The following is a 56,207-nucleotide window of genomic DNA, read 5'->3' as shown; positions in this document are numbered from 1 at the left end:
TCGACGGTACGCCGGCCTCCGGACGCGGCGACGGTACGCCCGCCCCAGGGCGCGGCGACGGCACGACCGGCGGACGGTCGGGCGCGATCGCCGTGGTCAGCGGCTCGTCGGCCATGCCCCGGCCCTCCTGTCCTTCCTCGGCCGCCGCCCGCGGACGGAGTCGTCCGCCAGGCGCCGCGTCAGGGCCAGATACCGGCCCGTCATCTCGTCCCAGGTGTAGTGCTGCGCCGCCTGCCCGGCCTGCCGCCCGAGCGCGCGTCGCGCCCGCTCGTCGATGGCAAGCATCCGCATCCGGTCGCCCAGCGCCACGACGTCGAACGGCGGTACGGCCACGTCGCCACCGTCGCGCATCCAGCGCAGCGCGGGCAGATCGAAGTGGACGACCGGCTTCCCGTACGACATGCCTTCGAGCGCCACCAGGCCGAAGCTCTCGCGGCGCGACGGCATGACCAGGAAGGCGCTGTTCCGCAGGAGGTCCCGCTTGAGCTCCTCCCCGGCGAACCCCACCCAGCGGACGCTGCCCGGGTGCGCGGCGAGCAGCGCCGTCAGCTTGCGTTCCTCCCCCTGCGTACCGCTGCCCGCCAGCACCAGGGGCAGCGGAGGACGGCTCAGGCTGTACGCCTCCAGGAGCAGGTCGAGCCCCTTGACCCAGATGTCGATCCGCCCCAGGAAGAGGATGTGCTGGCCCGCTCCGATCCCGGCCTCGTCGATCTGCCGCTGCTCGACGCCGTTGGCGATGACCTGGACGTCGGCCCGCGGGCTGAGCCGGCGGACGACGGAGGCGTCGGCCTCGTTGAGCACCACGATGTGCCGGTAGCAGCGCAGCCCGAGGCGCTCCACGAGGAAGAACGGGACGTGGTAGCGGCGCCAGAGCGCCTCGGCGCTGCGGCCCTGGTCGATCCCGACGACCGGCGTCCGGGAGAACAGCGGCAGAAAGCTGGTCGAGAACGGTGGCGTGAAGTTCTCCAGCCACGCGTCGTGGGGAAGCCTGCGGGCCACGAAGGGGAGGAGCGTCAGGAACAGCAGCCGCCCGGTGCGCTGCCCGGCCCAGCGGACCGGGAGATAGACGTAGCGGATGCCGTCACGACGCAGGGAGGCACCGTGCCTGCCGGCCGTCACCACCGTCACGTCGAACTCGTCCGACAGCCGCCGGGAGACCTTCTCGACCACCGTGGCACCACCGTCCCGGTGGTCGAACTCGCCCGTCTCGTCGTAGACCGAGACGACGACCCGCTTCCGGCGCGCCGCGGACATGCCCTCCTCGGGTTCCGGGAGACGCCGGGTCCGTACGGAGTCGAGCACCCGCTCCACCACCTCGGCGGCGACCCGCGACGGGGCGCGCTCGCCGTCGAGCCGCACCACCCGGGGCAGGCGCGAGGCCCCCTCGCGGTACCGCGAGGGGGCAGGACCGGTCTCCACCAGCAGGGTCAGGTCGTAACGCCGGACGAGGCGGGCGAAGCGGTCCGAGGCCCGGTGCCCGGGAGTGAAGCCGAACGCGACCAGCCCGTCCAGCGGCCCGCCGTCCGTCAGCACGACGGCCGGACCTCCTCGGGACCGTGTCGCCAGCGCGCGCCGGGCGGCACGCGTGCGTACGGAGAGGTCGCCGGCGTCGAGCAGGGCATGGGCACGACGCGCCCATGATCCCCGGCTCGGGGGACCGTCAGGGCGCCGTACCGTCTTCTCCTCGTCCCTCACCCCTGGAGGAGAGCCGAACCCGGCGCCCGGGAAGCGGCCGTGGCCGTGGAGCGTCGTCACCGCCACGCCGCGCTGCCGCAGCAGCCCGGCCACGCGCCGGACCAGCGCGGACCTGACCGCGCCGTCAGGCCCGGAGACCGCGATCAGGAGAGGCCGCGCCGTGTTCATGACGTACGCCTCCGCAGTCGCTCGGTGACGGCGAGCGGCACCCGCAGGGCGACCTCGCGGGCCGCCGTGGAGGCCCGCCCGCGGGTCAGCAGATGCCCGGCGTGTTCCACGCCGGTGCGCAGCGACGTCGTGACGGGCAGCGGCAGGGGGAGCTGTACGGACTCGCCCCGGTCGAGCGCGGCCATCGCCCCGGTCGCCAGCTCGAGGGCCCGGTCTCCGCCGACGGACCAGCCCTCCCGGGCGGTCTGGGCGCGCGCCTCGGCCACGACCTCGGGAGCCAGCAGCTCGCGCAGCGCGAGGAGTTCGGACAGGTCGAGGGACTGGTCGAGGAAGAGGCCGTGGGCCAGCCAGATCCTCAGTCGGTCGGCGAGGCAGGGGACGAGCCAGGCGCGGCCGTCGTGGTCGGGGACGGCGTGGGCGAAGAGCCGGTCGGTCGCCATGACCGAGACGCCGTGCCAGGCCACGGCGGTGTGCAGCTGGGCCGAGGGGCCGTCGGGCGGCGTCAGGCGCACGGAGGTGGACCGCTCCAGCCAGTGCGTCGACCGCTCCACGTACCACCCGCCGAGTGCCTTCTGGGCCGCTTTCCAGCGGTCCGTGGGGACGACGAGGTCGAAGCTTCCGTGCGTGAGGTCGCCCGGCAGATCGGCCTTGACGAGCACCGTGGGGACGGCTGCCGCGCTCAGCCGGTCCGTCGACTCGACGACGTTGCGCCGGAAGATCCGGCCGGCGTCGTCCACCGCGTGGAGGGTCGAGGCCAGTTGGCGGGGGTATGCCTGAGCCAGTCGGCCCTCGACCTGGTTGGTCCGGGCGACGGCCAGCGCGGCCCTCAGCTCCTCGTCGGACGCCGCCGGGGCGTCGCCCCGCCAGACGGCGTCGACCAGCAGACGAACGGCGCGCTCGACTCCCCGCCCACCGCCCACCCCACCCGGCTGCGGCCCGCCGGCAGGCCGGGACGCGTGCGACGCGGTGTCGTCCGGCGCGGTCCGCTCCGTCGTGCCCCCGCCGGGCCCGGCGATTTCGGGAGAGGTCCTGTGCGGAAGAGGCGTGTCGGTCACGGCTTCGTCCGGCCATGTCTCGTGCCATGCGTCCTCACCGGGCCCGGCGGCCTCGGGTGCGGTGCCGTCCCGACCGGACTCGTCCGGCGGGAGGCGGTGCGGCTCCGTCCCGCGCGGCCCGGACTCGTGCGGTCGGGACTCAGGCGTCCATGCGTCGTGCGAGGTGTCGTCGCCGGGCTCCGAACCACCCCGTGCGGTCCCGTGCGGCTCGCTCCCCTGGGGGCGGGACTCGCCCGACGGACCCTCGTCCGGCCGGGACTCGTGGGGCCGCCCTCCAAGCGGCCCGGCCCCGTCGGGACCAGCCGCGGTCGGCGCGGTCGCGGGCGGGGGCGTGCCGTCCGGGTGGGGGGCGCGGCGACGGAGGCGCAGCCACGAGCGGGCCAGGCGCGTGCGCGCGGCGGCGCGCGGTGATGGGGCGGCGTGTTCGGCGGGTCCACGTCGGCCCGCCTCGCGGACGAGCAGGACGCCCAGAGCGACCACCGTCCCGCACATCCCGCCGATCGCCATCCCCGGCACGCCGCCGGCGGACCAGCCGGCCGTCAGGCCGGACACGTACACGAGCAGGCCGAGGACCAAGGGGCGCAGCACCGCGTCGCCCCGGAAGACGGGCGCGCGAAGGGTGACGGGTCCGGCGGTCCTCATGGCCGGATCCCCCACGGAGGGCTCGGCGTGCCGACGAGCACGTCCCGGCCGCCGGCGGGCAAGACCGTCGTCTCGCGCACGTCGAGCCTCCTCAGGGCCTCCGGCGCGCGCACCTCGTCACAGCGAGGGCGGTGCGGTGGCGGCCGGAAGCGGTCTTTGTCGAGGGCGGCCCGCCTCGTCGCCCCGGTGTTCCACGCCGGGCGCTCGCGCACCCCGGATGGCACGTCGAAGGGCGCCTCGGAGGGCGCGGCGAAGGCGGAGTCCGTGCGTGCTGTGGGCTGGACATGACCCCCGGGTCCGGCGTGTTCCGAGGGTGGGCCGTGTGATCCGCCGCCGCGTCGGGCGTGCGCGGCGCGAGAGCGGACGGTACGGGAACGCCGGCGCCTGGCTGCCGTACGCTGACGGCGCACGGTGCAACGGTGGTTGCGGACCGAAGGCACGAGCCGGTCGGTCGCCCGTCGTCCGGGATGAGACGCGGGGCGGCGGGACGGGTCGGACGGGTTACGGCGCCGGGACTCGGCGAAGGGCCAGTCGGTCACCCGTCGCAGCGGATGCGGTGCGGGTGCCGCCGGCGTCCTGCCGATCAGATGTGACCTCACGAGGAACTTCTTCCGGCAACCGGACCCTGCCGAGGGTCTGCCATGCGTCCAAAATGCCTGACTTCTAGCGTTAGCATCGGATTTCTGATCCGTCAAGCGTGGTCGGCCCGTTCCGCCCGGCCCGCGAGACGCGGTGACGGCGCCAGCCGATGCAGGGCGTTGTGCGGGCGCTCGTCGAGCAGCCCGCCCAGGATGCGCGTCCCGTCACGGAACGTGCGAGCGGGCGACAGGCCGTGGCGGCGCGGCAGTTCGAGACTCGGCACCTCGGCGATCCGCAGCCCGTAGTGCAGGGCGTGGGTGACCAGCTCGGCACCCAGCTCCACACCGTGCTCCCGCAGGTCGAGCAGGTCGACGAAGCCTCGGCGGAAAGCGCAGAAGCCGTACCAGAGGTCTGTCAGGCGCTGGCCGTAGAGCTGCCGGGCGAGGCGCAGCAGTGCGCTGTGACCGAGTCGGCGTACGAGCGGGTAGTCGGCGACGCCGCCGCCCGCGATGAAGCGCGAGCCCTTGACGAAGTCGTACCCACTGTCCAGGTAGTGCAGGTAGTGCGGGATCTCCATCGGCGACATGCTGCCGTCGGCCCCCATCAGGACGATGAACTCGCCGGTCGCGGCGAGCAGCCCCGCGTGCGGGACGTCGCCCGCCGCGCAGTCCCACGGCCCGAGCCGGCGTACGGTCACCGCGGCGCGCGCGCCGCCCGCCTCGCCCGCCCGGCCGTCGCCCGTCCCGCCGTCGCGCCCTTCCGGCGTCCTCGCCGACGTGCCTTCCGTGGCCCCGACCAGCACGACCTCGCCGACTTCGGCCGGTATCTGCTCCAGCAGCCGGTCCGTGTCGTGGTCCCCGGGACGCACCGCGATCACCACGCTCACCGTGCGGGTGTCCGCGTGGGGCGAACGGTCGGTCGACCGGCGCATCGGATGTGGCCCGTTACCCATTGGTACGGCTTTCTCCAGAATCGCGGGAGCGACTTTCAGCATCCTGCGCGCAAGGCCGTGACGTCAAGGTCCGTCTCTCCGTCCGTGCGCCGCATTCCTGGCGGGATTACAATCCGTTCATGGCAGGGCGAATTGAGGACTACGCCCTCATCGGCGATCTGGAGACGGCGGCCCTTATCGGGAAGGACGGAGCTGTCGACTGGTGGTGCGCGCCTCGCTTCGACTCGCCCGCCTGTTTCGCCGCACTCCTCGGAGACGAGTCGCACGGGGCGTGGAGTCTGGCGCCGATCGGAAATCGTCTGTGCAGTCGCCGGAGTTACCGAGATGATTCACTCGTTCTGGAGTCGGTCTGGGAATCCGTGTCCGGCACGGTGCGCATCATCGACTTCATGCCCCCGCGTGAACGGACGCCGCAGATCATCCGGTTGGTGGAGGGTGTCTCCGGACGTGTGGACCTGCACGGCGAGTTGAGGATGCGCTTCTATCACGGCAGCGTGGTCCCCTGGTCGCGGCGTGTCGACCGGCGCGCGGTCGCGACGGTGGCCGGCCCGGACGCCGCCCATCTGCGGTGCGGGCCGGGCGTCGAGATCGGTGTCACCGACGAATGCATCACGCTCGACGCATCGGTGACGGCGGGTCAGCGCATTCCCTTCGTCCTCGCCTGGAGCCCTTCCCATTCCGCACCGCCCCCGGAACCCGACGTGGCGGCGGAATTGACGCGCACCCTCGCCTTCTGGGACGAATGGACCGCGCAATTCCACTACGAAGGACCCTTTCGCGAGGCTGTCCTCCGGTCGCTCATCACCCTGAAGGCCCTCACCTACGAACCGACCGGAGGAATCATCGCGGCGGCGACCGCTTCACTCCCCGAACGCATCGGGGGAGAACGGAATTGGGATTATCGGTTCTGCTGGCTGCGCGACTCCACCTTCACCCTGTCCTGCCTCCTGCGCAGCGGATTCCGGCGCGAGGCGTTCGCCTGGAAGGACTGGCTCGTTCGTGCCGTCGCGGGCGACCCCGCCGACCTCCAGCCGCTCTACGGCGTGGCCGGCCAGCGCAGCCTCCCCGAGGTGCGCGCCGACTGGCTGCCCGGCTACGAGGACTCCAGACCGGTCCGGTTCGGCAACGCCGCCGTCGGCCAGTTCCAACTGGACATCTACGGAGAGGTGTTGAGCACGGTCTACTCCGCCGTCCGCGCGGGAGTCGCCATCGACCCGCACGTCTGGAGCCTGGTGGCCTCCCTGCTGGACTACGTGGACAAGCACCGGCGGGAACCGGACGAGGGGATCTGGGAAGTGCGCGGCCCGCGACGCCACTTCGTCCACTCCAAGATCATGGCCTGGGTCGCCGCCGACCGTGCCCTGCGCCTCGCCCGCGTCGCGGGTCTGCGCGCCTCCGTCCAGCGCTGGCAGGCCATGCGGAGCGAACTGCGCGACGAGGTGTGCGCGCGGGGCTGGAGCGACGAGCAGCAGTCGTTCGTCCAGTACTACGGCGCCCGGCGCATCGACGCGACGGCGCTCCTGATCCCCCGGCTCGGCTTCCTGCCGCCGTCCGACCCGCGCGTCCTGAGCACGGTGGAGGCGATGGGCAGGCTCGACGACCGCGGATTCGTCCGCCGGTACGCGGACGTCGGCAACGGCGAGGTGCACGAGGTGGACGGCCTGGACGGCGCCGAAGGTGCCTTCCTCGCCTGTACCTTCTGGTACGCCGACGCCCTGGCGATGACGGGCCGGCCGGCCGAGGCCCGTACCGCCTTCGAGCGCGTTCTCGACATCCGCAACGACGTGGGACTGCTCGCCGAGGAGTGGGACCCGCACGCGGGCCGCCAGCTCGGGAACACGCCCCAGGCGCTCAGCCACGTGGCCCTGGTGAACACGGCGTTCACCCTCTTCGGAACCCGCCGTCACGCTCGTTCCCCCGCAGGACGGTCCGCCGCGGCGTGATCGTGCCGGAACGACCGCTCGGCGATTCGTTCGGGTGCGTCCAGCGGGCGCTCCGGACCCCACCGGGTTCGAATCGGAGCATGGCTCCCTACGACAGGCTCCGCACCGACGGCAGAGTGCCGACGCTGGAGAACGGCACCTGGTGGTACGCCGCCGTCGCCGGTGAAGCGGCCGACTCCTTCAGCACCCGGGTACGCAAGCGGATGCGCCGCGCCTGCCTCGGCTCGGTGCTGCTCATGGCGGTCGTCTACGCCGGACTCGTCCTGACCGCGACGGGCCAGCGCTGGGAGAACGCCGTCCTCGCCGGCCGCTTCACCGACGAGACGCTCGCCGCCGCCCACGAGACGAACCGCGCCCTCCAGCACATCACCGTCTCCTCCCTCGCCGTCGTCCTGCTCGTCCTGACCGCGATCGGGATGCTGCGCCGGCGGTACGCGCTCACGGTCGCCGCCCTGGGCACCGTCGCGGCGTGCCTCTTCCTCGCCGAGGCGCTCGGGCGCTTCCTCCTGGCCCGTCCGGACCTCGTCGAGGCCCCCGCGCACCTGTCGCCGAACAGCTTCCCCAGCGGGCACACCGCCATCGCGATGAGCGTCATGTTCGGGCTCACCCTCGTCGTCCCCTACCGGGCGAGGGGTCTCGCCGTGGGCCTCAGCGCCCTGTGGGCCCTGGCCGTGGGCGCGTACACGGTGGCCGCCGGATGGCACCGCCCGAGTGACGTGATCGGCGCCGACCTGCTCGTGCTCGCCGTGGCCTGCGGGCTGATCGCGATCCTCGCCCGGCGCGGGAAGGTCGCCCCCGCACTGACCCGGCGTTTCCCCGTCCTCACGCTCTTCGTCGTGGCGCCCCTCGCGCTCGTCGCGGTGGGCGGCCTCGGCAGCGGAACCGTCCTCCTGGTCGACTCCATGTACGTCCTGGAGCCCACCGACCCGTCCGTCCCGCGCCTCGCCTACCGGGCCGGGCAGGCCCTCGTCGCCGGGGCGGGAGCGGCGGTCACGCTCGTACTGCTCGCCCTGCTCCGCCGCGTCGACCTGGGCGCCACACCCGTCCCGTACCGGCTCACGGGCACCGTCGCGACGGAGCCGACAGGGCCCTTTCCCACCGAGGCCGATCACGAGATATCTTGATGTCGAGCAATCTCGCAGACGCAGACGTGGAGCGGAGCACACCCGGTGACTGACTCGACCATCATCTACACCCACACTGACGAGGCGCCCGCCCTGGCGACGTACTCGTTCCTGCCCGTGATCCAGGCCTACGCCTCGACGGCCGGAGTCAATGTCGAGACCCGTGACATCTCCCTGGCCGGGCGCATCATCGCCGGATTCCCCGAGCGTCTCGAAGCGGGGCAGCGCATCGACGACGCCCTCGCCGAGCTCGGCGACCTGGCCAAGACGGCCGAGGCCAACATCATCAAGCTGCCGAACATCTCGGCCTCCATCCCGCAGCTGAAGGCCGCGATCGCCGAGCTCCAGGCGCAGGGCTACGCCCTCCCGGACTACCCGGACGACCCGCAGACCGATGAGGACAAGGACGTCCGCGCCCGGTACGACAAGGTCAAGGGCAGCGCTGTCAACCCGGTCCTGCGCGAGGGCAACTCCGACCGCCGCGCCCCCGGCTCGGTCAAGAACTACGCCAAGACCCACCCGCACCGCATGGGCGCCTGGAGCCCGGACTCCAAGACCAATGTCGCGACGATGGGCCAGAACGACTTCCGCTCCACCGAGAAGTCCGCCGTCGTCACCGAGGCCGGCGACCTGCGCATCGAGCACGTCGCCGCCGACGGCACCACCACCGTCCTGCGCGAGTCGGTCCCCGTCCTCGCCGGCGAGGTCGTCGACGCCTCCGTGATGCGCGTCGCCGCCCTGCGTACCTTCCTCTCCGAGCAGGTCGCCCGCGCCAAGGCCGAGGACGTCCTGTTCTCCGTGCACCTCAAGGCCACGATGATGAAGGTCTCCGACCCGATCGTCTTCGGCCACGTCGTACGCGCCTTCTTCCCGAAGACCTTCGCCGCGCACGGTGCGGCGCTCGCCGCCGCGGGCCTCTCCCCGAACGACGGCCTGGGCGGCATCCTCAACGGCCTCGCCGCCCTCCCGGACGGCGCCGAGATCAAGGCGTCCTTCGAGGCCGAGATCGCCGAGGGCCCGGCCCTCGCCATGGTCGACTCCGACAAGGGCATCACCAACCTGCACGTGCCGTCCGACGTCATCGTCGACGCCTCGATGCCGGCCATGATCCGCACCTCCGGCCACATGTGGGGCCCGGACGGCCAGGAGGCCGACACCCTCGCCGTCCTCCCGGACAGCAGCTACTCCGGTGTCTACCAGGCCGTCCTCGACGACTGCCGCGCCCACGGCGCCTTCGACCCGTCGACCATGGGCTCCGTCCCGAACGTCGGTCTGATGGCGCAGAAGGCCGAGGAGTACGGCTCCCACGACAAGACCTTCGAGATCGCCACGGCCGGCACCGTCCGTCTCGTCGACGCGGCCGGCAACGTCGTCCTGGAGCAGGAGGTCGCCGAGGGCGACATCTTCCGCGCCTGCCAGACCAAGGACCTGCCCATCCAGGACTGGGTCAAGCTCGCCGTCACCCGCGCCCGCGCCACCGGCGCCCCGGCCGTCTTCTGGCTGGACGAGACCCGCGCCCACGACGCGCGGCTCATCGCCAAGGTCGAGCAGTACCTGCCGGAGCACGACACCGAGGGCCTGGAGATCAAGATCCTCTCCCCGGTCGAGGCGACGAAGTTCTCCCTGGAGCGCATCCGCCGCGGCGAGGACACCATCTCCGTCACCGGCAACGTCCTCCGTGACTACCTGACCGACCTCTTCCCGATCCTGGAGCTGGGCACCAGCGCCAAGATGCTGTCGGTCGTCCCGCTGATGGCGGGCGGCGGCCTGTTCGAGACGGGTGCCGGCGGCTCCGCCCCGAAGCACGTCCAGCAGCTCGTCAAGGAGAACTACCTCCGCTGGGACTCCCTGGGCGAGTTCTTCGCCCTGGCCGCCAGCTTCGAGCACCTGGCCACCACCACGGGCAACGCCCGCGCCCAGGTCCTGGCCGACACCCTCGACCGCGCCACCGGCACCTTCCTCAACGAGGACAAGTCGCCGACCCGTCGCGTCGGTGGTATCGACAACCGCGGCAGCCACTTCTACCTGGCCCTGTACTGGGCCCAGGAGCTGGCCAGGCAGACCGACGACGCGCAGCTCGCGGAGGCCTTCGCGGGCCTGGCCAAGACCCTGACCGAGCAGGAGGAGACCATCGTCTCCGAGCTCAACGCGGTCCAGGGCTCCCCGGCCGACATCGGCGGCTACTACCAGCCCGACCCGGCCAAGGCCGCGGCCGTGATGCGTCCGTCCGCCACCTTCAACGAGGCCGTCGCGTCCCTCGTCTGATCGCGGAACGACAGCTCAGCCGCCCCGGCCGGAATTCCTCCGGCCGGGGCGGTCCCGTCGGTGGCGCATGTGGCATCCGGGTGTGAACCTGGATGGATGAGCTGGGCTTCATGGACGACCCCCGGCGTCTACACCGGGCGGGGTGGGGTGCTCACCGAGGAAGTCGGTACGGTCACCGGCGACCTGACCGTGCACACCACCTGGGCAGATGGGGAAGCACGCGTAGCCGTGCAGTACACCGGCGCATCCGACTGGTTCACGATGTCGGGGAGCCCGGTGCCGTGCTCCTCCGAGGCGGAGAGCCGCGAACTCCACGAGGCCGCCGTCGAGGCCGTACGGGCAGGGCACGAGGCGACCGTGCCGTCCATGCCCCACCCACCCGCATAGCCTGTCCGGCGGCCCGGTAACCTCGCGTCCCCGGCCGCGAAGTGTTATCCCGCCCGCTCCCACGGGTCTCCTCACGACGGGGACGGACAGACCCAGGTACGAGGGAGCAGGGCACATGCACAGCGACGAGCGCGGCACGGCCGCACTGGTGGACGCGGCCGCGGCCGGAGACACCGAAGCCGGCGAGCTGCTGATACGCGCCTACCTTCCGCTGGTCTACAACATCGTCGGCCGGGCGCTCGACGGCCACGCGGACGTCGACGACGTCGTCCAGGAGACGATGGTCCGCGCCCTCGACGGACTCCCCGGACTCCGGGACCCCGAGCGCTTCCGGTCCTGGCTCGTCGCCATCGCGATGAACCAGATCCGCCGGCGCTGGCGCGAACGGCAGAACGGACCCGTCCCGGGCCTCGACCGGGCCGCCGAGCTCGCCGACCCCGACGGTGACTTCGTCGACGTGACCATCCTGCGGCTCGGGCTCTCCGGGCAGCGGCGCGAGGTGGCCGAGGCGACCCGCTGGCTCGACGAGAGCGACCGAGAGGTGCTCGCCCTGTGGTGGCTGGAGGCCGGGGGCGAACTCAGCCGCGCGGAGCTGGCCGAGGCGCTGGAGGTCACCGCCGCCCACGCGGCCGTCCGCGTCCAGCGGATGAAGGAGCGCCTGGAGACGGGCCGGGAGGTCGTACGCGCCCTGGCGGGGCGGCCGACCTGCGCGGAGCTGGCGCAGCTCACCGAGGACTGGGACGGCCGGCCGTCCCCGCTCTGGCGCAAGCGCCTCGCCCGCCATGTGACGAGCTGCGGCCGGTGCGTCCCCGCAGGCGCGAACCTCGCCCCCGCCGAGGCGCTGCTGGTGGGCCTGGCCCTCGTGCCCCCGCTCCTGCTCTGGGCCACGCCGCCGCAGGGAGCGGAGACGGTCGCCTGGGCGGCGGACGCGGCGAACCCGGCTCCGTACACGGCCACCGGATCCGAACCGGCTCCGTACGCGGGCGCGCCGGCGGACCCGATTCCTCCGGACTCCGGAGCCGGGGCGGGCGGGGCGGCCGGGGGCTCGCTGCGGCGGGCCTGGGTCGCCGGAGCGGTCACCCTCGGCGTGCTCGGCGGGATCATCCTGCTGGTGCCCTCCGATCCGGATGCCCGCAAGCCCGCGCCCCCGGTCCCTCCTGTGGCGGCCCCGCCCCCGGCCCCGACCACCACCCCGCCGCTGCCCAGCCCCACCACACCCTCGCCCACCCCCACCCCGACCCCGACGCCCACCCCGACACGGACGGCCACCCCCGAGGAGCGGCTGAACCGCCTGGTCAACCAGCGGCGGGCGGAGGCGGGATGCAAGCCCCTGAGGAACGATCCCCGCCTCGCCGAGGCGGCCCGCGCCTACGCCCGGGACATGGTGCGCCGCGGCTACTACGCGCACAGCAGCCCCGAGGGACGCTTCGCCGACGCCCGGATCACGGCCGCCGGGTACGCCTGGTCGGCCTGGGCCGAGAACCTGGCGCGCGGCGCGTCCGATCCGGCCGACGTCTTCGACGGCTGGATGGACGGCGCGATGCACGAGCAGAACATGCTGAACTGCCGCTACCGCGACACCGGCGTCGCCGCCGTGCCGGGTCCCGACGGGACGGTCTGGGTGCAGAAGCTGGCCACGCCCGCCTCCTGAGCCCATGCCGCCGCACCGGACCCACCGGGCCGCGGCACCGTACCGCCGCACCGGGCCGCGGGTCAGCGCCGGACGCCGAAGTTCTGCACCCACCAGGGCCCGTCGGAGGTCAGCGCCACTCCGACGCCGAGGTCCTTGAACGAGCAGTTGAGGATGTTGCGGCGATGTCCGGCGCTGTTCATCCAGCCCTTCATGGCCTCCACGGGGGTCTTGGGGCCGCGGTGGATGTTCTCCGCCCAGCTCGACCAGGTGTACCCGGCCGCCGTGATGCGGTCGCCCGCGTCCCGGCCCTCGGGAGTGGTGTGGGCGTAGTAGTCGCGGTCCGCCATGTCGTCCGCGTGCGCCTGTGCCGACTCGTGCAGCCGGCCGTCGGCGCGCAGCGGCGAACAACCGGCCTTCTCCCGTTCGGTGTTGACGAGCGCGACGACCTGCTCGACGAACTGCGCGGACGTCCCGGCACCGCCCGGTTCCGGGGCCGCGGCGACCACGGCCTTCTCGGGCGCGGGGGCCCGGGAAGGTGCCTGAACCGCCGGCGTCGAGGCCGGCGCGGACTCCTTCGGGGCGGGCGCCGGGGGCGCGGACCGGGGTGGAGAGGGCGTCACCGACGGGGTGACCCCGGTGCCGGTGGCCCCGGCCGGGGTGGAGGGCGCGGGGGCCGGTGCGGACGGACCCCGGGTCGGTGGCGCGGACCTACCGACGAGGGGCGCCACATTCGTCAGGGCGACCCCCTCCGAACGGGTGTCCGTCCCTGAGGGGCTCCCCAGGGACGCCACGTACGCCCCGGCAGCGACCGTCAGCACCGCCGTGGCCGCACCCGCGAGCGCCACGGCGGTCCGGAAGGAGGGCGCCCGGCCGGCCCTGCGCCGGGGACTCCCGCCTCTGCGGTGCCGGCCAACGGCGCTCGTCCGCTGCTCGTGGGGGCGTGGCTCGTCGTGGTGCTCCATGGGCTCCGCTCTCTTCTCCGGGCCCGCCGGACGGTCCGGCGGAGGGGGAGAGCCGCCGGGGCGGCGGTCATAACCCTTTCCGGGCCAGGACCAGCCGACACACCGCGTCAACCTGCCGCGTCACCCCGCCGGGTCAACCCGTAGCGCCAGCGCATCACCCGTGCGGCACGACCGCCACCGGGCACGGAGCCAGATGGAGGGCCGCGTGCGCCACGGAGCCGATCCGGGGGCCGACCGCCCCGCGCCGGGCCCGCCGCCCGACCACGAGCAGCCACGCACCGCCCGACGAGCTGAGCAGCACCTGCCCGGCGCTCCCGATCTCCACCTGCTCCGTCACCCGGACCTCCGGGTACCGCTCCCGCCATGGCGCCAGAGCCTCGCGCAGCGCCTTCTCCTCGTACGGGACGAGCCCGCCGGCCTCGTCGGCGAGCGCCATCGACCCGGGGCTGTAGGCGTACAGGGACGGCAGGCTCCACGCCCGAACAGCCCGTACGGACGCACCGCGCGCCGCCGCCGTCGCGAACGCGAACTCCAGCGCGGGGGCGCTGTCCTCCGGCCCGCCCAGCTGACCGACGACGATCTCGCCGCCCTCGGGGTCCGGCTCCTCGCCGCCGTGCGCACGGACCGCCACGACGGGCCGGGTGGCGCCCGCGATGATCTGCTGACCGTGCGAGCCGAGCAGGAACCCCTTCACCGGGCCGTACCCGCGCGAGCCGATGACGAGCATCTCGGCCCGCTCCTCGGTGCTCAGCAGCGCGGCGACCGGCGAGTCGGGCAGGACCTCGGCGGTGAGGGGGAGGCCGGGGAACCGCGAGGCGATCGTCGACTCGGCCCCGCGCACCACCTTGTCGGCCAGATGTTCCTGATGCACCGGGTCCTGCGTCAGCGGGAGGTCGGAGGGCCGCGGCCGCCAGGCATGGACCAGCCGCAGGGCGAGTCCGCGGTGCACGGCCTCCCGCGCGGCCCAGTCCGCCGCTGCCAGACTCTCGGGCGAACCGTCCACTCCGGCGACGATCCCACGGCTCATCAGGCTGCCTCCCTCACTCGACGACTCGGCCTGTCGACCGGCGCCTTTCCTCCCCAGCTTGGGTCAAACCGCCGCACGACGAGAGAGCCGGAGGTCCCGACGCGCCGACCCCGCGCGTCACGCGAGCAGTCTGAGCCCGGGCCGTGTGCCGTGGAGGTAGTGGTCGCCGATGTCGCGCATACGGTGCGCGGCGGACGTCCGGGCCGTCAGGGCGCGGGCGTTGCGCCAGAAGCGGTCGAAGCCGGGGCCGCCGCCAGGGGCGCCGGCGGGCTCCGTGGCGTCGACGAGTTCGAGGATCCGGCTCGTGATCCGTACCGCCGCCCGGCTCGTCACGGCCTCGGCGGCGGCGACCAGGACGGCGATGTCGGCGCGCTCCTCGACCCCGAGCGCGTCTCCTGTCATCAGACCGCGCGCCAGGGCGTCCGTCGCCCGCTCGACGACGGCCGCGGCGGCATGGGCGGAGGTGGCCAGCTCCCCGTACGCCAGCAGGAGGAACGGGTCCTCGCCGCCGAACGCGTCGCCGAGCGGGTCGTCGGCGGTGCCCGTGCGCGGTCCGGCGGAACGGGCGAGGTGCCGGGGGACGGCACGGGTCGCGCGACTGACGTCCCGGGCCTCGGCCAGCGCGCCTTCGGCGATGCCGAGCCCGACGTGGACGAGGAGGAGCCGGAGCGCGAGCGGGGCCAGCGTCGTGAAGGGCGGGACGGCGTGCTCGTCGCGGGGGAGCGAACCGAGCACGTTCTCCGCGTCCACCCGTACCTGATCGAACGTCACCGTCCCGGCGCCCGCGAGGCGTTGCCCGACCCGCTCGGCCGCGGGCTCGGTGAAGACCGCCGGATCCGCCGGGTCCACCAGGACGACGAGCAGCTCCCCGGTCTCCGTACAGCGCGCCCCGACGACGAGCCGGTCGGCGACGGTCACGCCGGAGACGAAGGAACGGCGCCCATGGAGGACGTGTCCGCCCGGCGCCGGGGTGAGGGTGAGGCCGGGTTCCCCGGGAGTACGGGACGGCTCGATGCCGCCGGCCAGCAGGCGGCCTTCTCGTGCCGTGGCGCCCTCGAAGGCGCCGTGCGGCTCACTGGCGCGGCCGGGTGCCCCGCTCACGGGGCCGGGTGCCTCGCCGCCGGTGAGGAAGCGGGCGGTCCAGGAGAGGACGTGATGGTGGGCGAGGAGTTCGCCGATCGAGCTGTCGGCCGCGGATATCTCCCGGACGACCGCGCAGGCCGCCCGCCAGTCGGTGCCCCGGCCGCCCGGACCCGGCGGAGCGAGCAGTGCGGGCAGTCCGGCCTCCTGGAGCCGGGCCACCTCGTCGAACGGAGCTTTGCCCGCCCGGTCCCTGGCCGGGGCGTCGAAGGCCAGGTCGTCGGCGAGCTCCCGGGTCACGCGGGGCCAGATCTCGTCGTCACCACGGCGGCCGTCCGGTCGGGAGGTGGGGCGCGGCGCTGACTTCTTCGGCGTTCTCACGTCACCCTCTCAGGATCCCTATGTTTCCCACTGGAATGGTAGGGATAATTTCAGAGGGTCGCCCCGACGCCAAGAGGCGTTCACATCATGGACAGTTGAATCTCGTGAACCGAGACGCGTGGGTGGAGAGCCGAAGACGGCTCAGGGGTTGGTCCAGGCGTCCGGCGCCTCGGCGAGCCCGGAGATCTCGGTCGGCAGCTTCGCCGCCGCGAGGTCCGCGAGGGAGACCCCGTCGAGCACCTGGCGCACGTTCGCCCGCAGTGCGATCCAGAGGGTCAGCAGGGACTCGGCCGGACCCGTGTACGACAGCTCCGGCGGCCGGACCCCGCGGACGGACACCAGGGGGCCGTCCACGCAGCGGATGACGTCCGCCACGGTGATCGACTCCGCCGGCCTGGCCAGCCAGTAGCCGCCGTTCCCGCCGCGCTGGCTCTGCACGAGCCCGCCCCGGCGCATGTCGCCGAGGATCCCCTCCAGGAACTTGTGCGAGATGTCCTGGTCGTCTGCGATCGCCTCGGCCTTCACCGGCCCCGCGTCCTGGGCGGCGGCCAGCTGGAGCGCGGCGCGTACCGCGTAGTCGGCCCTGGCTGAGATGCGCATGACCGCATTATTCCGCACGTGCGTGACCGGATCCGTACGGCCGTGGGAGGCGTGTCCGGGGAGGCTCGCGCCCTTGACGCGGACCGTGACCGCGCCGACACTCGGGGACGGGAATCCGAGTGAACAGGTAGGGAATGATGGGAAACGCCGCTGCCTCCGGGCGGGTGCCGACATCGTCGAGCGCTGTCGTGACCCACCACCGAGCACCCTGAGGGAGAAGCATGTCCGTCATCCAGCACCTCGGCCCGTACCAACCGCCGTACCTCGCCCCGTTCGTCCCCCCGGCGGCCGCCCGGCCCGCCTTCTCCGGCCGGATCGGCCAGGACGTCCGTAGCGGCCACTACCCCGTTCCGCACCGCTACCGGCTCCATGTGGCGCGCGGCTGTCCCGGCTGTCTGCGCATCGCCGTCACCCACGCCCTCCTCGGTCTCCAGGAGACCGTCCCCCTGACGTGCCTCCCCGCCACCCCCGACGCGCCCGGCGGTGGCTACACCGCTCTGCGCGCCCTGTACGAGGCCAGCGCCCATCAATACGCCGGCCCCGCGGCCGCGCCCGTCCTCAGTGACCGGTGGACCGGCCGGATCGTCAGCACCCACGCACCCGACATCGTGCGCGACCTCGCCCTCCGGTTCCGCTGCCCGGACCGGCCCGACCTGCTGCCTCCCGGCTCCGACGCGGAGACCGAGGCGATCGGCGACCTCTGCGCCCGTGGCATCGACGGCGCCGCGCGGGACGCGGGACAGCCGGGGCTCGACGCGGAAGCGGCCCGTCAGGGCCCGCTCGTCGTCCTTTTCGCCGCCCTGGGCGAGCTGGGACGCGTGCTGGAGCGGCAGCCGTACGTTCTCGGCGACACCGTCACCGCGGCCGACGTCCAGGTGTGGGTGACGCTCGTCCACCTCGACACCGTCCATCGTGGGCGGCTCGACCCCGCCGCCCTGGAACGGATCGCGGAGTACCGGACGCTCTGGTCCTACGCCCGACGCCTCTCCGTACACCCGGCGTTCGCGTCCGCGCTCGACGACGGAGCCGGCCCCGGACGTCCGGGCCCCCTCACCTCCGGCGGCCTTCAGGCGGCGGTCGGCTCCCAGTCCTTCCTGACCTCGAAGCGGTAGCTGCTCCGGTCGAGCACCTGCCCCTCGCCGTCGACGAGCGCCGCGCTCACCTCGTACAGGCCGCGGGCCCGTGGGCCGTTGGGAACCCGCTCGGGCGGGAGCGCCAGCTCGTACGGGCCGCCGTGCCGGAAGTCCCCGAGCGCCACCTCGCGGCCGCCGAGTTCGGTTCCGGCCCGGTGCCTGACGTCGACCACCTTCAGGCCGGCCACCGACGAGCCGTCCACCCGGAAGCGGACCACGGCCCGGCACTCCGTGCCTTCCTTGACCGTGAACGGGGCGGACGCCTTCTCCGCCGCCGGCACCGGTACACAGATGTCCTCGTGGCCCGTGTACTGCAGCTCCAGTCCGAGCAACCGGACGGCAGGGCGTTCCCGGGGAGGTACGGCCGGGGCCGTGTCGGCGAGGGAAACCATGGTGTGCGCGCCTCCCGGAGCAGGCCTCGCGGACGAGGGGACGGTACGACGACGCACCAGCGGCTACCCGATTCGCCCCCGCGCATGCGGGCGGGACGTGGTGCGACGGGCGGCGCGGCGAGGAGGGGGCACGCGACGCGCCCGCGTCCTCTCAGCCTACGCGGCGCCCGGTGAGCGGCCCGGTGGCGTCCCCGCTGCCCGCCCGTACACCGCGCAGGAAGGCTCCCAGCGCCTCCAGCGAGGTCGAGGACGGCTCCCATTCGAGTTCGCGCCGCGCCCGGTCCGCGGAGAGCAGCGGAAGCCGCAGCACGGCGTCGAAGAGGTCGGGTGAGGCGGGCGCCACCCGCAGGTGCCAGGCGGCCGCGAGCAGGCTCCGCGCCGCGCCGCTCGGCACCTTCACCGGCCGGGCGTCGAGCAGCGAGGAGAGCACCGCGGTGTCGATCACCGGGTCCGCCGCGAGGTTGAAGGGGCCCCGGACGTCCCGTACGAGCGCACGGCGGTACGCGTCGGCCACGTCGTCCGTGTGCAGTGCCTGGAAGCGCAGCCCCCGCAGCTCCGGCAGGAGCGGCAGCAGATCGGGCCGGAACAGCCATCCCGGGAAGTACCGGCCGGCGAAGATCCGGCGCTGCTCGCTCGCCGCCTCCTCCTTGAAGAGGAAGCAGGGCCGCATCCGGACCACCCGGGTCTGCGCGTGGTCGCGCTCGAAGGTGTCCAGGACGCGTTCCAGATAGGCCTTCTCACGGGTGTACGCGGCGCCCGGCCAGCCGTGGGTCGGCCACGACTCCGAGACGGGCGGGCCGTTCTCCGGCCCCGGGGAGTAGGCGCCGACGGACGACGCGTACACCAGGGTCGGCACGTGCGCCGCCGCCACCGCGTCGAAGACCCGCAGCGACCCGAGGACGTTGGAGCGCCAGGTCTCGGCGGGGTCGTGGGTCGGCTGGAACCGCCATGCCAGATGGACCACCGCGTCGGCGTCCGCGATGTACTCGGCGAGCCGTGGCTCGTCGCTCTCCAGCGAGAGGTCCACCTCGGCCCACTCGGTCTTCTCCAGCGTCAACGAGGGGGTGCGGCGCGCGAGTCCGAGGACGGAGGCGATCCGCGGTTCGCCCGCCAGGACGCGCGTCAGGCTCGTTCCGACGTTGCCCGTGGCACCCGTCACGACGACCTTCAGTCCCGTACTCGCCTTCATGCATCGACCTTCCGCCATTCCCGGCGAAAGCGCATGTCGGCCGCGCCCCGTGACGGATCGTGTCCGCATGGGTCGCGCGGGTGACGCGGTGACCCGAATATGGAGCGACGGAGGGAGTGGGGGCCGCGCCAGGAGGAGCATGATGTTGCTGCCCGACAGAAACAAGATCGACCGGCTGCTGCGGCACTACCGGGCCCAGGAGAGGGTGGTCCTCGCCCGACCGGGCGACCTGTCGATCCGCAGGCGGTTCGAGGACACGGCGTACACGCTGTGTGTGCTGATGGGGGAGCGGACCCCGCGCGAGGCGGTACACGCCGCCGAGCGGTACGTGGGAGGGACGAGCCCCGCGCCGCGGGTGGCGCTGGAGGGCCTCCCCGGTTCCTGACGACCGCCGCGTCCCGGGCGTGTCGTCCCGGTCGTCGGGGTGAGAGCCGCGTGGCGGGATGCGTCGGGGGCATGAGAGGGATAGAAGCGTGACTCCGTACGACCATGGAGGGAGGCGGGTGATCCGATGACGTCGGAGCGGTTCGCCGTCGCGGCCGAAGCCGGACCGCAGCCCGGTGCCGTGGTGCTCTCCCTGACGGGCGAGCTCGACCACGACACCGCGGACACCCTGCGGAACGCTCTGGAGGAGCGGATCGGCGCGGAACGGATCCTGGTCGACTGCGAGAAGCTGAGCTTCTGCGACTCGACCGGCCTGAACGTGCTGCTCCGTGCCCGCCTGGCCGCCCTGGAAGGGGGCGGTCGCCTGGAACTGGCGGGCCTCCGCCCGCCCGTCGCCCGGATGTTCGAGATCACGGGGGCGCGAACGGTGTTCCGGGTGTACGAGAACGTGGCCGAGGCGCTCGACGTCCGGCGGGCCGGCGGCTAGGCGCGGATGGCGGAGGGAGTCGTGGGCGGGAAAGCGGTGGACGAGGGACAGGTGCGGCGGCTGGTGCTGTTCGGTACCAAGGGCGTCGTGATGCGCTGCCGCGACTTCACCGCCGAGGCGCTCGGCGACTGGGGCTGGATCCCTGCCGAGGACGACGAGGGCCGCGAGCGGGCGGAGGACGTCCTGCTCCTGGTCTCCGAGGTCGTCACCAACGCCTGTCTGCACGCGGACGGCCCCGAGGAACTCGTGCTGCACCGCCGGGGCGACCACCTGCGGGTCGAGGTCTCCGACGGGAACCCCGAGCACCCGCGTCGACGCCAGCCCCGCGCCCCCTCGCTGCCCGGCGGTCACGGTCTCATGGTCCTGGACCGCCTGGCAGGGGCCTGGGGCTCCGAGTCCCGTGCCCACGGCAAGGTCGTCTGGCTGGAGGTCACACGCCCCACGCCGCACACCGGCGGAGGCCGGACCGCCGGGTCCTAGTCCACCGTCGGGTCCTAGTCCACCGGGTCCTGCAGGAGGCCCGTCCGGAGCTCGTCCAGGATGCGCGCCAGCAGGCGCGAGATGTGCATCTGGGAGAGGCCGAGGCGCTCGCCGATCTCCGCCTGCGTCAGCTCCTCGCCGAACCGCAGCGCGAGTATCGTGCGGTCGCGCTCGTCGAGCTCCGAGATCAGCGGCTTCAGCGACTCCAGCGCGTCGATCAGCTCGTAGGCCCGCTCCTCCTCGGCGAGCCGTCGCGCGCCGGCGGGGACCGCCGACTCGTCGTCCCCGGTCGGAGTGTCGAGCGACCGGGCGACATAGCCGTTCGATGCCTGCTCGCCCTCGGCCACGATCTCCTGGTCGATCCGCAGATGGTCGGAGAGCTCCGCCCGCGTCGGGCGGCGGCCGAGCCGCTGCTCCAGCGTGTCCACGGCCTTCGCCAGCTCGATGCGCAGCTCCTGGAGCCGTCGTGGCACCTGGACGGCCCAGCTGGTGTCACGGAAGAAACGCTTCATCTCGCCCACGATCGTGGGCAGCGCGAACGCCGAGAACTCCACCTCCCGGCTGATCTCGAACCGGTCGATCGCCTTGATCAGGCCGATCGTGCCGACCTGGACGATGTCCTCCGCGGGCTCGGCCCGGTTCCGGAACCGCCGGGCGGCGAACTTCACCAGGCTGAGGTTCAGCTCGACCAGGGTGTTCCGCACGTAAGCGTGCTCGGCCGTACCCTCCTCCAGCGCCTCCAGGCGGGTGAAAAGGGCGGTCGAGAGCGTCTGCGCGTCGGTCGTGCTCACCTCGGTGGGCCGGTCGATCTCGGGCAGACCGCCCAGCGCGCGCTCGCGCACGGCCGCGGCCTCGTCGGCTCTGCGGGTCGTGTCGGTGGGCTTGCGGAGGGTGGACATGAGAACTCCTGGAGAGGGATGGGTGAGCCTCCGCCGCTGGTGGCGGACGGCTCCGTCGTTCGCGCGTCCATGGGCAATCATTCCCCTTCCGTGTGGTTTGACACGGAATGACCGGGAAGCGGAGACGTATGACGAGTGCACCGAGCGGCGGGATGACGACCCGCGCGGGGGACAGGTCCCGGCTCTTCACGCTGGGTGCCGGCCCGGGCGTGGTCGGTGAGTGCCGCGACCACACACGGCGGGCGCTCCAGGAGTGGTTCGGCGCGCGGGTCGTCGGGAACGTGGCCGTGGACGACATCCTGCTGCTCGTCTCCGAGGTCGTGGCCAACGCCTGCGACCACGGGGGAACCCCGTACGAACTCCGCCTCGACCGCACGGGCCGCCGACTGTGGGTCCAGGTCAGCGACACGAGCCCGGTACACCCTCGGCCACACGGTCCGCACCGGGCGAGCAGCACCTCGGGCCACGGGCTCTACCTGCTGGAACGGCTCTCCGCAGGGTGGGGCTCCGTCCCTCGCGGCAAGGGCAAGGCGGTCTGGTTCGCGATGGCGGTGACCGACGGCACCGGACTCGCGCGCCCTGCCTAGAAGGCGCTGCCGACCCCGGGACGGCGTGCCTAGAGTGGAGAAGCGGAACGATCCCGCCGCGGGTGCGCCCGGTACTCGTACCGGGACCCTCCGTGGCACGGGCGCCGCGTCCGTACCGCTCTCGTACCCCCTCCGTGGAGCGTGAGGTCCGCGATGGAGAGTTCCCCCCGGCCCGGCCGCCCCGATCCCCACGCGCCCGCCTACCGACTCGGTGAGGACGGGCTCGGTGTGCTGCTGGCCGGCCTCACCGCCGTGCGCGACGGAGACCTCTCCGTCCGGCTTCCCGAGTCCGCCGGGGGCATCCTCGGGGAGATCGCGTCCGTCTACAACGACATGGTCGACCAGGTCTCCCTGGTCACCTCGGAGGTCACCCGGGTCGCCAGGGAGGTGGGCGGGCAGGGCCTGCTCGGCGGCCGGGCGCGCGAGCCGCGCGTGAGCGGGGTGTGGCGCGAACTGACGTCCGGCGTCAACACGATGGCCGACAATCTGACCTCCCAGGTCCGGTCCATCGCCCAGATCGCCACGGCCGTCGCCCAGGGCGACCTGACGCGGAAGATCCGCGTCGACGCGCGCGGCGAGATCCTGGAACTGAAGGAGACCATCAACACGATGGTCGACCGGCTGTCCTCGTTCGCCGAGGAGGTCACCCGGGTGGCCCGTGAGGTCGGCACGGAGGGCAAGCTCGGTGGCCAGGCCACCGTGCACGGCGTCTCCGGTACCTGGAAGGACCTCACGGACAACGTCAACTCGATGGCCGACAACCTGACCAACCAGGTCCGCAACATCGCCGAGGTGACCACGGCCGTCGCCCAGGGCGACCTCACCAGCCGGATCGACGTCGCCGCGCGCGGTGAGATCCTGGAGCTGAAGACGACCATCAACACCATGGTCGACCAGCTGTCCTCCTTCGCCGCGGAGGTCACCCGGGTGGCCCGCGAGGTCGGTACCGAGGGCAAGCTCGGTGCTCAGGCCGAGGTGGAGGGAGTCTCCGGCACCTGGAAGCGGCTCACCGAGAACGTGAACGAACTCGCCGGCAACCTGACCCGGCAGGTCCGCGCCATCGCCGAGGTCACCAGCGCCGTCGCCGAGGGCGACCTCACCCGCTCCATCACCGTCGAGGCTCCGGGCGAGGTCGGCGACCTGCGGGACAACATCAACGCGATGGTCGAGTCGCTGCGCGCCACGACCCGCGCCAACGAGGAGCAGGACTGGCTCAAGACCAACATCGCCCGGATCACCGGTCTCATGCAGGGCACCCGCAGCCTGCCGGACGTCGCCGAACTCATCATGACCGAGGTGCCGCCGCTGGTCTCCGCCCAGTACGGAGCCTTCTTCCTCGCCCGGCACGACGACCGCGGCACCGAACTCGTGGTGACCGCCGCCTACGGCTCCTCCGACGAACCCGACGCCCCGGCCCGCCGCTTCCGGCTGGGCCAGTCCCTCGTGGGCCAGGCGGCCCGCGACCGGCGCACGCTCGTGGTCGAAGGCGTCCCCGCCGGGTACGCCACCATCGCCTCGGGGGCGGGTTCCGGCGAACCGGCCATGCTGATCATCCTTCCGATCGTCGTCGAGGACCAGGTCCTCGGCGCCGTCGAACTCGCCTCGCTCCGGCCCTTCACCACCATCCACCGTGACTTCCTCGACCGGTTCGTCGACACCGCGGGCGCCGTCGTCGGCTCGCTCGTCGCCAACCGCCGTACCGACGAACTTCTCGGCCAGTCCCAGCGGCTCACCGACGAACTGCGCTCCAGCTCACAGGAGTTGCAGGCGCGGCAGCAGGAACTCCAGCGCTCCAACGCCGAACTGAAGGAGAAGGCGGCGCTGCTCGCCGAACGCAACAAGGACATCGAGTCCAAGAACCTCGTCATCGAACAGGCCCGGCAGGAGCTGGAGGCGCGGGCCCAGCAGCTCTCCCGGACGTCCATGTACAAGTCCGAGTTCCTCGCCAACATGAGCCACGAGCTGCGCACGCCGCTCAACAGCCTCCTGATCCTGGCCCGGTTGCTCGCGCAGAACCCCGAGGGGAACCTGACGGAGAAGCAGGTCGACTACGCCGAGGTCATCCACTCGGCCGGATCCGACCTGCTCCAGCTGATCAACGACATCCTCGACCTGTCCAAGGTCGAGGCGGGCAAGATGGACATCCGGCCCGAACGGTTCGCACTGCACCAGCTCCTGGAGTACCTGGAGGCGACGTTCGGTCCGGTGGCCGACGAGCGCGCCCTCACCTTCTCGGTGACCGTCTCCTCGGACGTGCCCGAAGAACTGACCACCGACGAGTCGCGGCTGCGGCAGATCCTGCGCAACCTCCTCTCCAATGCGCTGAAGTTCACCGACGAGGGCGGGGTGGAGTTCGTCATCGAGTACGCGGACGACGACGAACCGCCCGTCGCGCTGCGAGGCAGCGGGCCCGTGCTGGCCTTCCGGGTCGCCGACACCGGCGTGGGCATCCCCGCGGAGCGGCTCGAAGGGATCTTCGACGCGTTCCAGCAGGGGGACGGGACGACGGCCCGCCGCTACGGCGGCACCGGGCTCGGCCTCTCCATCAGCCGCGAGGTGGCCGGGCTGCTCGGTGGAGCGATCGATGTCCATTCCACCCCCGGCAAAGGCAGCCGGTTCACCTTCTACCTGCCCGCCCCGCGGCCCGCCCAGGCCGGCGTGCGGGCGCGGGCGGCCGGGACCGACGCGGGCGGCACCACGGCCCCCGAAGCCTCCGGTACGTCCCCCGGCGGCGTCCAGGACCCCTGGACCGCCGGCCGTACGGTGCTCGTGGTCGACGACGACGGGCGCAACGTCTACGCGCTCACGGAGATGCTCGAACGCCACGGTGTCCAGGTGCTCCAGGCCGACGGCGGCAGGGCGGCGCTCGCGCTTCTGGAGCAGCACGACGAGGTCGAACTCGTGCTGATGGACGTGATGATGGCGGGCATGGACGGTTACGCCACGACAGAGGCGATCCGCGGCCTCCCCGGCCGCGGCGGGCTTCCGGTCATCGCCGTCACGGCCAAGGCCATGCCGGGTGACCGCGCCCGGGCCCTCGCGGCGGGCGCCAGCGACTACGTGGCGAAACCGGTGGACGCCGACGAACTCATGGCCAAGGTCCGCCAATGGCTGAGCGCCCCGCCGCGCCGGAACGGCGCGGAGCCATGAGCAGGGGCGGCCGGCTCCGATCCGGCAGCGCCACGCCTGCCGCGGCGCCGAGTGACCCGGTGCCGCGCGTGCCGTGACGGCGCTCGCCGCGCCCCGACCGGGGCGTGGAGCCCGCCCGGGGGGCCAAGGCGTGGGCCCCGGCGGCGGGCTCGTCAGCGCACGAGTACGGCGACGAGGCTCGTGTCGTCGTCCGTGTCGCCGTCGGCGACGTCGAGCAGGCGATCCACCTGTTCGCTCGGCGGGTAGCCGCTGACCCGTTCCGCCTGCGCGGCGAGCCGCGCGAGTCCGTCGTCCAGGCCGTCGTGGCGGCGCTCGACCAGCCCGTCCGTGTACAGCAGCAGCGTGTCGCCCGGCCGCAGCGCCGTCCGCCGTTCCTCGTACGCGTACGAGGGCACCGCGCCCAGCAGGATGTCCTGCGGCGGGTCGATCAGCCGGGCCACGCCGTCCCGCACGAGCAGCAGCGGCAGGTGTCCCGCGCTCGACCAGACCAGCTCCCGGTCCGCCGGGTCGTACAGCGCGCACACCGCGGTCGCCGTCGGGTACCCGCTCGTACGCAGCGTCATCTCGTTGAGCCACCCCATCAGCCGCCGTGGCGACTCCCCGGTGCAGGCCAGCCCCCGCTGGGCGTTGTGCAGCGACACCATGCCGGTCACCGCTTCGATCCCGTGCCCCGCGACGTCCCCGACGGCCACGAGGACCTTGCCGCTGGGCAGGGGCTGCACGTCGTACCAGTCGCCGCCCACCCGGTACTCCGCGGCGGCGGGCCGATACCGGGCCGCCACTACGAGACCGGGGAACTCCTGGAGGTCGGGGACCTCGGGCACGATCGCCTGCTGCAGCTGCTGAGCCATCTGGTGCCGCAGCTCGGCCCGGGTCCGTACGGCGGTCAGCTGGTCGAAGGTCGCGGTGAGCGCCGCCTCTGTGCGGCGGCTCGCCGACACGTCCTGGTAGACCCCCGCGAAGCCGGTGACCTTCCCGCCGTCCAGGAGCGGCTCCGCGGCCACCCGGACATGACGCACGGCATGGTCGCCGAGGACGATCCGCAGCACGGCCTGCGCCCCGACGCGCCGCTCCGTCAGCACCCTGAGCAGATCGGTCAGCGCCTCCCCGTCCTCCGGGTGCACCAGTCCGCGCAACCCGAGCAGGGGTACGGGAGGCTCCTCACGGCTCCGGCCGAACAGCGCGTACGCCTGCTCCGACCACACGGTGTCGCCGCCCGTCAGGCTGTCCTGGAACAGCGCCACGCTCTGCAGCCGGGAGACGGCACGCTCCGAGGCCAGTCCGGGATCCGTGGCGGCGTGCCACAGCACCACCACCCGCTCGTCGCCGGCCGGCAGGACCCGTACGTCGACCAGCGGCGGGCTGTCGTCCTCTCCGGGGGCCGCGGTCGCCGGGAGCCGCGCCACGCGCTGGGTGCGCGCCGTCCGGTGGGCGCGCCGCGCCAGGTGGGCGATGTCGGCGTGGAGCAGGGGGAGGGCGAGCGCGAGGGAGCGGTCACCGGGCGGGTGAGCCCCGCCGAGGGCCGCCACGGCGTAGTCGTTGAGATGCTCGACCGTCGGCGGCGAGGCGGGCGGGACCACCCGCAGCAGCATGGCCGGGTGCGAGAGCGCGTCCAGGACGTCCACCAGCGCCGGGGAACCCGACGGGGGCGAGTCCGTCGCGTCGAGCACGGTGCCCGCCACGTCCATGAGGCCCACCAAGGCCCTGCGAAGGGGCTCGTCGAAGGTCGTGGGGCCCGGCCAGGCGGCCAGGGCAAGGCCGACCGTCACGCCGCGCAGCGTCAGCGGGAGGACGGCCCGCCCCGCGCGCGGCGCGGGGCCCGGCAGCACCTCCGCGGCCGGCGGTCCCCCGTCCAGCCACACGGGCTCGCCGTCGGCGAGGGCCGAGCGGAACGCCGACGGGGCCGCAGGCGGGATCCACTGCCAGGCAGCCGCCTCCGCCGCACCGACACCCGCGTGTCCGGCCAGGCGCAGGCAGTCCCACGCGTCACGACGCCAGAGCCACAGGCTCTCCGCGCCGAGCGGGACCAGCGCGCCGTCGAGCAGGGCGTGTGCCGCCTCGCCGACGGTGTCCAGCGTCTCCGCCGTGCTGGCCGCCCGCCGTGCACGCCGCTCCTCGGGCGTGCTGAAGACGACGTGAGCCGCCTCGTCCTCCGCTGGCGCCGGAGCGGACGGAGGGGCGAAGGAGGCGGGCGCGCGCCCCGATCCCCCCGCGACGCCGTTGACGATGTCGGCGGAGAGGTCCTCCACGCCCAGCCCCGTGGCCCTGGACAGTGCGGCCAGGTGCTCCGCCGCGTCGGCGGGGGAGGCCCCCATCTGGGCCGAGAGGACACCGGTGGCCAGATCGATCAGATGGCGACGGGTGAGCTCGGCCCGCAGCCGCCGGTTCTCGGCCGACAGGCCGGCGGTCCCGGGCCCCTGGGACCCGTGGGGCCCCTCCGCGGACGTCGTCACGACTCCAGCCGTCCCTCCGCCACGAGAATGTCCGTACATGCTCGGTTTCGCTCAGGATTCTACCGTCGCGTTCCCCGGTCGGCGTGTGTCCGCACGCCCGTTACGGGTACGCGCACGGCGGAACGGAATCGGCGTCGGGACGGGAGGTGCCCGGTGAACGAGGAAGCCGGTCTCTCGCCACGCGAGCGGCGCGTCCTGGCCCAGATCGAGGAGGCGCTCGGCGAGGACTCCTCGCTGGAGCGCGGCCTCCGCACCATGCGCGCGAGGCGCGCGGGCTCCCGGATACGGGGACGGCCGGGCCACGGTCCGGCCGGCCGCCGCGAGGCGGTGGCCGTCACCCTGCTGGGCGCCGTGGCCCTCGTCCTGTTGGTGCTCGCGGTCGCGACCGCGGAGCCCGCACTGATCTGGGCCTTCGCGGCCGTCTGGGTGATCACCCTGTCCGGTCTGCTGCGTCTCGTCGTCCGCTGGTCCCGACGGCTGAAGCCGAGGTCCTGGCCCCCCTGACGCCCGGGCGCCGCCCTCCGGGTCCGCCGCCGCACGTACCCCACACCGGAGAGGAGCACGTCATGCCGCGTGGATCGAGCCCCAAGCGCGAACGCCAGTACGAGCACATCAAGGACAGCGCCCTGGACAGGGGCGAGAGCACGAAGCGAGCCAAGGAGATCGCGGCGCGGACGGTCAACAAGGAACGCGCCCGTTCCGGCGAGTCCGAGACGGCGAGCAAGAGCTCGACCCAGGACATGTCGTCCTCCAAGCGGGGCGGGCAGCGCTCGCACAGCGGCTCGCAGGGGCCCACGTACGACCAGCTCTACGCCGAGGCGCAGCGGCGCGGCATCCACGGCCGCTCGTCGATGAACAAGGCCGAACTGAAGCGCTCCCTCGGCGACTGAGCTCGGCGGGAGCGGCGAGGCCCCTTGTCGCGGGACCCGTCACCACGAGGACCTTCACCCGCGACGAGGGCCCCTGGCCGCCAGCGCCCGTTGTCAGTGGTGCCCGGCACGATGGACACATGACGACGACTCCGGTTCTCGCCGATGCCGCCGCGTACGCGCGTGCGGTCGAGGACGCCCAGCAAGCCGCTGCCGCCTACTACGCGGGCGGCACGTCCCCGCTCGACGACGACGCCTACGACCGGCTCGCGCGGGCGATAGCCGTCTGGGAGGCCGACCACCCCGACGAGGTGCGGAGCGACTCCCCGACGGGGAAGGTCGCCGGGGGCGCCGCCGTCGGCGACGTGCCGCACACGCGGCCGATGCTCTCGCTCGACAACGTCTTCTCGGCCGAGCAGTTCACCGCCTGGGCCGCGTCCCTGGAGCGCAGGATCGGACGGAGCGTCGAGCGCTGGAGCGTCGAGCCCAAGCTCGACGGCCTCGCGATCGCCGCGCGCTACGAGGAGGGGCGGCTCGCGCGGCTCATCACCCGAGGTGACGGCACGGCCGGGGAGGACGTGTCGCACGCCGTCGGGACGATCGTCGGACTGCCGGAGCGGCTCAGCGAGCCCGTCACGGTCGAGATCCGCGGCGAAGTGCTGATGACCACCGAGCAGTTCGAGGCCGCGAACCCGGTGCGGGTCGCCCACGGCGGCGAGCCCTTCGCCAACCCGCGCAACGCGGCGGCGGGCACCCTGCGCGCCAAGGACCGCCCGTACCGGGTGGAGATGACCTTCTTCGCGTACGACATGCTGCCGCTGGACGCCCCGGGGGAGGGTGCGGCGAGCACGGCCGGACTCGACGAGGCGGCGCACAGCGAGCTGCTCGCCCGGGCCGTCGCCCTCGGCCTGCACACCTCGGGCGCCACCGCCGTCCCCGGCCGGAGGGCGACCGGCGTGGCCGAGGTCCTCGCCCGGGTGGAGGAGATAGCCGCTCTCCGAGCGGAGCTCCCCTTCGGCATCGACGGGATCGTCGTCAAGGCGGATCTCGCCGCCGACCGCCGCGAGGCCGGCGAGGGCTCCCGTGCGCCCCGCTGGGCGATCGCGTACAAGCTGCCCGCCGTCGAGAAGGTCACCCGCCTCCTCGGCGTCGAGTGGAACGTCGGCCGTACGGGCATCATCGCGCCGCGCGCCGTCCTGGAGCCGGTGGACATCGACGGCAGCACGGTCACCTACGCCACGCTGCACAACCCCTCCGACATCGCGCGCCGCGACCTGAGAATCGGCGACCACGTGATGGTCTACAAGGCGGGCGACATCATCCCCCGCGTCGAGGCACCCGTCGCCCAGCTGAGGACCGGCGAGGAGCAGCCCATCGACTTCCCCGAGGCCTGCCCGCAGTGCGGCTCGGAGATCGACCGCAGCGAGCAGCGCTGGCGGTGCGCCCGCGGGCGCGACTGCCACCTCGTCGCCTCCCTCGCGTACGCCGTCGGCCGCGACCAGCTCGACATCGAGGGCCTCGGCGGGAGCCGCATCGTCCAGCTCGTCGAGGCGGGCCTCGTCGCCGACGTCGCCGACCTCTTCACCCTGACCCGCGAGCAGCTGCTCGGCCTGGAGCGGATGGGCGAGACGAGCACGGACAACCTTCTCGCGGCGATCACCACCGCGCGCGGCCGCCCCCTCGCCCGGGTCCTGTGCGCCCTCGGCATCCGCGGAACGGGCCGCTCCATGTCCCGTCGGATAGCCCGGCACTTCGCCACCATGGACGCGATCCGGGCAGCCGACGCCGAGGCGATGCGCGAGGTGGAGGGGATCGGAGCCGAGAAGGCCCCGGTCATCGTCGCCGAGCTGGCCGAGCTGGGCGCGATCGTCGACAAACTGGTCGCCGCCGGGGTCAACATGACCGAGCCCGGAGCCACCCCGCCGCCCCCGCCCGGGTCCGCGACGGAGCAGGACGCCCCGGCCCCGGGTCCGGACGCCCTTTCCGACGCCCCCTCCGGCGTGGCGGCGGGCCCGCTGGCCGGCCTCGCGGTGGTCGTCACCGGCGCCATGAGCGGGCCGCTGGAGGCGCTGAGCCGCAACGAGATGAACGAACTCATCGAGCGCGCCGGGGGCAGGGCCTCCTCCAGCGTCTCCAGGCGCACCGGTCTGGTCGTCGCCGGCGAGAAGGCCGGGTCCAAGCGGACCAAGGCCGAGGAGCTGGGCATCCGTCTGGTGGACCCGGAGGAGTTCGCCGTGCTGCTCGGCGACTTCCTGCCCGCGTGACCCTCCCGCCCTGACCGGGGGCGTGACCGAGCGCCGGCCGTGCGGCCCGCGCCGGGGCCTGTGGCGAGGCCCCGGCGCCTCAGGATTCGCCGCACGACCGGCCGTCACAGGCCCCCGTCGGCGCCCCCGTCGCCCCGCCCGGTCGACCGGCGTCGCCAGACCCAGAGCGAGAGCGCGGCGCCCAGCGACGCGCCCACGAGAGCCAGGGGGAGGCCCGCCCAGGGACGCGACGGAAGGTCCTCCCGGGACACGGTCCTCCCCGGGGCGCTCAGCGCGCCCACGTCCTCGGACACCGCCGCGCCCGGCCGCCCCTCGGTGCCGGTGGACCCGCCCGCTCCGGGCCGGGCTCCCGCACTCGCCTGCGGCGCGGACTTCTCGCCCGGGGCTCCTGCCGGCTTCTCGGCGGAGCCGCCGGCGGCCTTCACGCCGGGGCTCGCCGGGGACGTCCCGACGGGCCGTTCGCCCGCCCCCTTCACGGGCTTCGTCTCCGGGCGGTTCTTCGCCCTGTCACGTGCGGCCCCGGTAAGGAGCGAGCCCACCGGCCGGACCTCGCCCGCCGCTTCGAAGCCCCAGTCGAGCAGCGTCCGCGCCTCCTCGTACACCGCGAGCCCACCGCCGGACTGCGGGTTCATCACCGATACGACCAGCGTCCGCGAGCCCTGCCGCGCCGCCGCGATGAGCGTGTTCCCCGCGCCGCTGGTGTAGCCGTTCTTCACACCGATCAGCCCCGGATAGCGGCCCACCCCGTTGTCCCCGGTCAGCAGCCGGTTGGTGTTGCGGATGCCGTACGACCAGTTGCCCGAGGGGAAGTCCGCGTACCGGGTCGAGCAGTACCGGACGAACGCCGGATCCTGCAGCCCGGCCCGTCCGAAGAGCGCCAGGTCGTAGGCGGAGGACACCTGGCCCGGCTCGTCGTACCCGTCGGGGGAGACCACGCGCGTGTCGTTCGCCCCCAGCGCGCGGGCCTTCTCCTGCATCTGACGGGCCATGGACTCCCAGCCGCCGTTCATCGCGGCGAGCACGCGCACCGCGTCGTTCCCGGAGCTGAGGAAGACGCCGTTCCACAGGTCGGACACCTTGTACGTGTATCCGGCCTGGACCCCGACCATGCTGCTGCCGCTGCCGATCCCCTCCAGCTCGGACTCCGAGACGGTGTGGCGCTCCTCCTGGTCCATGCGCGGCAGCGCGGTGACGGCGAACAGCGTCTTCAGCGTGCTGGCCGGAGGGAGCTTGCGATGCGCGTTGCGCGCCGCGAGGACGTCGCCCGTGGAGGCGTCCGCGACCACCCAGGACAGCGCGGAGATGCCGTCCGGCGCGTCGGGTCCACCCCGGAGGGCCTGGACCTGCGTGCCCGAGCGGTACAGCCGGGCGGGATCGATGAGACGTTCGACAGGGGGCGTGGGTTCGGTGACGGTGGAGGCCGTTGCCGCCGGTGCGGGCAGCACGAGCAGCAGCGCCGCGGCGCCGGCGGCCGCATGGCGGACAGCTGACATGACGATCATTCAGCCACCGTAGAAAGCGCGGGGAACACCCGCAGATCGAAGTGCGCCGACCGGCGTACAGGGGGTGGCATTCGGGCGATGCCCGGACCGTCGTACGCGCAAGGCATGCTGGTGACGTGTCCTCACTTCCGTACCAGAGCATGCCCGTTCCGCCGGAGCCCGCGCCGCGGCCGCCCACGTCGGACCTCCCGGGCGCCCCCTCGGGCGCACCCGCGATCCGGTCCGAAGGGCAGCCGCGAACCGCCCCGGCCGGCCACATGATCGTCTGCGGGGACGACGTCCTCGCCCACCGACTCGCGGGCGAACTCCACGACGTCTACGGGGAGAGGATCACGCTGCTCGTGCCCGCGCGCGGCGACGCCCCCCGGCAGCACACGGGCCGTCCGGGGCGCGCCGCCTCGCTCTTCGGCCGGGTGACGGCCGTCATGACGCGGACCCCCGTGGGAGAGCCACGGGAAGCCTCCGAGGCCGGCCGGTCCGTGCGGGTCGTCGAGACGAGCGAGGTGGACGACGCGGTGCTGCTGGACGCCGGTGTGGAGCGGGCCGCCGCGCTCGCCCTCGTCCACGACGACGACGAGACGAACATCCGCGCCGCGCTCGCCGCCCGCCGCCTGAACCCCAGGCTCCGGCTCGTCATCCGGCTCTACAACCGCAAGCTCGGCCAGCACCTGGAGACACTCCTCGACCAGGCCGCCGCCGTCGCCGAGCCGGGCCTCGATCCCAAGGCGTTGGACGCCGCCACGACCGTGCTCTCCGACGCGGACACCGCTGCCCCCGCCCTCGCGGCCACCGCCGTCGCCGGCACCAGCAAGGTCGTCCAGGCCGGCGGCCTGCTCCTGCACGCCGTCGAACGCACCCCGCCCGCCCGTGGCGAGACCGCCGACCCGGGCCTCTGCACGCTCGCGCTGCTCTCGGCCACCACCAACGACCCGGCGGGCGTCGAGGGCTCCGAGCGCAGCGGAGCCCAGGGTCCGCTGCTGCTCCCCGACGACCAGGCCGTCGCGGCCGCCCCCGGCCGCGGCACGGTCGCCCTCGAGGCGATCAGCTACGCCGGACCCACCCTGCCGCCCAGGCGGTTCGGCGCCTCCGCCCTGCCGGTGGGCTCGCTCTTCTCCCGGCGCCTGCGCTGGTCGCTCGCCGGAGTGACCGCGGCCGTCGCCGCCATCGCCCTCGCCTCCTGGCTCACCACCGGCGACCACCCCCTCCACGCGGCCTACCTCACCCTCCTCGACATCTTCGCCATCGGCGACCCGGCCGTCGACGAGACGACCGGCCGGCAGGTGCTGCAGATCCTCGCCGGCTTCGTCGGGCTCCTCCTGATGCCCGTCCTCATCGCCGGCATCCTGGAGGCCCTCGGCACCTTCCGCACGGCGACCTCGCTCCGCCGCCCGCCCCGCGGGCTCTCCGGCCACGTCGTCCTCCTGGGGCTCGGCAAGGTCGGCACGCGTGTCCTCGCACGGCTGCGCCGCCTGGACATCCCCGTCGTCTGCGTCGAGTCCGACCCCGAGGCGCGCGGTATCGCCCTGGCCCGCAGGCTGCGCGTGCCCACCGTCATCGGGGACGTCACCGACGAAGGCGTGCTGGAGGCCGCCCGGATCCACCGCGCCCAGGCACTGCTCGCGCTGACCAGCATCGACATCACCAACCTGGAAGCGGCGCTGTCCGCCCGCTCCGTCAAGCCCGACCTGCGGGTCGCCCTGCGCCTGTACGACGACGACTTCGCCACCGCCGTGTACCGGACGCTGCGGGCCGCCCACCCCGAGGCGCTGACCCGCAGCCGCAGCGTCTCGCACCTGGCCGCGCCCGCCTTCGCCGGCGCCATGATGGGCCGCCAGATCCTGGGCGCCATCCCGGTCGAGCGCCGGGTGCTGCTCTTCGCGGCCGTGGAGGCGGCGGAGAACCCGTTCCTGGAGGGCCGGACGATCGCCGAGGCCTTCCGCCCCGGGGCCTGGCGGGTCATCGCCCTCGCGACCGGTTCCGCGCCCCTGGGCAGGTACGGCGCGGGGCTCGTCTGGCAGCTGGAGCCCGACCGCGTCCTCGCCGCCGGCGACCGCGTCCTCGTCGCCACCACCCGACGCGGTCTCGCCGAGCTCCTCGGACGCCACCCTCGGCCGCCTCGCCAGTCCGGGCCCGACTCCGTCCGGCACAGGCCGAGTTGACACCCACGACGGCCGCCGCCACGCGCCGTAGGATCTGACCGCCCGTGAGCCGCCTCGGCCCGTCCCCGCCTTGAGGAGTGACCCGATGAACGCCACGCCCCACCGCCTCGACCCCACGGGCGGCTGCCCCCACGCGGCCAACGCGCGCCTCCTCGCCCAGGGCGCCGTGACCCCCGTCGTCCTGCCCGGCGAGGTGGAGGGCATGGCCGTCCTCGGCCACGACGCGCTGCGGGACTTCCTCGCCCATCCCGAGGTCGGCAAGGGCGCCCGGCATTTCACCGCGCTCGCCGAGGGCCGTGTCCCCGACGGATGGCCGCTGCACACCTTCGCCACCGTCCAGGGCATGACCACCGCCGACGGCGCTGATCACCGCCGACTCCGTTCGCTGGTCGGCAAGGCGTTCACCGCCCGCCGGGTCGAGGCGCTGCGGCCCCGGATCGAGACGCTCACCGCCGGGCTCCTCGACCGGCTGGACGAGGCCGCCCGCGAGGGCGACGGAGTCGCCGACCTGCGCCGCCACTTCGCCCTGCCGCTGCCGCTCGGTGTCATCTGCGAACTCCTCGGTGTGGAGGAGAGGCACCAGGACCGTCTGCACCGTCTCTCCAACCAGGTCGTCGCCACCGACATCGGCCCCGAGGAGGTCATGGCCGCGAACCGGGAGCTCCTGGGGATCCTCACCGCCATCGCGGCCGACCGGGCCCGCCGGCCCGGCGACGACCTCACCAGCGCCCTCATCGCCGCCCGCGACGAGGGAGGCGACCGGCTCAGCCAGCCGGAACTCATCGGCACGCTCGTCCTGATGATCATCGCCGGTCACGAGACCACGCTCAACCTCGTCACCAACGCCGTCCGCGCGCTCTGCGCCCACCGCGACCAGCTCGCCCACCTCACCGAAGGGGCCGCCGCCTGGTCCGACGCCGTCGAGGAGACGCTGCGTTGGGACAGCCCCGTCAGCTACTTCCCGTTCCGCTACCCCACCCGCGACCTCACCGTCGACGGCACGCTCATCCCGAAGGGGACACCGGTCCTGGCCGGCTACTCGGCGGCCGGGCGGGACACGACGGCGCACGGCCCGGACGCCGACCGCTTCGACATCACGCGCGTCCCCGCGGCCAAGCACCTCTCCCTCGGCCACGGCCCCCACTACTGCCTCGGTGCCCCCCTCGCCAGGATGGAGGCGGCCATCGCGCTGGAGGCGCTCTTCACCCGGTTCCCCGATCTGGACCTCGCCGTACCCGAGGAGGCCCTCACGCGGCACGCGAGCTTCGTCGGCAACAGCGTCCGCGCGCTACCCGTACGCCTGCGCTAGCGCCTCCCCGCACGCCTGCGCCTGCGCCCGCGCCCGCGCCTGCGCCCGCGTCCCCCTACGGCCGTGGTCGTGCCGCCTCACCCCGCCCGGCCGAGGTCGCCCGCGGGGGAGGCGCGCAGGGCCGAGACGAGGCGCAGCAGATGTGCCTCGTTCCCCAGGAGACCCGCGGCCCGCAGCGCCTCGTCGGCCTCGGCCATGGGGTGGGTGAGCATCGCCGCCGCGTAGGGAACGAGGTGCGGATCGGTCAACACGGCCTGCGTGGACTCGAGCAGACGCAGGTACGCCTGGGCTGCGGCTCGCTCACGGACGGTGATGGTGGTCATGTCGGGCTCCCTCTCGACAGGTTGGCGGCCTCCACCCTCTCGTACGGGTCTGACAACGAGCTCGCAAGCGCGGCCGCCGTGACGCCGGAGAGCCCTGCGGCCGGACGACGGGCCACCGGTCGGGGCAGGCGGATCCGGAGGGCGGCCGCGGGCTCAATAGGGTGACCTCATGTCTGCCACGTTGAGTTCCACCAAAGCCGCCGCCGCGCTCCGCACCGCGGCACGTGTCTCCGCGGAGTCACTGCTGGTCCTGCTGATGGCTGCCGTGACCCTCTGGCTCGTAGGGCGCATGTGGCCGGTCGTCTGGCCGCTGATAGTCGGCCTGTTCCTCACCACTCTCACCTGGCCCGTGACCCGCTTCCTGCGCCGGCACGGATGGCCTCCTGCCCTCGCCGCGGCGTCCGTGACCGTCCTGTTCCTGCTGGTCGTCACGGGCATCGTCGCCCTGATCGCGGTGCCGATGGCCTCCCAGTCGGGCGAACTGGCCGACGGCGTCGTCGAAGGCATCCAGAAGGTGCGCGAGTGGGCGGCCGGTCCGCCGCTGAACATCGGTGACGACCAGATCTCCGGGGCCCTCGACACCGCCATGGCCCGGGTGCAGGACAGCGTCGGCAGTGTGGTCACCGCCGTGGCCTCGGGGCTCGGGACGGTGCTCAACGGCGTCGTCACCGCCGTCCTCGCCCTCTTCCTGATGTTCTTCTTCCTCAAGGACGGTCCGCGGTTCCTGCCGTGGCTCGCGCGTCAGCTCCCCGGGCGGCTCGCCACCGACGTGCCGGCCGTCGCCGAGCGCGGCTGGGACACGCTGGGCACCTTCGTGCGGTCCCAGGCGTTCGTCGGCCTGCTCGACGCCGTCTTCATCGGCCTCGGGCTCTGGGTCCTGGACGTGCCCCTGGTCCTGCCGCTCGCCGTACTGACGTTCGTCTCCGCGTTCGTGCCGATCGTGGGTGCGCTCTTCGCCGGCCTGGTCGCCGTCCTCATCGCGCTGGTGTCGAACGGCCCGACGGACGCGCTGATCGTCCTCGCGATCATCGTCGTCGTGCAGCAGCTGGAGGGCAACGTGTTCCAGCCCATGATCCAGAGCAGGGGCCTCGGCCTCCACGCGGGAGTGGTCCTGCTGGCCGTGACCCTGGGCGGCAGCCTGGCCGGGATCGTGGGCAGCCTGCTCGCGGTGCCGGTGGCCGCGCTGATCGCGGTGGTCTGGAACTACGTGCGCGAACAGCTCTCCGAACCGGCGACCCGCCCGGAGACCGACGAACCGGAGACCGACGAACCGGAGACCACCGCCGTGCCGGCCTAGGGTGAGTCGCGGGCAGCCCGCTCGTCCAGCCACGCGGTGAGCCGTTCGAGGAAGACGCGCTGGCCCGCGACGAGGAGCGGAGCGGCCGCCGGCGGGGCGAACCAGCCGACCCGGTCGATCTCCGGGAACTCCCGCCTGGTGCCCGAACCGCGCGGCCACTCCATGGTGAAGGTGCCCGGCACGATCCGGGTCGGGTCGAGGTCCGCCTCGACCGCCCAGATCGTGACGGTCTTTCCGTTCGCCTGCCGCGCCTCGCCGAGCGGGATCCGCTCGCCGTCCGGCGCGGGCAGGCCGAGCTCCTCCTCGAACTCGCGGCGGGCGGCGGCCTCCGGTGTCTCCTCGGGGCCGTACTCGCCCTTCGGGATCGACCAGGCCGCGACGTCCCTCGACGACCAGAAGGGCCCGCCCATATGGCCGATGAGCACCTCGAAGCCGCCGTCCGCCGTACCGCGGAAGAGAAGGAGCCCAGCACTGCGCTTGTCCGGCATACGCCACAGTGTGGCCGAGCGGCTCAGATCCCGCAGCTGCTCGCCGACCAGAAACGCGAGCCGCGGGTGTCCACGTGGGCGTGGTCGCCGTGCCCCGGGTAGCCGGGGCCGAGGATCCCGTTGAAGCCGTGGTTGCGCGCCTGCTTGGCCAGCGTGCAGAGCGAGGGCGACCCCGTCAGGTCGATCCCGTCGCCGTACAGGTGGCGGCTGTCGGAGGCCCCGCCCACCGCCGAGTTGCAGGAGTACGAGCGGAAGCCGCTGCTCACGGAGATCGGCACGTCGCCCAGAGCGTGCCGCAGCGCCTCCAGCTTCCACATGGCGCGCAGGGCGTTGGACCTGGCGGTGGCGGCACTGACGGCGCCGCCGGAGAAGTCGCCGTTGCACTTGTTCAGCTCGGCGTAGGTGAAGTGGATCGGGGTGCAGTCCGCGTCCTGGAGGGCGTACAGCTTCGAGAAGGTCGCCGGACCGGCGACACCGTCCGCCGCGAGCCCGTACGCCTGCTGGAAGCGGGTCACCGCGGCCTTGGTGGCAGGCCCGTAGGAGCCGTCGACGGCGAGCACTCCGCCGTAGCCGGGGTAGCCGGCGACGCGGATCTGCAGCTGTGTCACGTCCGCCCCGGACATGCCCGAGGACAGGGTGCGGCCCCAGGTGTAGCAGGCGTCGGCGTGGGCGGTGCCGGAGGCGGCGACCGTGCCCGTGAGGGCGGCGACCACCACCAGGACCGTGGCGAGCAGGGATCTGACCATGCGCCGGACCATGACACCTCCGTGTCGTGGGAAGGGGACGGGATTCCGGGGTGCTCCGGGACCTCCGTCGGAACTGTCGGTCATGAACATGACCATGAGGATGGGGTGAGGTGGCCAGCCGGTCAACGGTGCGGGGCATCTGCCAGTGGATCAGGCCACTGGCAGGCCAGGCGCGTTCAGGGGCTCCGGGGCTCAGCCGCTCAAGGCCGCCCCGCCCGTCCGTTCAGCGCGCGACCCGCACCTCCACCGGCCCGCCCGCCGGATCGACCTCGCGGGCCCACGCGGCGGACAGGCGTACGGAACGGTGCGGCCACGCCGTGCCCGGGAGACGGGCGCGGTGGAGCACCCGGCCGTCCTGGCCGACCTCCACGACCGGGCGGGTCAGCGGCTCGCGGACGCGCACCAGGAACGGCCGCCCGGCCACCGCGCCGACGACACGGTTCGGCGCCACCCACGCCACCGGATCCTCCGCCGTCAACGGCACCGCGGAGACGGGCCAAGGCTCTCCCGACAGATGCCGCAGCACGGCATCGGCCGCACCACGCCCCTCGGCCGCCGCCGCGCCGGCCGACTCGACCCCGTGCAGCACATTGCCCGCCGCGAAGATCCCCGCCGACCCGGTACGGAACGCGTCGTCGATCGCGGGTCCGCGCGTACCGGAGTCCAGCGACGCCCCACCGGACCGGGCCAGTTCGTGGCACGGGATCCAGTCGCCCGTGAACACGGCGGTGTCGCAGCGGATCGTGCCGGTCCGTCCGTCGGTGTGACGCACGCGGACCGCCGCGAGGCGGCCTCTTCCCAGCAGCTCGGCCACCGTCGTCCCGGTGAGCAGCGGCGGGGAAACCAGACCCCCGAACCGCCGGGGGACACGAGGCTGTTCGGTCACCATCCCCACCACGTCCACCCCCGCCCCGCGGAGCGCCCGCACCGCGTGGTGGGCCACCGGCTCGGCACCGATCACCACGGCACGCCGTCCGAGGCGCTCCCGCCGTACCCCGTACAGATGGGTGGACTGCTGGAGCTCGCCGGTCGTCAGCACTCCGGCGGGCCGTGTGCCAGGCACCAGCCGTGCGCTGCGCGGCCGTTCCCGCGCGCCCGTCGCCAGAAGCACCGCCCGGGCCGTGATCCTCTCCAGGCCCGTCGGGGCCGTGACGTCCAGTGCGAGCGGCCCCGACCACCCGGTGGCCGAGACGCCCGTACGGAGGGTGGCGCCGGCCCGGACCGCCGCACGGGACAGTCGACGTGCGTACCCCGGGCCGTCCAGCGGCCGCCCGAGGTCGGCCAGGCCGAAACCGCCGTGGGCGCAGTACCGCGGGACGCCACCCGCCTCCCGCTCGCGCTCCAGGACCTCGATCCGGTACTGCCCCCCTCCGGCGACGGCGAGTCGCGCGGCTGCGGCAAGGCCCGCGGGCCCCGCACCGATCACGAGCACGTCGACGACCCGGTTCACCGCTCCGGCCACGGCGGCCTCGCCTCCTCGAACATCGACCGGACCGTCGCCCCGCAGGAGAACCCCTGGCACCGGCCGCCCCGCGCCCGCGTCCTTCGCCTCAGCCCGTCCAGCGAGTCCGGGGGAACGGCCGAGGCCAGCGCGTCCCGGATCTCGCCTCGGGTCACCCGCTCGCAGTGACAGACGATCGAGCCGAATTCCGGGTCCCGGGAGATGAGTTCGGCATCTCGGTACGGGCGCGGGAACGCCTCGCCGAGGTTCGGCATCCGGACCCGGGCGAGCGGCCGCTCCGGACCGAGGACGAGCCCGCTCTCCGCGAGCAGCTCCACCAGGTGCGCGGCGATCGCCAGGGAGGCGGTCAGACCGGTGGACCGGATGCCGCCCGCCGTGACGTACCGCAGCGTGGGATGCGCTGCGCACCGGTAGTCGTCGTACTCGGTCGCGGCCCTCAGGCCCGCGTAGACCGCCGTCACCTCCTCCTCCAGGAGCGCGGGCAGGACGCGGCGGCCCTGGGCGAGCAGGCCCTCCACTCCCTCCGCCGTCGACTCGGTGGCCGCGCGGTCGTCGAGGTTCTCGGCCGTCGGACCGAGCAGGACCTTCCCGTGCACCGTCGGCGCGACGAGCACGCCCTTGCCGAGCGCGCCGGGCACCGGCAGCAGAATGTGGGACAGGAGCGAGCGGGCGAACGAGTCGAAGACGATCAACTGCCCGCGCCGGGGGGTCACGGTGAAGTCCGCCCGGCCGAACAGCGCGTCGAAGCGATCGGCGTGGAGACCGCAGGCGTTGACCACATAGCGGGCCCGCAGCACTCCGCGGGGAGTGACCAGCCGATGCGGTGCGTCGGCTCCGCGCCCGGGATCGGCCCTCTCCACACGGCAGTTGAGATGCAGGTCGACCCCGGAGCGTACGGCCTGGGTGGCGTACGCGAGTGTCGTCGTCCACGGGCAGACGATCGACTCGTCCGGGACCTCGAGCGCCGCCAGCGCCCCCTCCCCCAGACGGGCCTCCCGCGCGCGCAGTTCCCCGCGGCCCAGGACGCGCGTGGACCGGTACCCGTTGCGTGCGGCCTTCTCGGCGAGACGGGGGAGCGCGGCCGACTGCTCCTCGTCCCAGGCGACGAGCAGCGCGCCGACCGGCTCGACGGGGATGCCGGTCTCCTGCGCGTAGTCGGCCAGCAGCCGTCGGCCGTCCCGTACCAGCCGAGCCTCCAGCGAGCCCGGCACGGCATCGAAACCGGTGTGCAGGATCGCGGTGTTGGCCTTGGAGGTGCCGTCGCCGACGTCGCCGGACGCCTCGACCAGCGCGACCCGCAACGGCCGGCGGGCCAGCTCGCGCGCGAGCGCGCAGCCGACCACTCCGGCGCCGACCACGGCGACGTCGTACGCCGCGCCCGGTGCCGAGGTGTCCGGCAGCGCGCCCCTGCGGGTGACGGTCCCGGGCCGTGGTTCCGCCGTCATCCGGGCGACGACCCCCCGGCGTCGAGGAGCGCCGCCACGGCCGAACGGAACCGCTCCAGACGCTCGTCTGCCTCCGCACCGGTCGTGGCGGGCTCGTAGACGGCCGACGGCTTCCACTCCGGTACGGCGTCGTGCATGGCGAGGCCGGGGTCGAGCCCGAGCCGGGCGACCGCGCCGACCCCGAGCGCCGTGGCGTCGGGCAACGCGGAGACTTCGACAGGGAGTTGGAGCAGATCGGCCTGCGTCTGCATCAGCAGCGCGGAGCGGGTGAGCCCGCCGTCCACGCGCAGCGAGGTCAGCGGGCGGCCGAGGTCGGAAGCGGCCGCGCGGGCCAGCTCCACGACCTGGGCGGCGATCCCCTCGCAGAGCGCCCGCACCAGGTGCCCGCCGGTGGTGTCCAGGCCCAGACCGTGCAGGGAGCCCCGGACGTCGCCCCGCCACCAGGGCGCGGCGAGGCCCGCGAGCGCCGGGACGAAGGTGACACCGCCGCTGTCCGGCACCGTCGCGCCCACCGTGTCGAGGTCCCGGGCTCCCGAGAGCACCCCGAGGTCGGTGAGCCAGCGGACGGCGGACGCCGCCGTGTACACCTGGCCGTCCAGGCAGTAGCTCGTCCGGCCCGCGAGCCGCCATGCCACACAGCTCACGAGCCCCGAGTCGCCCCGGCGCGGAGTCGCGCCCGTCTGTGCCAGCAGGAACGCCCCGGTTCCATAGGTGCACTTGGCCGCGCCGGGGGCGGTGACGCTCTGGGCGAGGAGCGCCGCCTGCTGGTCCACGAGGAGCCCGGTCAGCGGGATCGCCGGTCCGAACGCGGTCGTGGTCCCGACGTCCGTGTCGGCGTCGACCACGCGGGGGAGCCGTTCACCGCCGAGGCCGAAGAGGTCGAGGGCCGGGGCGGACCAGGACACCGTGTCGAGATCGAGCAGCCCGGTCCGGCCCGCCGTCGCGGCGTCGGTGACGAACTCGCCCGTGAGCCGGTGGACGAGCCAGGAGTCGCTCGTCGTGACCACGCCCGCTCCGGTGAGACGCCGACGGATCCAGGCCATCTTGGGAGCGGCGAAATACGGGTCGAGCGGTAGCCCGGTCCGCCGTCTCAACTCAGCTGCATGCGAGGAGAGTTCGGTGCAGATGTCGGCGGACCTGCGGTCCTGCCACACGATCGCGTCGGTGAGCGGCTCGCCCGTCGCCGGGTTCCACGCGAGGACGGTCTCCCCCTGGTTGGCCAGACCCACGGCCGCGACCGGGGTGCCCGCCTCGGCGAGCGCGGCCCGTCCGGCGGCGACCACGGAGCCGTACAGCTCCGCCGGATCGACCTCGACGAGTCCGCCGGGCAGGTAGCGGGGCCGCACGGGCGCGGAGCCGGTCCCGATGACACCACGCTCGGGGCAGACGACGAGCGCCTTGGTCCCCGACGTTCCCTGGTCGACGGCGAGCACCGGGCCCGTCATCTCGTACTCCCGTCCTCGAAGAGTCAGCGGCCTTGATCGCGGAACCGGCAAGACTGGTGCACGGGCTCCCTCTCGTCAAGCCGCTCGTGGTGGCTCCGTCGGCTTCGGCGAAAGAGATGACGCATGTTCATATTCGGTCCGTGGCCGGATAGTTACGGTCAGATCCGAAAGAGGATCGCTCGCGTCCAGTGGACCCTATAGTGATCGCCGATCAACGGCCCGGGATGCCCATCGGGGGACTGACCACCCCCTTCACCCACCGAGGACCCATGTCACCCACCGCACGCCCCGCTCCCTGATGGCTGGACACGGCTTCCGGCCCGTCTACCATCCGGCGGGCCACGACCACGCCCTGCGTCACGCCGTCCAGGACCTGCGGACCGGCCGCTGGGTGTCGACGGCGCGATTACTCGACGAGACGTCCGGCTGGGCCGACTGGACGCGCCGTACCCAGGTGCTCGCCACCGTCGCCGCGGCCGGCGACGTCGTCCAGGCCTGGCGGACCGAGCAGCCGGACAGCGTCTCCGCCACCGTGATGTCCACCCGCGTCGCCGTCGAGCGGGCGGTACGCGCCCACCGCGGCGGCCACCCCCGTACCCGCGAACTCTGGCAGGAGGCCTGGACCGCCTGCCGCGACGCCTCCGAGCGGGCGCCCGCCGACCCCGTCCCCTGGATCTGCCTCCTCGCCCTCGCCGCGCTGGACGACCGGCAGCGCATGGCGGAGCACCGGCTCACGCCCCCCGCCCCCCTTCTCCCGCCCGGCCCCTGGGGGCTCCTCGCCGAGGTCGACAGGAGAGACCCGCAGAACCGCGAGGCGCACCACCGGATGCTGCAGTTCCTCTACGCCCGCCACACGGGCTCCCTCTCCGAGGCCGTCAACTACGCCCAGTGGGCGTCGGCCTCGGCCCCCACCGGATCCGCGCTGCACGCCCTGCCGCTCTACGTACGGGTCGAGCGCTACCGACGGGACCGCGGCCACCAGCACGCCCTCGACCTGCACTGGGTCGCCGAGGACGCACTGCGGGACGCCCAGCGGGCCCTGCACCACTGGTTCCTCTTCTGCGCCACCGACGAGGCCTCCCTCCTCGACCTCAACCACCTGGCGCACGCCCTCTTCGGGGCCCAGAACTTCACCGACGCCGCCCGCGTCTTCGAAGCCCTCGGGCCCTACTACACCCTGCTGCCCTGGGCCTGCCGCACCGACCGCCCCGACGACCGCGACCTCGCCACGGACGTCTTCGTGCGCGCCCGTGCCCGCTGTCTCGAACCATGACCGCAGGGGCCCCGCCCGCTGCGCCCCGCCCGACCAGGACCCGCTCGTCCTGCCCCCACCCCCCACCCCCGACCCCCGGAGGTACCGGCATGTCCCGCACCGCCCCCGACGAGATACGCAAGCCCCCCGCCGACCGCCACGACGACGCCGCGCGGCTGAGGGAGCTCGGCTACCAGCCCGTCCTCGCCCGCCGGATGGACGGCTTCGGCAACTTCGCCATCAGCTTCTCCGTGATCTCCGTCCTCTCCGGCTGCATGACGCTCTACGGCTTCGGTCTCGGCACCGGCGGGCCCGCGGTGATGATGTGGGGCTGGGCCGGCGTCGGACTCTTCGTGCTCTGCGTCGGACTGGCGCTCGCCGAGGTCACCAGCGCCTACCCGACCTCCGGCGCGCTCTACTACATGGCGGACCGGCTGGGCGGCCGCCGCTGGGGCTGGTACACCGGCTGGCTCAACCTCCTGGGCCTGCTCGGCGCGATCGCCGGCATCGACTACGGAGCCGCCCTGTTCACCGGAGCCTTCCTCAACCTCCAGTGGGGCATCGTGCCCACGGCCGGATCCACCTTCCTGATCTTCCTCGCGATCCTGCTGCTGCACGCCGTGCTCAACCTCTTCGGCGTACGGCTCGTCAGCGTGCTCAACTCCGTCAGCGTCTGGTGGCACCTCGGCGGCGTGGCGGTGATCGTCGGAGCCCTCGCCTTCGTTCCCGACCGCCACCAGTCGGCCGAGTTCGTCTTCACCGAGTTCGTCAACGACACCGGCTGGGCCAACCCGTTCTACGTCGCGGCCGTCGGCCTGCTCCTCGCCCAGTACACCTTCTCCGGCTACGACGCGTCCGCCCATCTCTCCGAGGAGACCTCCAACGCCTCGGTCAGCGCCGCCAAGGGCATCGTGCGGGCGATCTGGGTCTCCTGGATCGCCGGATTCGCCCTGCTCGCCGGACTCACCTTCGCGATCCAGGACTACGCAGGCACGCAGAACAGCGCGACGGGCGTCCCGCCGGCCCAGATCCTCCTCGACGCCCTCGGCTCGGGTGGCGCCGCCGCGCTGCTGCTCGTGGTGATCGTGGCCCAGCTCTTCTGCGGCAACGCCGAGGTCGCCGCCGCCAGCCGCATGGTCTTCGCCTTCAGCCGCGACAACGCCCTGCCGGGATCGACGCTCTGGCGCAAGGTCAGCCACCGTACGCAGACCCCGGTTCCGGCGGTCTGGCTCTCGGTCGGCGTCGCCGCGCTCCTCGCCGTGCCGTCGCTGTACTCCGCCACCGCCTACGGAGCCGTCACCGCGATCAACGTCATCGGGATCACGCCCGCCTACGCGATCCCGATCTACCTGCGCCTGCGCGCGGGCAAGCGGTTCGTCCCGGGGCCCTGGAACCTGGGGCGCTGGAGCCGTCCGATCGGCTGGACCGCCGTGATCTGGGTGGCCGGTGTCACCGTGCTCTTCTGCCTGCCGCAGAAGTCACCGGTGACGATCGACTCGATGAACTACGCGGTCATCGCCCTGGCCGTCGTCCTCGTGCTGTCCAGCGTCTGGTGGTACGTGGCACGGCGCTCGTACGGCACGCCGTCGGCGTACGGAACGGCCCGCGAGGAGGCGGACATCGCGGAGGGGATCGTGTGACGGATCACTGATCACGGATCACGGATCATTGATCCTGGATACGGGATACCGGGATGCGGGATACCGGATACCGGATACCGGATACCGGATATCGGATATTGGATCCAGTGCGGTGGATCCGATCCGCGTCCCTACCCGCTGAACTCGTACGTCCAGGAGATCCCCTGCGCCGCGCAGTCGATGTCCGTGATCTCCAGTGCGTGCCCGTGCTGGTCGCACACCACCCGGTGCACGGCCAGCCGGGGCGCGCCGCCTCCGGCCCCCGACATGGCGGAGGGCGGCACGGCGATCGACTCCCGTCGCGTGAGCCGGAGTCCGGCCTGGTGCATCCAGTGGTAGAGCAGGCGGAGGTCCGGCTGGAGAGTCGAGGAGCCCCGGGTCCGCCGGTACCTCGCGAGCTGCGGGATCTCGGCGAGGGCGGCCCGGGAGAACCAGGACACCGACCGCTGCAACGGGATGCCGCCGGGGGAGAGGACGACGTGCCGGTGGACGAGTGTCGGCTCGCCGGGCACGAGCCCGAGCCGCCCCACCAGTCCGGCCGGCGGCGCCTCCCACATCAGCGAGGCGCGCACCAGGGCTTCGGCGGCGTCCGCGCCACCGGGGAAGAGTTGCCGACGTGTGGTCAGTGCCGGTACGCGCGGCTCGTGTTCGGAGCCCGCGGCGAAGGTGCCACGGCGGTCCGTGACGACGAGCCGCTCCTCGCGCAGTAGATGGAGCGCGCTGCGGACCGTCTGCCGGTTGACGTGGTAGCGGTGCGCCAGGGACCGCTCGGACGGGAGCCGCGTCCCCGGTGCGATGCGCCGGTCGGCGAGGTCGCCCCGCAGGGCTGCGGCGACCTTCAGGTAGAGCGGGACCGCCGCATCCAGCCCGGGTTCGGTCTCGGTCATGTTCCAACCCCTCTCTTTGCTCAGCGTGACAGTCTGATTCGCGGGGGTGATCAATTCCTATCATTGGTCTAAACCATTAAGGAAGAGGGGGCGAAGGGAGTGGCCGAATCCGGAACCGCCCCGAGGTGCGCGCGGACCGCTCTGACCTTGTAATGAGTCACAACCCCCTGTGGCTGCGGAAGAAGCGGGTGAGGCCGGATGACGACACCGGCGGCACGGGCCGAGAAGGGCAAGGCGGCCCGCAAGAACGTGGCGCGGTCCTCGCACGGCCGCTGGATACCCTCGTCGCAGCGTCCGGACCCGCTGACCGTCCTCGAGCGGCAGTCCGTCGACCGGGTGCCCGAACTCGTCCCCATCAGGTACGGCAGGATGGCCGTCTCGCCGTTCGCGTTCCTGCGCGGCGCCGCCGCAGTCATGGCCGCCGACCTCGGCGCGCAACGCCACACCGGTCTCACCGTGCAGCTCTGCGGCGACGCTCATCTCCTCAACTTCGGCGTCTTCGCGTCACCCGAACGGGCGCTCCTGTTCGACGTCAACGACTTCGACGAGACGCTGCCCGGCCCCTTCGAGTGGGACGTGAAGCGGCTCGCCGCCAGCGTCGCCGTCGCCTCCCTCCAGAACGGCACCACCAAGGCCAAGGCCCATCGCGCGGCCCTCGTCGCCACAGAGGCGTACCGCATCGCCATGCGCCGCCTCTCCGGCCTCGGTGAACTCGCCGTCTGGTACGAGCGGATCGACGCCGACGACCTCGCTCCGCTGGTCCGCAAGGACCGGCGCGCCCGGCTGGAGGACCGCCTCGCCCGTGCCCGCCGCCGCACCAGCCTCCAGGCGTTCGGCAAGCTCACCGCACCGGACGCGAGCGGCGTCCGGCGCATCGTCGAGGACCCGCCGCTGCTCGAACGGACCGTCGGCCTGGACCGCGTCAGCCTCGGCAAGATCTTCAGCGACTACCGCAGCTCCCTCTCCGAGGAGCGCCGCGTACTCCTGGACCGGTTCCGCTTCGTCGACGCCGCACGGAAGGTCGTCGGCGTCGGCAGCGTCGGCACCCGGTGCTTCATCCTGCTGCTCGAAGGACGGGACGACGGCGATCCGCTGATGCTCCAGATCAAGGAGGCCGGTCGGTCGGTCCTGGAGCCGTACCTCACGTCCAGCGTGTACGCGCACCAGGGTGAACGGGTCGTCCGCGGCCAGCGGCTCACGCAGGCCGCGAGCGACATCTTCCTCGGCTGGATGACGGGCCCGGAGAAGCGGCACTTCTACTGGCGCCAGCTGCGCGACATGAAGGGCTCTGCCGAGGTGGAGACCTTGTCCCCCGCCATGCTCCGCGCCTACGCCGGCCTCTGCGGCCGGGCTCTGGCCCGCGCGCACGCCCGCTCCGGAGACCGCATCGCGATCGCCTCCTACCTCGGCTCCTCGGACGTGTTCGACCGCGCCGTCGCCGACTTCGCGATGCGGTACGCGAGCCAGAACGCCGACGACTACGCGGCACTGAGCGCGGCGATCGCCGCGGGCGTGATCACGGCGGCGCCCGGCGTGTGAACGAACGGCCTCTCCGCCGTCACTGTCAAGGCGGCCTCTCCGCCGTCACCGTCGAGGCGACCCCGCCGCCGTCACCGCCACGCGCCTCGCGTCGCCGCGACACGTCCTACGCCCCGCGGCGCCTTCCCGCGCCCTACTCCCCGCGCCGCATGGGCGGTTCGGCCGGCGTCCGCGGCACCGGCCCGAACAGCACGGCCCGGGCCACGGGCGGTGCGAAGAGCGAGGTCATCGGAGCCGTGAGCGTCAGGACCGAGCGGAACGCGGCCCCGACGACCGGATCCCCGCCGTACCGCTGCTGCAGTCGCCGCATGTACCAGCCCACCGGCCTGTCCGTCGCGCGCGACCCGATCGCGTTGCCCGTGGCGCCCGGCATGTTCCTGTCCGCCCCGGCCGAGATGTCCCAGGCCTGCTTCGAGGAGTCGAGCACCGCCTTCTGGACCGCGCGGGTGGTCGGCGTCGTCCGGAGAGCGGCCAGCGCCCGGCGCAGGGCGACCGCGTTCAGCGCGGCGACGGTCATGCCCTGTCCGTAGATCGGGTTGAACGCGCACAGCGCGTCGCCCGTGGCGAGGAAGCCCGCCGGCCGGCGGCCCGGACGGTCGTACCGGCGGCGGATGTTGGCGGTCTGCCGGAAGCCGTGCACCGAGGACTCGGGCGTGGCCTTGGCCATCCACTCGCTCAGGACGGGGTGCGGGAGCTTCGCGGCGAAGGCCTCGAACCCCGCGTCGTCGGTGGGCGGCCGGTCGTGCCTGAGTCCGGACAGGGTGACCAGGTGGAGTCCGTCCCCGATGGGCAGGACGACACCGCCGTAGACCTGCTCGGGGTTGGGGACGACGTTGAAGCCCGCCGCGTCCATGCCCGCGTCCGCCGGGCCGCGGTACATCCGGGTCGCGTACGCGAGTCCGGTGTCGATGGTCTCCTCGTGCGGGGCCTCCGCCCCGATCGCCGCGAGCCAGTCCGGGGCGTGCGTGCCTCGGCCCGAGGCGTCGACGACCAGATCGGCCTTCAGGGTGCGGCTCTCCCGTGCGTTCCCCGCCCCCCGCTCGCGGAGCAGTACGCCCCGCACCCGCGACGCGTCGCCGATCAGCCCGATCGTCTCGGTGCCCTGGACCGTCTCGATCCGCGGGTCGGCCAGCACCCGGCGGCGCACCAGCCACTCCAACTGGGCCCGGGGCCCGGTGTAGAGGTGGGTCGTGGCCGGAAGGCGGCTGAACCAGCGTCCGTTCTGCCACTGGATCATGTCCTCGGGCATCCCCACCCGGGGGGCGCCGAGCTCGCGCAGCTCACCCGTGAGCCCCGGGAGCAGGTCGTCCAGGGCCTGTTGCCCGGCGTCGAGCAGGACGTGCACGTGCCGGGACTGCGGGACGCCCGGGCGGGCGTCCGGTCCCTCCGGGAAGCGGTCGCGCTCGACGACCGTGACCCTCTCCGCGTGTTCACTGAGTACGCGTGCCGCCAGCAGGCCCGCGAGACTTCCCCCGATGACCACCGCGTGACGTGTCCCGCGGTGCCCCAACTCGTCGCTCATCCCCGCCCTTTCCCCGTAGTAGGTCGGTCTACGAGGTCCCAGTATCCACGCTCTCCCTGGGGGCATCGCGCGCGCCGAGGCGCAGATGCTCGATGTGGTAGACGGCCTCGTCGAGGAGTTGGGCGACGTGGTTGTCGTAGAGGCTGTACTCGATCCGCCGGCCCTGCCGGACACCGGTCACCAGTCCGAGGGCGCGCAGCAGGCGCAGTTGGTGGGAGACGGCGGACTGCTCCATCTCGACTGCGGAGGCCAGTTCCGTCACTCCGCACGGCCCCTGCCGCAGCCTGGTGAGGATCATCAGCCGCGAGGGTGTCGCGAGGGCCTGGAGCGTGGCGGCGATCGTGGCCGCGGACTCCGCGTCCAGGTGGGTTGCCGGGGTCGTCCCGCCGTTCGCTCCGTGTCCCATGCGCTCATCGTAGCCGCGGAGATAAACTTATGAATGAAGACCTCTTCATGTATTCCGCTAGGGTGGTGGCCGCCGGCTCCCCGACGGCTCCGCCGTCCCCGACCGAAGAGGTGCCCACCCATGGCTTCACCGGTGCTCGACGCCCGGACCGCGGCGCCCGCCGACAAGGCCCCGCCCTCCTCCCGCCGCACCCGCGTCCGGGACGTGCCGGAGGTGCGCTGGGCCGCGCTGTCGGCCCTCGCCTTCCTGCTCGCCCTGCCACTGGACCTGGCCGGCGCACCCGCCTGGGCCTGGGGCCCGCTCTACGCGGTCTGCTACGCCGCCGGAGGCTGGGAGCCCGGCTGGGAGGGTCTCAGGGCGCTGCGAGAGAAGTCCCTCGACGTCGACCTGCTCATGGTGGTCGCGGCCCTCGGCGCCGCCGCCATCGGCCAGTACCTCGACGGCGGTCTCCTCATCGTCATCTTCGCCGTCTCCGGGGCCCTGGAAGCACTCGCCACCCGCCGTACGGCCGACTCCGTCCGCGGACTCCTGGACCTCGCGCCCGCCCGCGCGGTACGTCTCACGGGCGCGGGCGCCGAGGTGCCGGTGGACGTCGCCGACCTGCGGATCGGCGACACCGTCCTCGTACGGCCGGGGGAGCGGCTGCCCGCCGACGGCACCGTGCTCGACGGCGCGAGCGACGTCGACCAGGCGAGCATCACCGGCGAGTCCCTGCCCGCCGCCAAGACCCCCGGCTCCGACGTCTACGCGGGAACCCTCAACGGCACGGGCGCCCTTCGCGTACGGGTGGACAAGGACGCGGGAGACTCCGTCATCGCCCGGATCGTCGCGCTCGTCGAGGAGGCCAGCGCCACCAAGGCGCCCACCCAGCTCTTCATCGAGAAGATCGAACAGCGCTACTCCGTGGGCGTGGTCGTCGCCACCCTCGCGCTCTTCACGATCCCCCTCGCACTCGGCGGCGACTTCACCACCGTGCTGCTCCGCGCCATGACCTTCATGATCGTGGCCTCGCCCTGCGCGGTCGTCCTCGCCACCATGCCCCCGCTGCTCTCCGCGATCGCCACCGCGGGCCGCCACGGGGTGCTCGTCAAGTCCGCCGTGGTCATGGAACGGCTGGGTACGGTCGACAAGGTCGCGCTCGACAAGACCGGCACCCTCACCGAGGGCGCACCGCGTGTCACCGGCGTCGACGGCGACCCGGAGGCGCTCGCCCTCGCCGCCGCCGCCGAACTCCCCAGCGAACACCCACTGGGACGCGCCGTGGTGGCCGCGGCACGCGCGCGTGGCCTGCGTATCCCCGAAGCGAGCGACTTCGGTTCGGTGCCGGGCGACGGCGTACGGGCCACGGTCGAGGGCCGGGAGGTCCGGGTCCGCAGAGCCGGGGGCGCGCACGCGGACACCGCCGTCGAGGTGGTCGTCGACGGCACCCGTGTCGCCGTCCTCACCCTCGCCGACCGGCTCCGGGACGGCGCTCCCGAGGCGGTCGCCGCCCTCACCCGCCTCACCGGTGCCCCGGTCGCCCTGCTGACCGGCGACAACGCGGGCGCCGCCGCCCGGGTCGCGGAGCGGACCGGCATCACCGACGTACGGTCCGGGCTCCTGCCCGAGGACAAGGTCGCGGCGGTACGGGAGTGGGAGCGGGCGGGCGCCCGGGTCCTGGTGGTCGGCGACGGCGTCAACGACGCCCCCGCACTGGCCGCCGCCCACAGCGGCATCGCGATGGGCCGGGCCGGCTCCGACCTGGCCCTGGAGACCGCCGACGCCGTCGTCGTACGCGACGAACTGGCCACGGTCCCGGCGGTCGTGGCGCTCTCGCGCCGCGCCCGCAGGCTCGTGATCCAGAACCTGGCGATCGCGGGCACCTGCATCGGGGCCCTGGTGATCTGGGACCTCGCGGGCCACCTCCCGCTGCCCCTCGGCGTGGCCGGCCACGAGGGCTCCACGGTCCTGGTGGGCCTCAACGGCCTCCGCCTGCTCCGGGACGCGGCCTGGCGGAAGGCGGCAGCCGGGAGGTAGACGACGGCGTTCAGCGCTCCAGTTCGGCCAGGGCGTGCGTCAGCCACTCCACCCAGAAGCGCTCCAGATCGATCCCGCCCCGCAGGACGAGATGGCGCAGGCGGTCCGGCTCGCTCTCGCGGCGGGTGGGCGGGAAGTCCCGTACCTCGATGGCCAGGTACTCGTCCAACTGGCGCCGGTGCAGATCGAGATGGCGGCGCAGCTCGTCCCGCATGCCGGGTGCGCCGACGACCGCCGCCGCCCGCATCCGCAGCAGGAGCGCGGAGCGCATCGGCTTGGGGTCCTCGCTGCGGGCGACCCACTCGGCCAGCTCCGCGCGCCCCGCGGGCAGTACCTCGTACTCCTTCTTCTGCCCCCGCGCCGGCACCGGAGCGGGCAGGGCACGGATGTGCCCCGCCTGCTCCAGCTTGCCCAGCTCGCGATAGATCTGCTGGTGCGTGGACGACCAGAAGTAGCCGATCGACCGGTCGAAGCGGCGCGTCAGTTCGAGCCCGGAGGACGGCTTCTCGAGCAGCGCCGTGAGGATCGCGTGCGGGAGGGACATGCACGCATCCTAGGTTCGGCGCACCGGGACGATCACAGACCGGCCGCGAGGCGCGTGCCCTGGTCGATGGCGCGCTTGGCGTCCAGCTCAGCGGCGACGTCGGCGCCGCCGATGAGGTGCGCCGTGCGGCCCGCCGCGATCAGCTCCTCGTACAGACCGCGGCGCGGCTCCTGTCCGGTGCAGAGCACGATCGTGTCGACGGGAACGGTCTGCGGCTCGCCGTCGACGGTGATGTGCAGGCCGTCGTCGTCGATCCGCTCGTACGACGCGCCCGCGACCATGGTGACCCCACGGTGCTTCATCTCGGCACGGTGGATCCACCCCGTGGTCTTGCCGAGGCCCGCGCCGACCTTGGTGGTCTTGCGCTGGAGCAGGTGCACCTGGCGCGGCGGCCTCGGCCGCTCCGGGGCGCGCAGACCGCCGCGCGTCTCGTACGAGGTGTCCACGCCCCACTGCCGGAAGTACGTCTCGGCGTCCTGGCTCGCGCCCTCTCCGCCGTCGGTCAGGAACTCCGCGACGTCGAAGCCGATGCCGCCCGCGCCGACGATCGCGACCCGCTCGCCGACCGGTGCGCCGTCGCGCAGGACGTCCAGGTAGCTGACGACGCTCGGGTGGTCGACGCCCTCGATCTCCGGGGTGCGCGGGGTGACTCCGGTGGCGACGACGACCTCGTCGTATCCGTCCAGGTCACCGGCCGCGACCGGGGTGTTCAGCCGGACCTCGACGCCGCGCTCGACGAGCTGGGTGCGGAAGTAGCGCAGCGTCTCGTCGAACTCCTCCTTGCCCGGCACCCGCTTGGCGATGTTCAGCTGGCCGCCGATCTCGCTCGCCGCGTCGAACAGAGTGACGGAGTGACCGCGTTCGGCGGCCGAGACGGAGAAGGCGAGCCCGGCCGGGCCCGCGCCGACGACCGCGATCCGCTTGGCGAGCCGGGTCGGGGAGAGGACCAGCTCGGTCTCGTGGCAGGCGCGCGGGTTCACCAGGCAGGAGGTGATCTTCAGGCTGAAGGTGTGGTCCAGGCAGGCCTGGTTGCAGCCGATGCAGGTGTTGATGGTGTCGGCGCGGTCGGCGGCGGCCTTGGCGACGAAGTCCGGGTCGGCCAGGAAGGGGCGGGCCATCGAGACGATGTCGGCGCGACCCTCGGCGAGGATCTGCTCGGCGACCTCGGGGGTGTTGATGCGGTTGCTGGTGACGAGGGGGATGCTCACCGAGCCCATGAGCTTCTTGGTGACCCAGGTGTACGCGCCACGCGGCACGGACGTCGCGATGGTGGGGATCCGGGCCTCGTGCCAGCCGATGCCGGTGTTGATGATGGTCGCGCCGGCGGCCTCGATCTCCTGGGCGAGGGAGACGACCTCCTCCAGCGTCGAACCTCCCGGGACCAGGTCCAGCATCGAGAGGCGGTAGACGACGATGAAATCCTCGCCGACCCGCTCGCGGATCCTGCGGACGATCTCCAGCGGGAAGCGGACGCGGTTCTCGTAGCTGCCGCCCCAGCGGTCGGTGCGGTGGTTGGTGGCGGCCGCGATGAACTCGTTGATGAGGTAGCCCTCGGAGCCCATGACCTCGACACCGTCGTACCCGGCGGCCCGGGCCAGCTCGGCGCAGCGGGCGTAGTCCTCGACGGTCTGCTCGACCTCGGCGTCGGTGAGCTCGTTGGGTACGAAGGGGCTGATCGGCGCCTGGATCGCGCTGGGTGCGACGAGCGCGGGGTGGTAGGCGTAGCGGCCGAAGTGGAGGATCTGCATCGCGATCCGTCCGCCCTCGGCGTGCACGGCGTCGGTGATGAGCTTGTGCTCGGCCACCTCGTCCTCGGTGCTGAGCTTGGCGCCGCCGTCCCAGGGGCGACCGGCCTCGTTGGGCGCGATGCCTCCGGTGACGATGAGGCCGACCCCGCCGCGGGCACGCTCCGCGTAGAAGGCGGCCATGCGCTCGAAGCCGTTCTCGGTCTCTTCGAGGCCGACGTGCATGGAACCCATGAGCACCCGGTTGGGCAGGGTGGTGAACCCGAGGTCGAGCGGGCTCAGCAGGTGCGGGTACGGGGTCGAGGTCATGGGGGGCGCCTCCTCGCGCAGTGTCGTCCTCACTGTTGTAGACGAGCCCAGGAGGTTGTGCAACAAGTTGCATAACGGCGGGGGAGTGATCTGCGCGACGTTGCGACGCGCCACGGCCCCCGGCGGGGTTCCGCCGGGGGCCGTGAGCGGTCGTGCCGCGTCGGGCGGCCGGGGCTCGTCAGGGGGCCGCCCTGCTCGCCGCTCCTCGGGATGCGGCGAGCAGATCGTCCAGGTCCTCCGCCGTTCGGGGGCCCTCCGCGTCCGGGGCGAGCAGACCGTTCGCACGCAGCAGCCGGGTCACGGCCATGCCCCAGGGGCGGCGCAGCCGGGCCTCGGCGAGCAGCCCGTCGTCGGCCAGGAGCTCCTCGATGGGGCCCGTCCGCAGCCCCGACGGCGCCAGGACGGCGGCCTCGTCCGCCCAGCGCAGCGCCAGATCGACGTCGTGGGTCGCCATCACGACCGTCGTGCCCGAGTCCCGCAGCCGGGCGAGCACCTCCAGGAGCCTCTCCTGCCCGTGCGGGTCGAGCCCGGCCGTCGGCTCGTCCATGATGAGGACCCGCGGGCGCATCGCCACGGCGCCCGCGATCGCGGCCCGCTTGCGCTGTCCGTACGAGAGCAGATGGGTCGGCCGGTCCTCCAGCGCGACGATGTCCAGCGCCTCCAGCGCCTCGCGGACCCGGAGCCGTACCTCCTCCTCCGGCAGCCCCAGGTTCATCGGGCCGAACGAGACGTCCTGCCCGACCGACGCGGCGAAGAGCTGGTCGTCCGGGTCCTGGACGACCAGCTGCACCGTCGTACGGAGCCGGGTCAGCCCCTTCCGGTCGTACGAGACGTCCTCGCCGTCCAGCCGGAGCGCGCCGCCCCCGCAGCGCAGCCCTCCGCTCAGCAGCCGCAGCATCGTCGTCTTGCCGCCGCCGTTGCGGCCGAGGAGGGCCATGGCCCGGCCTTCCGGCACGGCGAAGTCGATGCCGTCGAGGACGACGGGCCCGTCCTCGTACGCGAACGTGGCCTTCACCAGTTCCACGACAGGTGGTGCAGGACTCACGGCAGGGACCTTTCCAGTACGAGGGTGAGGGCGACGAGACCGGCGAGCAGGCCGGCCGTCGACGCCAGGAAGCGGCCCGAGACCGCGGCCTCGGGCACCAGGACCCGCAACGTGCCGTCGTAACCCCGGCCGGCCAGGCCCGTCTGCAGGCGCTGCGCCCGGTCGAAGGCGCGGACGAAGGCCGTGGCGCCGAGCCCGGCGAGGGAACGCCAGGTCGCCGCCCGCGTGGTCAGGCCGAGCCGGGCCGCCTGCGCCTGCCGGATCTTGGACATCGCATCCAGAAGAAGGAAGCTGATCCGGTACATCACGAGCGCCACATCCACCACGGGCGCCGGCACGCCGGCCC

General features: G+C 73.3%; 46 protein-coding genes (1 of these 46 running past the window's edge). 21 read left to right on the top strand and 25 right to left on the bottom strand.

Going from position 1 to position 56,207, the window contains the following annotated elements:
• Positions 1-96: 96 nt before the first annotated feature.
• The 3 genes from ACZ3IJ_RS12085 to ACZ3IJ_RS12075 all read right to left on the bottom strand — a co-directional run bounded on the left by ACZ3IJ_RS12085 (position 97) and on the right by ACZ3IJ_RS12075 (position 5,070).
• Positions 97-1,863 (bottom strand): glycosyltransferase family 4 protein, encoded by a 1,767-nt coding sequence (locus ACZ3IJ_RS12085; RefSeq protein ID WP_467467566.1) that lies wholly within the window; start codon positions 1,861-1,863, stop codon positions 97-99.
• Entirely contained in the window at positions 1,860-3,560 is a 1,701-nt protein-coding gene (locus ACZ3IJ_RS12080) for a hypothetical protein (protein ID WP_467467565.1), read from the bottom strand. The genes ACZ3IJ_RS12085 and ACZ3IJ_RS12080 overlap by 4 nt, the downstream gene beginning before the upstream one ends.
• Before the next feature lie 691 nt (positions 3,561-4,251).
• The gene (locus tag ACZ3IJ_RS12075) at positions 4,252-5,070 is read right to left on the bottom strand and encodes a glycosyltransferase (protein WP_467467564.1); all 819 of its coding nucleotides are present in this window, start codon (positions 5,068-5,070) and stop codon (positions 4,252-4,254) included.
• A gap of 140 nt (positions 5,071-5,210) precedes the next feature.
• Here ACZ3IJ_RS12075 and ACZ3IJ_RS12070 point away from each other — a divergent pair, with 140 nt between their 5' ends.
• From ACZ3IJ_RS12070 to ACZ3IJ_RS12050, 5 genes are all read left to right on the top strand, one after another.
• Positions 5,211-7,034, top strand: a complete 1,824-nt coding sequence (locus ACZ3IJ_RS12070; RefSeq protein WP_467467563.1) for a glycoside hydrolase family 15 protein — start codon at positions 5,211-5,213, stop codon at positions 7,032-7,034.
• Positions 7,035-7,114: 80 nt separating this feature from the next.
• Positions 7,115-8,158: a phosphatase PAP2 family protein gene (locus ACZ3IJ_RS12065; protein ID WP_467467562.1), complete on the top strand. Its 1,044-nt coding sequence runs from the start codon at positions 7,115-7,117 to the stop codon at positions 8,156-8,158.
• 45 nt (positions 8,159-8,203) lie between these two features.
• The gene (locus ACZ3IJ_RS12060; RefSeq protein WP_467467561.1) at positions 8,204-10,423 is read left to right on the top strand and encodes an NADP-dependent isocitrate dehydrogenase; all 2,220 of its coding nucleotides are present in this window, start codon (positions 8,204-8,206) and stop codon (positions 10,421-10,423) included.
• Between the two features lie 96 nt (positions 10,424-10,519).
• Positions 10,520-10,810: a hypothetical protein gene (locus tag ACZ3IJ_RS12055; RefSeq protein WP_391799359.1), complete on the top strand. Its 291-nt coding sequence runs from the start codon at positions 10,520-10,522 to the stop codon at positions 10,808-10,810.
• Positions 10,811-10,925: 115 nt separating this feature from the next.
• The gene (locus ACZ3IJ_RS12050; RefSeq protein ID WP_467467560.1) at positions 10,926-12,461 is read left to right on the top strand and encodes a sigma-70 family RNA polymerase sigma factor; all 1,536 of its coding nucleotides are present in this window, start codon (positions 10,926-10,928) and stop codon (positions 12,459-12,461) included.
• A 62-nt stretch (positions 12,462-12,523) separates the two neighbouring features.
• On the opposite strand, the gene ACZ3IJ_RS12045 is transcribed toward ACZ3IJ_RS12050, so the two are convergent.
• From ACZ3IJ_RS12045 to ACZ3IJ_RS12030, 4 genes are all read right to left on the bottom strand, one after another.
• Positions 12,524-12,949, bottom strand: a complete 426-nt coding sequence (locus ACZ3IJ_RS12045; protein ID WP_467467559.1) for a CAP domain-containing protein — start codon at positions 12,947-12,949, stop codon at positions 12,524-12,526.
• Between the two features lie 610 nt (positions 12,950-13,559).
• Positions 13,560-14,432 (bottom strand): universal stress protein, encoded by an 873-nt coding sequence (locus ACZ3IJ_RS12040; protein ID WP_467467558.1) that lies wholly within the window; start codon positions 14,430-14,432, stop codon positions 13,560-13,562.
• Positions 14,433-14,549: 117 nt separating this feature from the next.
• The gene (locus tag ACZ3IJ_RS12035) at positions 14,550-15,893 is read right to left on the bottom strand and encodes an acyl-CoA dehydrogenase family protein (protein ID WP_467467557.1); all 1,344 of its coding nucleotides are present in this window, start codon (positions 15,891-15,893) and stop codon (positions 14,550-14,552) included.
• Positions 15,894-16,034: 141 nt separating this feature from the next.
• The gene (locus tag ACZ3IJ_RS12030; protein WP_467467556.1) at positions 16,035-16,493 is read right to left on the bottom strand and encodes an RrF2 family transcriptional regulator; all 459 of its coding nucleotides are present in this window, start codon (positions 16,491-16,493) and stop codon (positions 16,035-16,037) included.
• A 221-nt stretch (positions 16,494-16,714) separates the two neighbouring features.
• On the opposite strand from ACZ3IJ_RS12030, the gene ACZ3IJ_RS12025 reads away from it, so the two are divergent.
• Positions 16,715-17,605 (top strand): glutathione S-transferase C-terminal domain-containing protein, encoded by an 891-nt coding sequence (locus ACZ3IJ_RS12025; RefSeq protein WP_467467555.1) that lies wholly within the window; start codon positions 16,715-16,717, stop codon positions 17,603-17,605.
• Here the strand turns inward: ACZ3IJ_RS12025 and ACZ3IJ_RS12020 are convergent.
• Together ACZ3IJ_RS12020 and ACZ3IJ_RS12015 are read right to left on the bottom strand one after the other, a co-directional pair.
• Positions 17,560-18,018, bottom strand: a complete 459-nt coding sequence (locus tag ACZ3IJ_RS12020) for a rho GDP-dissociation inhibitor (protein WP_467467554.1) — start codon at positions 18,016-18,018, stop codon at positions 17,560-17,562. The two genes, ACZ3IJ_RS12025 and ACZ3IJ_RS12020, sit on opposite strands and share 46 nt — an antisense overlap.
• Positions 18,019-18,169: 151 nt before the next feature.
• A complete protein-coding gene (locus ACZ3IJ_RS12015; RefSeq protein WP_467467553.1) occupies positions 18,170-19,207 on the bottom strand; it encodes an NAD-dependent epimerase/dehydratase family protein in 1,038 nt (345 codons plus the stop codon).
• Between the two features lie 142 nt (positions 19,208-19,349).
• On the opposite strand from ACZ3IJ_RS12015, the gene ACZ3IJ_RS12010 reads away from it, so the two are divergent.
• From ACZ3IJ_RS12010 to ACZ3IJ_RS12000, 3 genes are all read left to right on the top strand, one after another.
• Complete coding sequence (locus ACZ3IJ_RS12010; RefSeq protein WP_467467552.1) at positions 19,350-19,592, top strand: DUF5133 domain-containing protein; 243 nt, start codon at positions 19,350-19,352, stop codon at positions 19,590-19,592.
• 126 nt (positions 19,593-19,718) lie between these two features.
• Positions 19,719-20,078: an STAS domain-containing protein gene (locus tag ACZ3IJ_RS12005; protein ID WP_467467551.1), complete on the top strand. Its 360-nt coding sequence runs from the start codon at positions 19,719-19,721 to the stop codon at positions 20,076-20,078.
• A gap of 21 nt (positions 20,079-20,099) precedes the next feature.
• Positions 20,100-20,558, top strand: coding sequence for an ATP-binding protein (locus ACZ3IJ_RS12000; protein ID WP_467467550.1), 459 nt, complete (start codon positions 20,100-20,102; stop codon positions 20,556-20,558).
• 14 nt (positions 20,559-20,572) lie between these two features.
• On the opposite strand, the gene ACZ3IJ_RS11995 is transcribed toward ACZ3IJ_RS12000, so the two are convergent.
• Positions 20,573-21,457, bottom strand: a complete 885-nt coding sequence (locus tag ACZ3IJ_RS11995) for a SigB/SigF/SigG family RNA polymerase sigma factor (RefSeq protein ID WP_467467549.1) — start codon at positions 21,455-21,457, stop codon at positions 20,573-20,575.
• Between the two features lie 128 nt (positions 21,458-21,585).
• Here ACZ3IJ_RS11995 and ACZ3IJ_RS11990 point away from each other — a divergent pair, with 128 nt between their 5' ends.
• Both ACZ3IJ_RS11990 and ACZ3IJ_RS11985 read left to right on the top strand, forming a co-directional pair.
• Positions 21,586-22,044, top strand: a complete 459-nt coding sequence (locus ACZ3IJ_RS11990) for an ATP-binding protein (protein WP_467467548.1) — start codon at positions 21,586-21,588, stop codon at positions 22,042-22,044.
• 153 nt (positions 22,045-22,197) lie between these two features.
• Positions 22,198-25,194 (top strand): HAMP domain-containing protein, encoded by a 2,997-nt coding sequence (locus ACZ3IJ_RS11985; protein ID WP_467467547.1) that lies wholly within the window; start codon positions 22,198-22,200, stop codon positions 25,192-25,194.
• Positions 25,195-25,346: 152 nt separating this feature from the next.
• Here ACZ3IJ_RS11985 and ACZ3IJ_RS11980 read toward each other — a convergent pair whose 3' ends face one another.
• Positions 25,347-27,647, bottom strand: a complete 2,301-nt coding sequence (locus tag ACZ3IJ_RS11980) for a SpoIIE family protein phosphatase (protein ID WP_467467546.1) — start codon at positions 27,645-27,647, stop codon at positions 25,347-25,349.
• 153 nt (positions 27,648-27,800) lie between these two features.
• On the opposite strand from ACZ3IJ_RS11980, the gene ACZ3IJ_RS11975 reads away from it, so the two are divergent.
• The 3 genes from ACZ3IJ_RS11975 to ligA all read left to right on the top strand — a co-directional run bounded on the left by ACZ3IJ_RS11975 (position 27,801) and on the right by ligA (position 30,780).
• Positions 27,801-28,151, top strand: coding sequence for a DUF3040 domain-containing protein (locus ACZ3IJ_RS11975; RefSeq protein ID WP_467467545.1), 351 nt, complete (start codon positions 27,801-27,803; stop codon positions 28,149-28,151).
• A 62-nt stretch (positions 28,152-28,213) separates the two neighbouring features.
• Entirely contained in the window at positions 28,214-28,537 is a 324-nt protein-coding gene (locus ACZ3IJ_RS11970; RefSeq protein ID WP_467467544.1) for a plasmid stabilization protein, read from the top strand.
• A 119-nt stretch (positions 28,538-28,656) separates the two neighbouring features.
• Entirely contained in the window at positions 28,657-30,780 is a 2,124-nt protein-coding gene (ligA, locus tag ACZ3IJ_RS11965) for an NAD-dependent DNA ligase LigA (RefSeq protein ID WP_467467543.1), read from the top strand.
• A 104-nt stretch (positions 30,781-30,884) separates the two neighbouring features.
• On the opposite strand, the gene ACZ3IJ_RS11960 is transcribed toward ligA, so the two are convergent.
• Positions 30,885-32,282 (bottom strand): D-alanyl-D-alanine carboxypeptidase family protein, encoded by a 1,398-nt coding sequence (locus ACZ3IJ_RS11960; protein WP_467467542.1) that lies wholly within the window; start codon positions 32,280-32,282, stop codon positions 30,885-30,887.
• A gap of 257 nt (positions 32,283-32,539) precedes the next feature.
• Here ACZ3IJ_RS11960 and ACZ3IJ_RS11955 point away from each other — a divergent pair, with 257 nt between their 5' ends.
• Both ACZ3IJ_RS11955 and ACZ3IJ_RS11950 read left to right on the top strand, forming a co-directional pair.
• Entirely contained in the window at positions 32,540-34,441 is a 1,902-nt protein-coding gene (locus ACZ3IJ_RS11955) for an NAD-binding protein (RefSeq protein WP_467467672.1), read from the top strand.
• Positions 34,442-34,526: 85 nt separating this feature from the next.
• Positions 34,527-35,750 (top strand): cytochrome P450 family protein, encoded by a 1,224-nt coding sequence (locus tag ACZ3IJ_RS11950; protein ID WP_467467541.1) that lies wholly within the window; start codon positions 34,527-34,529, stop codon positions 35,748-35,750.
• A 77-nt stretch (positions 35,751-35,827) separates the two neighbouring features.
• Here ACZ3IJ_RS11950 and ACZ3IJ_RS11945 read toward each other — a convergent pair whose 3' ends face one another.
• Positions 35,828-36,073: a hypothetical protein gene (locus ACZ3IJ_RS11945; RefSeq protein WP_467467540.1), complete on the bottom strand. Its 246-nt coding sequence runs from the start codon at positions 36,071-36,073 to the stop codon at positions 35,828-35,830.
• 169 nt (positions 36,074-36,242) lie between these two features.
• Here ACZ3IJ_RS11945 and ACZ3IJ_RS11940 point away from each other — a divergent pair, with 169 nt between their 5' ends.
• Complete coding sequence (locus ACZ3IJ_RS11940; RefSeq protein WP_467467539.1) at positions 36,243-37,370, top strand: AI-2E family transporter; 1,128 nt, start codon at positions 36,243-36,245, stop codon at positions 37,368-37,370.
• Here ACZ3IJ_RS11940 and ACZ3IJ_RS11935 read toward each other — a convergent pair.
• The 5 genes from ACZ3IJ_RS11935 to ACZ3IJ_RS11915 form a co-directional block, all read right to left on the bottom strand.
• Positions 37,367-37,858: an NUDIX hydrolase gene (locus tag ACZ3IJ_RS11935; RefSeq protein WP_467467538.1), complete on the bottom strand. Its 492-nt coding sequence runs from the start codon at positions 37,856-37,858 to the stop codon at positions 37,367-37,369. The genes ACZ3IJ_RS11940 and ACZ3IJ_RS11935 overlap by 4 nt on opposite strands.
• A 23-nt stretch (positions 37,859-37,881) precedes the next feature.
• On the bottom strand, positions 37,882-38,616 hold the full coding sequence (locus ACZ3IJ_RS11930) for a D-Ala-D-Ala carboxypeptidase family metallohydrolase (protein ID WP_467467537.1): 735 nt from the start codon (positions 38,614-38,616) through the stop codon (positions 37,882-37,884).
• A 211-nt stretch (positions 38,617-38,827) separates the two neighbouring features.
• Complete coding sequence (locus ACZ3IJ_RS11925) at positions 38,828-40,066, bottom strand: FAD-dependent oxidoreductase (protein WP_467467536.1); 1,239 nt, start codon at positions 40,064-40,066, stop codon at positions 38,828-38,830.
• A complete protein-coding gene (locus tag ACZ3IJ_RS11920; RefSeq protein WP_467467535.1) occupies positions 40,051-41,511 on the bottom strand; it encodes an FAD-dependent oxidoreductase in 1,461 nt (486 codons plus the stop codon). Before ACZ3IJ_RS11920 ends, ACZ3IJ_RS11925 begins: the two co-directional genes overlap by 16 nt.
• Positions 41,508-42,956 carry an FGGY family carbohydrate kinase gene (locus ACZ3IJ_RS11915; protein WP_467467534.1) on the bottom strand — a complete coding sequence of 483 codons (1,449 nt, stop codon included), beginning with the start codon at positions 42,954-42,956 and terminating at the stop codon, positions 41,508-41,510. The genes ACZ3IJ_RS11920 and ACZ3IJ_RS11915 overlap by 4 nt, the downstream gene beginning before the upstream one ends.
• A gap of 298 nt (positions 42,957-43,254) precedes the next feature.
• On the opposite strand from ACZ3IJ_RS11915, the gene ACZ3IJ_RS11910 reads away from it, so the two are divergent.
• Complete coding sequence (locus tag ACZ3IJ_RS11910) at positions 43,255-44,229, top strand: hypothetical protein (RefSeq protein ID WP_467467533.1); 975 nt, start codon at positions 43,255-43,257, stop codon at positions 44,227-44,229.
• Positions 44,230-44,318: 89 nt separating this feature from the next.
• Positions 44,319-45,848: an amino acid permease gene (locus ACZ3IJ_RS11905; RefSeq protein ID WP_467467532.1), complete on the top strand. Its 1,530-nt coding sequence runs from the start codon at positions 44,319-44,321 to the stop codon at positions 45,846-45,848.
• Positions 45,849-45,979: 131 nt separating this feature from the next.
• On the opposite strand, the gene ACZ3IJ_RS11900 is transcribed toward ACZ3IJ_RS11905, so the two are convergent.
• Complete coding sequence (locus ACZ3IJ_RS11900) at positions 45,980-46,735, bottom strand: GntR family transcriptional regulator (protein WP_467467531.1); 756 nt, start codon at positions 46,733-46,735, stop codon at positions 45,980-45,982.
• Between the two features lie 198 nt (positions 46,736-46,933).
• On the opposite strand from ACZ3IJ_RS11900, the gene ACZ3IJ_RS11895 reads away from it, so the two are divergent.
• Positions 46,934-48,274: a DUF2252 domain-containing protein gene (locus tag ACZ3IJ_RS11895; protein WP_467467530.1), complete on the top strand. Its 1,341-nt coding sequence runs from the start codon at positions 46,934-46,936 to the stop codon at positions 48,272-48,274.
• Positions 48,275-48,407: 133 nt separating this feature from the next.
• Here ACZ3IJ_RS11895 and ACZ3IJ_RS11890 read toward each other — a convergent pair whose 3' ends face one another.
• A complete protein-coding gene (locus tag ACZ3IJ_RS11890; protein WP_467467529.1) occupies positions 48,408-49,796 on the bottom strand; it encodes an FAD-dependent oxidoreductase in 1,389 nt (462 codons plus the stop codon).
• A 28-nt stretch (positions 49,797-49,824) separates the two neighbouring features.
• Positions 49,825-50,202: an ArsR/SmtB family transcription factor gene (locus ACZ3IJ_RS11885; RefSeq protein WP_467467528.1), complete on the bottom strand. Its 378-nt coding sequence runs from the start codon at positions 50,200-50,202 to the stop codon at positions 49,825-49,827.
• A gap of 120 nt (positions 50,203-50,322) precedes the next feature.
• Between ACZ3IJ_RS11885 and ACZ3IJ_RS11880 the strand changes: the two genes are divergently transcribed.
• On the top strand, positions 50,323-52,218 hold the full coding sequence (locus ACZ3IJ_RS11880; protein WP_467467527.1) for a heavy metal translocating P-type ATPase: 1,896 nt from the start codon (positions 50,323-50,325) through the stop codon (positions 52,216-52,218).
• A 10-nt stretch (positions 52,219-52,228) separates the two neighbouring features.
• On the opposite strand, the gene ACZ3IJ_RS11875 is transcribed toward ACZ3IJ_RS11880, so the two are convergent.
• The 4 genes from ACZ3IJ_RS11875 to cbiQ form a co-directional block, all read right to left on the bottom strand.
• Positions 52,229-52,762: a PadR family transcriptional regulator gene (locus ACZ3IJ_RS11875; protein ID WP_467467526.1), complete on the bottom strand. Its 534-nt coding sequence runs from the start codon at positions 52,760-52,762 to the stop codon at positions 52,229-52,231.
• A 32-nt stretch (positions 52,763-52,794) separates the two neighbouring features.
• A complete protein-coding gene (locus ACZ3IJ_RS11870) occupies positions 52,795-54,816 on the bottom strand; it encodes an oxidoreductase (protein ID WP_467467525.1) in 2,022 nt (673 codons plus the stop codon).
• 178 nt (positions 54,817-54,994) lie between these two features.
• Positions 54,995-55,861: an energy-coupling factor ABC transporter ATP-binding protein gene (locus tag ACZ3IJ_RS11865; protein ID WP_467467524.1), complete on the bottom strand. Its 867-nt coding sequence runs from the start codon at positions 55,859-55,861 to the stop codon at positions 54,995-54,997.
• A protein-coding gene (cbiQ, locus tag ACZ3IJ_RS11860; RefSeq protein ID WP_467467523.1) for a cobalt ECF transporter T component CbiQ crosses the window boundary here: on the bottom strand, positions 55,858-56,207 show its 3' end. 400 nt of this gene lie beyond the right edge of the window; the window shows 350 of its 750 coding nt (coding positions 401-750); the start codon falls outside the window, past its right edge; the stop codon is at positions 55,858-55,860. Before cbiQ ends, ACZ3IJ_RS11865 begins: the two co-directional genes overlap by 4 nt.

This window comes from Streptomyces sp. NPDC013317, from assembly GCF_055563155.1.
Note: the sequence above shows the minus strand (reverse complement) of the source record. Positions and strands in the feature narration are given on the sequence as shown.

What these genes read in the sequence shown, in the direction of transcription:
- ACZ3IJ_RS11870 (WP_467467525.1), bottom strand. Translation starts at nt 54,816, where the DNA reads ATGACCTCGACCCCGTACCCGCACCTGCTGAGCCCGCTCGACCTCGGG.
- ACZ3IJ_RS12075 (WP_467467564.1), bottom strand. Translation starts at nt 5,070, where the DNA reads ATGCGCCGGTCGACCGACCGTTCGCCCCACGCGGACACCCGCACGGTG.
- ACZ3IJ_RS11935 (WP_467467538.1), bottom strand. Translation starts at nt 37,858, where the DNA reads ATGCCGGACAAGCGCAGTGCTGGGCTCCTTCTCTTCCGCGGTACGGCG.
- ACZ3IJ_RS11915 (WP_467467534.1), bottom strand. Translation starts at nt 42,956, where the DNA reads ATGACGGGCCCGGTGCTCGCCGTCGACCAGGGAACGTCGGGGACCAAG.
- ACZ3IJ_RS12015 (WP_467467553.1), bottom strand. Translation starts at nt 19,207, where the DNA reads ATGAAGGCGAGTACGGGACTGAAGGTCGTCGTGACGGGTGCCACGGGC.
- ACZ3IJ_RS11955 (WP_467467672.1), top strand. Translation starts at nt 32,540, where the DNA reads ATGATCGTCTGCGGGGACGACGTCCTCGCCCACCGACTCGCGGGCGAA.
- ACZ3IJ_RS12005 (WP_467467551.1), top strand. Translation starts at nt 19,719, where the DNA reads ATGACGTCGGAGCGGTTCGCCGTCGCGGCCGAAGCCGGACCGCAGCCC.
- ACZ3IJ_RS11910 (WP_467467533.1), top strand. Translation starts at nt 43,255, where the DNA reads ATGGCTGGACACGGCTTCCGGCCCGTCTACCATCCGGCGGGCCACGAC.
- ACZ3IJ_RS11985 (WP_467467547.1), top strand. Translation starts at nt 22,198, where the DNA reads ATGGAGAGTTCCCCCCGGCCCGGCCGCCCCGATCCCCACGCGCCCGCC.
- ACZ3IJ_RS12030 (WP_467467556.1), bottom strand. Translation starts at nt 16,493, where the DNA reads ATGCGCATCTCAGCCAGGGCCGACTACGCGGTACGCGCCGCGCTCCAG.
- ACZ3IJ_RS12050 (WP_467467560.1), top strand. Translation starts at nt 10,926, where the DNA reads ATGCACAGCGACGAGCGCGGCACGGCCGCACTGGTGGACGCGGCCGCG.
- ACZ3IJ_RS12020 (WP_467467554.1), bottom strand. Translation starts at nt 18,018, where the DNA reads ATGGTTTCCCTCGCCGACACGGCCCCGGCCGTACCTCCCCGGGAACGC.
- ACZ3IJ_RS11900 (WP_467467531.1), bottom strand. Translation starts at nt 46,735, where the DNA reads ATGACCGAGACCGAACCCGGGCTGGATGCGGCGGTCCCGCTCTACCTG.
- ACZ3IJ_RS12080 (WP_467467565.1), bottom strand. Translation starts at nt 3,560, where the DNA reads ATGAGGACCGCCGGACCCGTCACCCTTCGCGCGCCCGTCTTCCGGGGC.
- ACZ3IJ_RS11995 (WP_467467549.1), bottom strand. Translation starts at nt 21,457, where the DNA reads ATGTCCACCCTCCGCAAGCCCACCGACACGACCCGCAGAGCCGACGAG.
- ACZ3IJ_RS12085 (WP_467467566.1), bottom strand. Translation starts at nt 1,863, where the DNA reads ATGAACACGGCGCGGCCTCTCCTGATCGCGGTCTCCGGGCCTGACGGC.
- ACZ3IJ_RS11885 (WP_467467528.1), bottom strand. Translation starts at nt 50,202, where the DNA reads ATGGGACACGGAGCGAACGGCGGGACGACCCCGGCAACCCACCTGGAC.
- ACZ3IJ_RS11950 (WP_467467541.1), top strand. Translation starts at nt 34,527, where the DNA reads ATGAACGCCACGCCCCACCGCCTCGACCCCACGGGCGGCTGCCCCCAC.
- ligA (WP_467467543.1), top strand. Translation starts at nt 28,657, where the DNA reads ATGACGACGACTCCGGTTCTCGCCGATGCCGCCGCGTACGCGCGTGCG.
- ACZ3IJ_RS11960 (WP_467467542.1), bottom strand. Translation starts at nt 32,282, where the DNA reads ATGATCGTCATGTCAGCTGTCCGCCATGCGGCCGCCGGCGCCGCGGCG.
- ACZ3IJ_RS11880 (WP_467467527.1), top strand. Translation starts at nt 50,323, where the DNA reads ATGGCTTCACCGGTGCTCGACGCCCGGACCGCGGCGCCCGCCGACAAG.
- ACZ3IJ_RS11945 (WP_467467540.1), bottom strand. Translation starts at nt 36,073, where the DNA reads ATGACCACCATCACCGTCCGTGAGCGAGCCGCAGCCCAGGCGTACCTG.
- ACZ3IJ_RS11890 (WP_467467529.1), bottom strand. Translation starts at nt 49,796, where the DNA reads ATGAGCGACGAGTTGGGGCACCGCGGGACACGTCACGCGGTGGTCATC.
- ACZ3IJ_RS12040 (WP_467467558.1), bottom strand. Translation starts at nt 14,432, where the DNA reads ATGAGCCGTGGGATCGTCGCCGGAGTGGACGGTTCGCCCGAGAGTCTG.
- ACZ3IJ_RS12070 (WP_467467563.1), top strand. Translation starts at nt 5,211, where the DNA reads ATGGCAGGGCGAATTGAGGACTACGCCCTCATCGGCGATCTGGAGACG.
- ACZ3IJ_RS11875 (WP_467467526.1), bottom strand. Translation starts at nt 52,762, where the DNA reads ATGTCCCTCCCGCACGCGATCCTCACGGCGCTGCTCGAGAAGCCGTCC.
- ACZ3IJ_RS12055 (WP_391799359.1), top strand. Translation starts at nt 10,520, where the DNA reads ATGAGCTGGGCTTCATGGACGACCCCCGGCGTCTACACCGGGCGGGGT.
- ACZ3IJ_RS11940 (WP_467467539.1), top strand. Translation starts at nt 36,243, where the DNA reads ATGTCTGCCACGTTGAGTTCCACCAAAGCCGCCGCCGCGCTCCGCACC.
- ACZ3IJ_RS11920 (WP_467467535.1), bottom strand. Translation starts at nt 41,511, where the DNA reads ATGACGGCGGAACCACGGCCCGGGACCGTCACCCGCAGGGGCGCGCTG.
- ACZ3IJ_RS12025 (WP_467467555.1), top strand. Translation starts at nt 16,715, where the DNA reads ATGTCCGTCATCCAGCACCTCGGCCCGTACCAACCGCCGTACCTCGCC.
- ACZ3IJ_RS11895 (WP_467467530.1), top strand. Translation starts at nt 46,934, where the DNA reads ATGACGACACCGGCGGCACGGGCCGAGAAGGGCAAGGCGGCCCGCAAG.
- ACZ3IJ_RS11970 (WP_467467544.1), top strand. Translation starts at nt 28,214, where the DNA reads ATGCCGCGTGGATCGAGCCCCAAGCGCGAACGCCAGTACGAGCACATC.
- ACZ3IJ_RS11990 (WP_467467548.1), top strand. Translation starts at nt 21,586, where the DNA reads ATGACGAGTGCACCGAGCGGCGGGATGACGACCCGCGCGGGGGACAGG.
- ACZ3IJ_RS11930 (WP_467467537.1), bottom strand. Translation starts at nt 38,616, where the DNA reads ATGGTCCGGCGCATGGTCAGATCCCTGCTCGCCACGGTCCTGGTGGTG.
- ACZ3IJ_RS11905 (WP_467467532.1), top strand. Translation starts at nt 44,319, where the DNA reads ATGTCCCGCACCGCCCCCGACGAGATACGCAAGCCCCCCGCCGACCGC.
- ACZ3IJ_RS12065 (WP_467467562.1), top strand. Translation starts at nt 7,115, where the DNA reads ATGGCTCCCTACGACAGGCTCCGCACCGACGGCAGAGTGCCGACGCTG.
- ACZ3IJ_RS12010 (WP_467467552.1), top strand. Translation starts at nt 19,350, where the DNA reads ATGTTGCTGCCCGACAGAAACAAGATCGACCGGCTGCTGCGGCACTAC.